This is a genomic window from Pseudenhygromyxa sp. WMMC2535 (assembly GCF_011083025.2).
In genome coordinates this window covers 1,497,137-1,554,327 of the sequence record NZ_JABJWV010000001.1, presented here as the reverse complement: position 1 = coordinate 1,554,327, position 57,191 = coordinate 1,497,137, and the positions used below count along the sequence as shown (strand labels likewise).

General features: G+C 69.1%; 48 protein-coding genes and 1 pseudogene. 35 read left to right on the top strand and 14 right to left on the bottom strand.

Annotation, left to right across the window (positions count from 1 at the left end):
- Nucleotides 1-187: 187 nt before the first annotated feature.
- The gene (locus G6O69_RS05765) at nt 188-859 is read right to left on the bottom strand and encodes a cytochrome c (RefSeq protein ID WP_176396655.1); all 672 of its coding nucleotides are present in this window, start codon (nt 857-859) and stop codon (nt 188-190) included.
- 172 nt (nt 860-1,031) lie between these two features.
- Between G6O69_RS05765 and G6O69_RS05760 the strand changes: the two genes are divergently transcribed.
- Nucleotides 1,032-1,436 (top strand): PaaI family thioesterase, encoded by a 405-nt coding sequence (locus G6O69_RS05760; RefSeq protein WP_217910020.1) that lies wholly within the window; start codon nt 1,032-1,034, stop codon nt 1,434-1,436.
- 473 nt (nt 1,437-1,909) lie between these two features.
- On the opposite strand, the gene G6O69_RS05755 is transcribed toward G6O69_RS05760, so the two are convergent.
- The gene (locus tag G6O69_RS05755; protein ID WP_172302523.1) at nt 1,910-2,368 is read right to left on the bottom strand and encodes a hypothetical protein; all 459 of its coding nucleotides are present in this window, start codon (nt 2,366-2,368) and stop codon (nt 1,910-1,912) included.
- A 338-nt stretch (nt 2,369-2,706) separates the two neighbouring features.
- Here G6O69_RS05755 and G6O69_RS05750 point away from each other — a divergent pair, with 338 nt between their 5' ends.
- The 8 genes from G6O69_RS05750 (at nt 2,707) to G6O69_RS05715 (ending at nt 12,148) form a co-directional block, all read left to right on the top strand.
- Nucleotides 2,707-4,386: a thiamine pyrophosphate-dependent enzyme gene (locus G6O69_RS05750; RefSeq protein ID WP_172302522.1), complete on the top strand. Its 1,680-nt coding sequence runs from the start codon at nt 2,707-2,709 to the stop codon at nt 4,384-4,386.
- 5 nt (nt 4,387-4,391) lie between these two features.
- Nucleotides 4,392-6,020, top strand: a complete 1,629-nt coding sequence (locus tag G6O69_RS05745) for a tryptophan halogenase family protein (protein WP_172302521.1) — start codon at nt 4,392-4,394, stop codon at nt 6,018-6,020.
- Nucleotides 6,001-7,110 (top strand): 3-oxoacyl-ACP synthase III family protein, encoded by a 1,110-nt coding sequence (locus tag G6O69_RS05740; protein ID WP_172302520.1) that lies wholly within the window; start codon nt 6,001-6,003, stop codon nt 7,108-7,110. Before G6O69_RS05745 ends, G6O69_RS05740 begins: the two co-directional genes overlap by 20 nt.
- 76 nt (nt 7,111-7,186) lie before the next feature.
- Nucleotides 7,187-7,765 (top strand): peptide deformylase, encoded by a 579-nt coding sequence (def, locus tag G6O69_RS05735; RefSeq protein WP_172302519.1) that lies wholly within the window; start codon nt 7,187-7,189, stop codon nt 7,763-7,765.
- A 13-nt stretch (nt 7,766-7,778) separates the two neighbouring features.
- Nucleotides 7,779-8,513: a transglutaminase-like domain-containing protein gene (locus G6O69_RS05730; RefSeq protein WP_172302518.1), complete on the top strand. Its 735-nt coding sequence runs from the start codon at nt 7,779-7,781 to the stop codon at nt 8,511-8,513.
- Between the two features lie 107 nt (nt 8,514-8,620).
- Nucleotides 8,621-9,961, top strand: coding sequence for a hypothetical protein (locus G6O69_RS05725; protein WP_172302517.1), 1,341 nt, complete (start codon nt 8,621-8,623; stop codon nt 9,959-9,961).
- 90 nt (nt 9,962-10,051) lie between these two features.
- Nucleotides 10,052-11,041, top strand: a complete 990-nt coding sequence (locus G6O69_RS05720) for a hypothetical protein (RefSeq protein WP_172302516.1) — start codon at nt 10,052-10,054, stop codon at nt 11,039-11,041.
- 21 nt (nt 11,042-11,062) lie between these two features.
- Entirely contained in the window at nt 11,063-12,148 is a 1,086-nt protein-coding gene (locus G6O69_RS05715) for a hypothetical protein (RefSeq protein ID WP_172302515.1), read from the top strand.
- Nucleotides 12,149-12,211: 63 nt separating this feature from the next.
- Here G6O69_RS05715 and G6O69_RS05710 read toward each other — a convergent pair whose 3' ends face one another.
- A complete protein-coding gene (locus G6O69_RS05710) occupies nt 12,212-13,933 on the bottom strand; it encodes a ricin-type beta-trefoil lectin domain protein (protein WP_172302514.1) in 1,722 nt (573 codons plus the stop codon).
- Nucleotides 13,934-14,153: 220 nt separating this feature from the next.
- On the opposite strand from G6O69_RS05710, the gene G6O69_RS05705 reads away from it, so the two are divergent.
- The 5 genes from G6O69_RS05705 to G6O69_RS05685 all read left to right on the top strand — a co-directional run bounded on the left by G6O69_RS05705 (nt 14,154) and on the right by G6O69_RS05685 (nt 19,562).
- Nucleotides 14,154-14,864: a hypothetical protein gene (locus G6O69_RS05705; protein WP_172302513.1), complete on the top strand. Its 711-nt coding sequence runs from the start codon at nt 14,154-14,156 to the stop codon at nt 14,862-14,864.
- Between the two features lie 173 nt (nt 14,865-15,037).
- Nucleotides 15,038-16,642 (top strand): hypothetical protein, encoded by a 1,605-nt coding sequence (locus G6O69_RS05700; RefSeq protein WP_172302512.1) that lies wholly within the window; start codon nt 15,038-15,040, stop codon nt 16,640-16,642.
- 278 nt (nt 16,643-16,920) lie between these two features.
- Nucleotides 16,921-17,670: a hypothetical protein gene (locus G6O69_RS05695; protein ID WP_217909777.1), complete on the top strand. Its 750-nt coding sequence runs from the start codon at nt 16,921-16,923 to the stop codon at nt 17,668-17,670.
- Nucleotides 17,671-17,884: 214 nt separating this feature from the next.
- The gene (locus G6O69_RS05690) at nt 17,885-18,610 is read left to right on the top strand and encodes a hypothetical protein (RefSeq protein ID WP_217909776.1); all 726 of its coding nucleotides are present in this window, start codon (nt 17,885-17,887) and stop codon (nt 18,608-18,610) included.
- 214 nt (nt 18,611-18,824) lie between these two features.
- Nucleotides 18,825-19,562, top strand: a complete 738-nt coding sequence (locus G6O69_RS05685) for a hypothetical protein (protein ID WP_217909775.1) — start codon at nt 18,825-18,827, stop codon at nt 19,560-19,562.
- 17 nt (nt 19,563-19,579) lie between these two features.
- Here G6O69_RS05685 and G6O69_RS05680 read toward each other — a convergent pair whose 3' ends face one another.
- On the bottom strand, nt 19,580-20,374 hold the full coding sequence (locus tag G6O69_RS05680; protein WP_172302508.1) for a BtpA/SgcQ family protein: 795 nt from the start codon (nt 20,372-20,374) through the stop codon (nt 19,580-19,582).
- 93 nt (nt 20,375-20,467) lie between these two features.
- On the opposite strand from G6O69_RS05680, the gene G6O69_RS05675 reads away from it, so the two are divergent.
- The 3 genes and pseudogenes from G6O69_RS05675 (at nt 20,468) to G6O69_RS05660 (ending at nt 23,956) form a co-directional block, all read left to right on the top strand.
- Complete coding sequence (locus tag G6O69_RS05675) at nt 20,468-21,406, top strand: AraC family transcriptional regulator (RefSeq protein ID WP_172302507.1); 939 nt, start codon at nt 20,468-20,470, stop codon at nt 21,404-21,406.
- An 84-nt stretch (nt 21,407-21,490) separates the two neighbouring features.
- Nucleotides 21,491-22,293: pseudogene (locus G6O69_RS05665) on the top strand (SDR family NAD(P)-dependent oxidoreductase).
- A 259-nt stretch (nt 22,294-22,552) separates the two neighbouring features.
- Complete coding sequence (locus G6O69_RS05660) at nt 22,553-23,956, top strand: cytochrome P450 (RefSeq protein WP_172302504.1); 1,404 nt, start codon at nt 22,553-22,555, stop codon at nt 23,954-23,956.
- Between the two features lie 392 nt (nt 23,957-24,348).
- Here G6O69_RS05660 and G6O69_RS05655 read toward each other — a convergent pair whose 3' ends face one another.
- Entirely contained in the window at nt 24,349-24,522 is a 174-nt protein-coding gene (locus G6O69_RS05655; RefSeq protein ID WP_172302503.1) for a hypothetical protein, read from the bottom strand.
- Nucleotides 24,523-24,712: 190 nt separating this feature from the next.
- On the opposite strand from G6O69_RS05655, the gene G6O69_RS41945 reads away from it, so the two are divergent.
- Both G6O69_RS41945 and G6O69_RS05645 read left to right on the top strand, forming a co-directional pair.
- Nucleotides 24,713-26,344 carry a DNRLRE domain-containing protein gene (locus G6O69_RS41945; RefSeq protein WP_172302502.1) on the top strand — a complete coding sequence of 544 codons (1,632 nt, stop codon included), beginning with the start codon at nt 24,713-24,715 and terminating at the stop codon, nt 26,342-26,344.
- Between the two features lie 52 nt (nt 26,345-26,396).
- The gene (locus G6O69_RS05645) at nt 26,397-27,947 is read left to right on the top strand and encodes a M28 family peptidase (protein WP_172302501.1); all 1,551 of its coding nucleotides are present in this window, start codon (nt 26,397-26,399) and stop codon (nt 27,945-27,947) included.
- A 41-nt stretch (nt 27,948-27,988) separates the two neighbouring features.
- On the opposite strand, the gene G6O69_RS05640 is transcribed toward G6O69_RS05645, so the two are convergent.
- The 3 genes from G6O69_RS05640 to G6O69_RS05630 form a co-directional block, all read right to left on the bottom strand.
- A complete protein-coding gene (locus G6O69_RS05640) occupies nt 27,989-30,385 on the bottom strand; it encodes a TIR domain-containing protein (protein WP_172302500.1) in 2,397 nt (798 codons plus the stop codon).
- A 92-nt stretch (nt 30,386-30,477) separates the two neighbouring features.
- Entirely contained in the window at nt 30,478-31,536 is a 1,059-nt protein-coding gene (locus tag G6O69_RS41480; protein ID WP_172302499.1) for an MBL fold metallo-hydrolase, read from the bottom strand.
- On the bottom strand, nt 31,533-32,006 hold the full coding sequence (locus tag G6O69_RS05630; protein ID WP_172302498.1) for an AgmX/PglI C-terminal domain-containing protein: 474 nt from the start codon (nt 32,004-32,006) through the stop codon (nt 31,533-31,535). The genes G6O69_RS41480 and G6O69_RS05630 overlap by 4 nt, the downstream gene beginning before the upstream one ends.
- 123 nt (nt 32,007-32,129) lie before the next feature.
- Between G6O69_RS05630 and G6O69_RS05625 the strand changes: the two genes are divergently transcribed.
- Nucleotides 32,130-32,990, top strand: a complete 861-nt coding sequence (locus tag G6O69_RS05625) for a ribulose phosphate epimerase (protein ID WP_217909774.1) — start codon at nt 32,130-32,132, stop codon at nt 32,988-32,990.
- Nucleotides 32,991-33,248: 258 nt separating this feature from the next.
- Here G6O69_RS05625 and G6O69_RS05620 read toward each other — a convergent pair whose 3' ends face one another.
- Complete coding sequence (locus tag G6O69_RS05620; RefSeq protein WP_172302497.1) at nt 33,249-34,394, bottom strand: VWA domain-containing protein; 1,146 nt, start codon at nt 34,392-34,394, stop codon at nt 33,249-33,251.
- A gap of 112 nt (nt 34,395-34,506) precedes the next feature.
- Between G6O69_RS05620 and G6O69_RS05615 the strand changes: the two genes are divergently transcribed.
- The 3 genes from G6O69_RS05615 to G6O69_RS41935 all read left to right on the top strand — a co-directional run bounded on the left by G6O69_RS05615 (nt 34,507) and on the right by G6O69_RS41935 (nt 36,317).
- Nucleotides 34,507-35,103 carry a hypothetical protein gene (locus G6O69_RS05615; protein ID WP_176396651.1) on the top strand — a complete coding sequence of 199 codons (597 nt, stop codon included), beginning with the start codon at nt 34,507-34,509 and terminating at the stop codon, nt 35,101-35,103.
- Nucleotides 35,096-35,632, top strand: a complete 537-nt coding sequence (locus G6O69_RS41940; protein WP_172302495.1) for an MYXO-CTERM sorting domain-containing protein — start codon at nt 35,096-35,098, stop codon at nt 35,630-35,632. Before G6O69_RS05615 ends, G6O69_RS41940 begins: the two co-directional genes overlap by 8 nt.
- A gap of 148 nt (nt 35,633-35,780) precedes the next feature.
- A complete protein-coding gene (locus G6O69_RS41935) occupies nt 35,781-36,317 on the top strand; it encodes an MYXO-CTERM sorting domain-containing protein (RefSeq protein WP_172302494.1) in 537 nt (178 codons plus the stop codon).
- A gap of 1 nt (nt 36,318) precedes the next feature.
- Here G6O69_RS41935 and G6O69_RS05600 read toward each other — a convergent pair whose 3' ends face one another.
- The 3 genes from G6O69_RS05600 to G6O69_RS05590 all read right to left on the bottom strand — a co-directional run bounded on the left by G6O69_RS05600 (nt 36,319) and on the right by G6O69_RS05590 (nt 42,733).
- Nucleotides 36,319-40,767 (bottom strand): NACHT domain-containing protein, encoded by a 4,449-nt coding sequence (locus G6O69_RS05600; RefSeq protein ID WP_172302493.1) that lies wholly within the window; start codon nt 40,765-40,767, stop codon nt 36,319-36,321.
- Nucleotides 40,768-40,871: 104 nt separating this feature from the next.
- On the bottom strand, nt 40,872-42,089 hold the full coding sequence (locus G6O69_RS05595; RefSeq protein ID WP_172302492.1) for an arginine N-succinyltransferase: 1,218 nt from the start codon (nt 42,087-42,089) through the stop codon (nt 40,872-40,874).
- Nucleotides 42,090-42,115: 26 nt separating this feature from the next.
- Nucleotides 42,116-42,733, bottom strand: a complete 618-nt coding sequence (locus G6O69_RS05590) for a single-stranded DNA-binding protein (RefSeq protein ID WP_172302491.1) — start codon at nt 42,731-42,733, stop codon at nt 42,116-42,118.
- 207 nt (nt 42,734-42,940) lie between these two features.
- Here G6O69_RS05590 and G6O69_RS05585 point away from each other — a divergent pair, with 207 nt between their 5' ends.
- The 9 genes from G6O69_RS05585 to G6O69_RS05545 all read left to right on the top strand — a co-directional run bounded on the left by G6O69_RS05585 (nt 42,941) and on the right by G6O69_RS05545 (nt 52,514).
- Nucleotides 42,941-43,615: a hypothetical protein gene (locus G6O69_RS05585; RefSeq protein WP_172302490.1), complete on the top strand. Its 675-nt coding sequence runs from the start codon at nt 42,941-42,943 to the stop codon at nt 43,613-43,615.
- Nucleotides 43,616-43,673: 58 nt separating this feature from the next.
- Nucleotides 43,674-44,855, top strand: coding sequence for a M50 family metallopeptidase (locus tag G6O69_RS05580; protein WP_172302489.1), 1,182 nt, complete (start codon nt 43,674-43,676; stop codon nt 44,853-44,855).
- 5 nt (nt 44,856-44,860) lie between these two features.
- Entirely contained in the window at nt 44,861-47,044 is a 2,184-nt protein-coding gene (gene uvrC, locus G6O69_RS05575) for an excinuclease ABC subunit UvrC (RefSeq protein WP_172302488.1), read from the top strand.
- Nucleotides 47,045-47,071: 27 nt separating this feature from the next.
- Nucleotides 47,072-48,154 (top strand): hypothetical protein, encoded by a 1,083-nt coding sequence (locus G6O69_RS05570; protein WP_172302487.1) that lies wholly within the window; start codon nt 47,072-47,074, stop codon nt 48,152-48,154.
- A gap of 112 nt (nt 48,155-48,266) precedes the next feature.
- On the top strand, nt 48,267-48,620 hold the full coding sequence (locus G6O69_RS05565; RefSeq protein WP_176396650.1) for a hypothetical protein: 354 nt from the start codon (nt 48,267-48,269) through the stop codon (nt 48,618-48,620).
- Between the two features lie 13 nt (nt 48,621-48,633).
- On the top strand, nt 48,634-49,500 hold the full coding sequence (locus tag G6O69_RS05560) for a DUF692 domain-containing protein (RefSeq protein WP_172302486.1): 867 nt from the start codon (nt 48,634-48,636) through the stop codon (nt 49,498-49,500).
- Nucleotides 49,497-50,258: a putative DNA-binding domain-containing protein gene (locus tag G6O69_RS05555; RefSeq protein WP_172302485.1), complete on the top strand. Its 762-nt coding sequence runs from the start codon at nt 49,497-49,499 to the stop codon at nt 50,256-50,258. The genes G6O69_RS05560 and G6O69_RS05555 overlap by 4 nt, the downstream gene beginning before the upstream one ends.
- Before the next feature lie 103 nt (nt 50,259-50,361).
- Nucleotides 50,362-51,633 carry a hypothetical protein gene (locus G6O69_RS05550; RefSeq protein WP_172302484.1) on the top strand — a complete coding sequence of 424 codons (1,272 nt, stop codon included), beginning with the start codon at nt 50,362-50,364 and terminating at the stop codon, nt 51,631-51,633.
- A 17-nt stretch (nt 51,634-51,650) separates the two neighbouring features.
- Complete coding sequence (locus G6O69_RS05545; RefSeq protein WP_172302483.1) at nt 51,651-52,514, top strand: serine protease; 864 nt, start codon at nt 51,651-51,653, stop codon at nt 52,512-52,514.
- A 34-nt stretch (nt 52,515-52,548) separates the two neighbouring features.
- Here the strand turns inward: G6O69_RS05545 and G6O69_RS05540 are convergent, their stop codons facing one another.
- Nucleotides 52,549-53,583, bottom strand: coding sequence for a hypothetical protein (locus G6O69_RS05540; protein ID WP_172302482.1), 1,035 nt, complete (start codon nt 53,581-53,583; stop codon nt 52,549-52,551).
- A gap of 150 nt (nt 53,584-53,733) precedes the next feature.
- Between G6O69_RS05540 and G6O69_RS05535 the strand changes: the two genes are divergently transcribed.
- Nucleotides 53,734-54,273, top strand: coding sequence for an alpha/beta hydrolase (locus G6O69_RS05535; protein WP_172302481.1), 540 nt, complete (start codon nt 53,734-53,736; stop codon nt 54,271-54,273).
- Between the two features lie 266 nt (nt 54,274-54,539).
- Nucleotides 54,540-55,784, top strand: coding sequence for a hypothetical protein (locus G6O69_RS05530; RefSeq protein WP_176396649.1), 1,245 nt, complete (start codon nt 54,540-54,542; stop codon nt 55,782-55,784).
- Nucleotides 55,785-55,788: 4 nt separating this feature from the next.
- Here G6O69_RS05530 and G6O69_RS05525 read toward each other — a convergent pair whose 3' ends face one another.
- Nucleotides 55,789-56,364: a 3'-5' exonuclease gene (locus G6O69_RS05525; protein WP_255215710.1), complete on the bottom strand. Its 576-nt coding sequence runs from the start codon at nt 56,362-56,364 to the stop codon at nt 55,789-55,791.
- Nucleotides 56,365-56,387: 23 nt separating this feature from the next.
- Between G6O69_RS05525 and G6O69_RS05520 the strand changes: the two genes are divergently transcribed.
- Nucleotides 56,388-57,110: a hypothetical protein gene (locus G6O69_RS05520; protein ID WP_172302479.1), complete on the top strand. Its 723-nt coding sequence runs from the start codon at nt 56,388-56,390 to the stop codon at nt 57,108-57,110.
- Nucleotides 57,111-57,191 lie beyond the last annotated feature (81 nt).

The following is a 57,191-nucleotide window of genomic DNA, read 5'->3' as shown; positions in this document are numbered from 1 at the left end:
GCGTGAATGCGCCGGCCAGGAGCTCCTAGGAGCCCGTGGTGAAACCCAACACGACACCTCGCTTGGTCTTTTCGCCGAGGGCTTTGTCGCCAAAACTGGCAGTACGCCCGGTACAGCGGCGTTTTGGCTTCGCGCCCTCGGCGAAAATCCCGGCGCGAGGAGCCGCGCTGGGTTCCACCACGGGCTCCTAGAGCTTGGTCACGAAGATCGCCACGGCCTCGATCTCGTCGGCGCTGAGCTTGGTCTTGAAGGCCTTCATCTTGGTCCCGTCGACGCCGTCCTCGATGACCTTGATGATCTTGCCCTTGGACATCTTGGAGCCCTGCAGCGAGGGGATGTCGACCTTCTTGCCGATGGTCGTGTCGCCGTTGCCGTTGGCGGCGTGGCAGGACTTGCACTTCTTCATGTAGACCTCCTTGCCGTCGGCCTTGGGTCCGGCGGGAGCCGCCGCCGGCTTGGGCTCGTCCTTCTCGGTGCCCGTCTTGCCCTTGGAGTCCGAGGTCTTTTCGGGGGCAGCGGCCGCGGCCGCGACCTCGGTGTCCTCGCCGTCGGTGGTGTCGCCCTCGGTGGTGTCGCCGCCGGTGGTGTCGCCGGTGGTGTCGCCGCCGGTGGTGTCGCCGGTGGTCTCGGCGGCGGGGGCCTCGGGCGGCGCCTCGGGGGGAGCTTCGACGTCGCCGGCCTTGTCGGCGTCTTCCTTCTTGTCGTCGGCCTTCGTGTCGCCACCCTTGTCGCAGGCGGCGGTGGTCAGGGTCAGGAGCAGGGCCGAAGCCAAGGGCAGGAGCAGGGTGGAGATGCGCTTCATGTCGGTCTCGAGCTTGGTCTGAAGGAGCCACAGCTTAGGCTGCTCGTTCGCGCGCACACAAGCGGTGAGGAAGGAGAAAATGCGCCATGGGCGCTGAGCCCCGCTGGGTTTTGAGGCGCCGGGCGAATTCGCGACTACAGTCTCAGCCATGCCAGCGCCCGAGCGTCCCCCTCTGCCGCCCGACATCACCGCGCGTATCGAGGCCATCCGGGGGGGCTTCGAGCGGGCCATGGGTCTGCGCTTCTCGTCCGTCGACTACGACGAGGTCACCGCGGAGCTCGAGGTCTTCGACGGGCTGCTCCAACCCTACGGCCTGGTCCACGGCGGGGTCTACTGCTCGATCGTCGAGACCCTCGCCTCAGTCGGCGCCGCGGTCAACGTGCTCCCGGAGGGCAAGCACACCGTGGGCCTCGACAACACGACCTCGTTTCTTCGCGCCGTCCGGTCGGGCAAGCTCCACGGTCGCGCGCGGCCCCTGGCTCGCGGCGGGCGGACCCAGGTCTGGGAGGTCGAGATCCGCGACGACGAGGGCCGGCTCGCGGCCTCGGGGCGCGTGCGCATGCTGGTGCTCGCGCAGGGCGCTTCGGTCGCGGGCGAGCGCGTCGAGGTCGAGGCGCTCGACCTCTCGCGCTGAGCCGAGGCGGTCGCCAATCATGGCGCGCTCGGGCGCCTGCGCCGGGGAGGTCTCGACTTCGTCGAGGCCTGGTCGCCGGGCTCGCGGGGGGCGAGGGCTATGGGTGGCAAGTTGGCCGGAGCAAGCGGCCCAAGGACGGGTTTTGCGTGACCCATGAATGGAAGCCGAGGGGCGGTGCAAGGGAGTCGGCTCGCGGATCTCGATCTCGGGGAGCGTCCGCGCCCTGGTCGGCGTTGGCTAGCAGCGACTGTTCTAGGAGCCCGTGGTGGAACCCAGCGCGGCTCCTCGCGCCGGGATTTTCACCACGGGCTCCTAGTGTGCGCGGCAGAGGACTTGAAGGGTCCCAGGCGCCGGACCGCCGGTTGCTGACGAGGCGCGAGGAGGGAGTTTGTCGGGCACAAATGACTGACGAGCAACGAAGTCAGCGGCCGGTGCTCCAAGCCTGGGGCCCTTCAAGTCCTCTGCCGCGCACACTAGCGCTGGTATCGGCCAGACTCGTCGGCGAAGGCGTCGATGGAGATGCCCGCGGCGCGCGCGAGGGTCTTGAGCGCGACCTTCGCGTGCAGGGTCTCTTCATAGTCGAGCCCCAAGCTGGCGACCGCGCCCTGGAAGTCCTTGGTCGAGAAGGCCTTGATATTACCCCCGACCACCCAGCTCAGCGCGGTGACGATCCCCTTGGTCATGCGCGAGCTGGTCATGATGGCGACCTTCATGTCGCCATTGGTCTCGGAGAAGGCCTTGTTGGAGGCCGCGCGCTGTGACGCCGAGGGCCCGGTCCGTTGGGTGTAGACCAAGATGCCTTTGATCTTGGCAGCGTGTTTGGTGACATCCTCGAGGTAAGCCTGCCAATCCTCGTCGGATGGATCCTGGGGGGTATGGACCACCACGTGTACCGCTCCGCGAACAGCCTGCCAGTACATGGTGCTGGGCACGCACGAAGTCTACATGAATCTGTGAGAGGTGCATCGCTGCTCAAAACAGCGTGAAGGCCGTGCGTGGGGCTGCGTGATGCGCGTAAGCGCTCAGGGCGCAGGCTCTCCCCTCACCGAGTGGACAGGTCGCTACACTCCCTCCAGTGGGGTGTCCCTCCGGGGAGCAAACGAGGGGTCTCGCCCGAAATGTGCGAAGGAGCGATCGATTGGGCCAAAAGACCACTCCGACGGTAATTTGATACGGGTAATTTTGAACCACAGAATAGGCGTGATTTATCGGGCTGGGGATGTTGTTGACCCCGCCGTGCTCGGCTTGTCGTGACTGCGCTTCGTAGACCATGAAACCTCTGGAGATCACTCGTCCGCGAGAGACGATCGCCGAGGCCCTCGCGCGCGTGTTGGTCTCGTTTGGCGTCCGGCGGGGCTTTGGGCTGATCGGCGGTGGGATTGCACGTTTTTGCGCAGCGATGCGTGACGCGGGGATCAATCTGATTCACGCGCGTCACGAGACTGGGGCGGCGTTCATGGCCAGCGAGGCGCACTTCGCCTCGGGGGAGCCCGTCGTGGTGTTCACGACGACGGGCCCCGGTGCGAGCAACGCGATCACGGGGCTGATCTCGGCCGCCTGCGACGGCGCGAAGATCATCACCGTCGCGGCGGCGACCAACCACGGCGAGCGCGCGCGTCGAGCCTTTCAGGAGACTGGGCCGGGCGCCATGGACATCTCGGCCTGGGTGGGGAGCCCGCAACATCAGCTGCAATTCGTGCTCGAGAGCCCAAACCAGCTGCCGATGCTGTGCCGTCAGCTCGCCGTGGGCCTCGCTCGCCCGGGCGGTTTTGTGGCCAACTTGATGCTCCCATTGTCGGTTCAGGCCGCGCTCTCGCCGATCTCGATGAAGCCGATGGCGCTGCCGCTCCCGCCCCTGGGCAGCGGGGCGGCGGTCATCCCCGAGGTCTACGAGCGCCTGGCGTCGGGGAAGTTCGTGATCTGGGTTGGCTTTGGCGCGCGAGAACACGCCGCGGAGGTGCTCGCGTTCGCCGAGCGAACCGGCGTCCCGGTCATGGCCTCGCCGCGGGCCAAGGGCATCTTCCCCGAGTCACATCCTCAATACCTCGGGGTCACGGGGATGTTCGGCGGCCACGATCGCGTCCAGCGACATCTCCGCAAGTACCCCGTGGATCACATCTTGGTCCTCGGCAGCCGCCTGGGCGAGGCGACCTCTTGTTACGACCCGGTGCTCGCGCCCCAGGAGAGCCTGATCCACGTCGACGTCGACCCCTCGGTGTTCGGCCTCGGCTACCCGGAGGTCGAGACGGTCGGGGTCGTGGCGGACATCGGCGAGTTCCTCCCGCGGCTGCGCGCGTGCTGGACCTCGCCTTGCGCGCGCCAGCTCAACGAGACCAAGCCGGTGCTCGTGCCGCCGCCGGGGAACCCCGGCCCGATCCACCCCTGCCAGCTGATGGCCGCGATCCAGCGCGTGGTCGTCGAAGGCTCCACGGCCACGGTGCTCGCCGACGTGGGCAACGCCTTCGCCTGGGCCAACCTCGAGCTGCGCTTCGATACCCCGGGGCGCTACCGGATCTCGCCGAGCTTCGCGGCCATGACCCACGCGTCATCGGGCGTGGTCGGGGCCGCCCTGGCCAGCGAGGTCCCGGCGGTGGCGATCGTCGGCGACGGCGCCATGCTCATGGGCAACGAGCTGAGCACGGCGGTCAAGCACGACGCCGAGGCCAAGTGGATCATCCTCAACGACTCCTCCTACGGGATGGTCCGCCACGGCATGAAGGCCGTCGGCCTCGAGCCCTTCGAGACCGACATCCCGCGCACGGACTTCGTCGGCTACGCCCGAGCCCTGGGCGCCGCTGGCCTGCGCGTGCGCGACGTCGACGAGCTCGAACCCGCGCTCGAGGCGATGCTCGCCATGCCCGGCCCCGTCGTCGTCGACGTGACCATCGACCCCGAGCCCGCGCCGCCTTTTGGGCGGCGCAACGCCAGCCTCGAGAAGCTGTGGAGCTGAAGCACATGGACGAAGTGCGCATGAAGAGCATCCTGATCGTCGGCGGAGGGACGGCCGGGTGGATGAGCGCGGCCTACCTCCAGCGCGCGCTGGGCGAGGGTGTACGCATCACCTTGGTCGAGTCCTCGAGCGTCGGCCGCGTCGGCGTCGGCGAGGCCACGGTCCCGACCATGGTCGAGACCCTGCGCTTTTTGGGCATCGACGAGCGCGCGTTCATGCGCCGCTGCAACGCCACCTTCAAGGCCGCGATCAAGTACGTCGGCTGGGCCAGGGGCGGTCAGGGCGATGAGGGCGCCGAGCCCGACGAGTTCTTTCACCCCTTCTTCGACCGCCCCGAGGCGCTCGCGCAGCCCTTTGGCCGCGGCCACTTCCCCTTCATTGGCGAGGGCTTCTCCACGGCCCAGCTGTGGGCGCAGGGGGCTGGCGCTGGACTGGTTGAGGGACTGGGCGAGGGGCTGGGCGAGAGCGCCCGGCGCTTCGACCGGGCCTGCTCGACGATCCCCGCGCTGTGCGACGCCCAGCGCTTTGGCCCGGCGCGGCTGCCGGGCTCGCGGACCTTGCAGTACGCCTATCACCTCGACGCCGGGCTGTTCGCCGAGATGCTGTGCGAGCTCGCCTGCGCGCGCGGGGTCGAGCGCCGCATCGAGCACATCGCCGCCGTCGAGCTCGACGCGCGCGGCTTCATCGACGAGCTGCGGACCGAGTCGGGCGAGCGCCTGCGCGCGGACTTCTACGTCGACTGCTCGGGCTTTCGCGGCCTGCTGATCAACGGCGCCCTCGGCGAGCCCTTCGAGAGCGACGCTCGCTACCTCGCCTGTGATCGCGCCGTGGCCATCCCCGCCAGCTACGATCGCAGCGCCGGCGTCCCGCCCTACACCCAGGCCACGGCGCTGAGCGCCGGGTGGTCGTGGCGCGTGCCCCTCTACCACCGCTACGGCTGCGGCTACGTCTACTCGAGCGAGCACCTCGAGCCCGAGGCCGCCGAGGCCGAGCTGCGCGCGCTGATCGGCCCGGGCGCCGGCGAGCAGGCCAACCACATCCGCATGCGGATCGGTCGCTGCCGCAACGCCTGGGTCCGCAACTGCGTGGCCGTGGGCCTGTCGAGCGCCTTCTTGGAGCCGCTCGAGTCCACGGCGATCTTCTCGGTCGAGTATCAGCTCGCCCACCTCGTCAACCTCTTCCCCTCCAAGCGCTTCGCCCCTGCGCGGCTGCGTCGCTACAACCAGGTGGTCGCCGAGATGTATGACCACCTGCGCGACTTCATCGTGATGCACTACTGCACGACCTCGCGCGGTGACACGCCCTTTTGGCGGCGGGTCCGCGATGAGCTGCCGATCCCCGACTCGCTCGCCGAGACCCTCGAGGCCTACCGCGTGGGCGTGCTGCCCGACGACAACCTGCACTTTCGCCTGTTTCGCGCGCGCAGCTACATGGCGATCCTCGCGGGCATGGGGCGCCTGCCCGAGTACGGCCCGCCGATCCTCGACCACTTCGCCGCGGGCACGGGCGCCGAGATCTTCAGGGAGCTCGCCGAGCGCACCCGGGCCCAGCTGCGCGAGCTCCCGGCCCACGCCGACTACGTCCGCGGCCTGCACGAGGGAGAGGAGGGCGACGATGACCGCCTCACTGCGTGAGGTCGCCCTGCGCAGCCTGGCCGTGGCCGTGCCCGAGCGGGTACGAACCAACGCCGAGCTCGCCGAGCGCCACCCCGAGCTCGTCCGCCGCCCGGAGCGGGGCAGCCTCGACCGGATCATGACCAACGCCGAGAGCCGGCCCGAGATGGCCAAGATCGACGCGTCGATCCTGCCCTACATCGACGACCCCTTCCGCGGCGTCGTCGAGCGCCGGAGCCTGAGCGGGGACGAGACGAGCATCGGCCTCGAGGTCGCCGCCGGGCGCGAGGCCATCGCCCGCGCCGGGCTCGCGCCCGCGGACATCGACCTGCTGATCAGCGTGGGCTTCCTGCCCCACCACGTGGGCATCGGCAACGCCGTCTACGTCGCCCGCGAGCTCGGCCTGCGCGGGGCGGCCTGGAACCTCGAGTCGGCCTGCGCCGGCCCGCTCAACGCGCTGCAAAACGCCTTCGCGCTGGTCCGCGCTGGCGAGTACGCGCGCGTGCTGGTCACCGTGTCTTGCGCCTACACCCGCTTCGCCCGCGAGGACGACACCTTGTCGTGGTTCCTGGGCGACGGCGCCGGGGCCTTCGTGATCGCCAGCGAGGGCCCGGGGGCGGAGCACCTGTCGAGCTACAGCATGCACACCGCCGACACCTGCGGGAGCTGGTACTACCAGCTCGAGCTCGACGACGCCGGCGCGCCGGCCCGGGTCATGCGCGCGCACCCGGACACGGGCAAGCTCATGCGCGGGACCGTGGAGAAGCACCTGCGGCGCTGCTGCGAGGGCGCCCTCGAGCGCGCCGGCCTCGCGCTCGGTGACATCGACTTCTTCGTCTTCCACACCCCGACGGCCTGGTTTCGCGACTTCGCCTGCGCCGCCCTCGGCGTCGACCCGCAGCGGGCCGCGAACTGCTACCAGCACTACGCCAACGTCGGCCCGGCCCTGACGCCGATCAACCTGCACTACGCCGCGGTCACCGAGAAGATCGCTCCGGGGGCGCGGGTGCTGGTCTACGGCCCGGGGAGCGTGTCGTCCGCGGCGGCCATGATCCTGCGCTGGGGCGAGGTCGGTCTGGGACCTGTCCCGGCCAAAGTGAGCTATTCGTAGCCGCGCCTAGCCGCTCGCGCGTTGTCCGCGAGCGGGCCGGATTCGGGGCCCGAGCAGAAGCGCTTTACACTCGGGCATGGCCACCATCCGCGCCATCGCCCAGATCGGTGAGCCGGTCCTCCGTCAGGTCGCCCGCGAGGTCGAGCCCGACGAGCTGAACACCCCGGGGATCCAGGGCTTCATCGACGACCTGATTGCGACCATGCGCCACGCCAACGGGGCCGGCCTGGCCGCCAACCAGGTGTTCGAGCCGCTGCAGATCTGCGCGCTCGAGGTCGATCAAAACCCCCGCTACCCCTACAAGCCCAAGATCCCGCTCACGATCCTGGTCAACCCCAAGCTCGAGGCGATCGGCGACGAGACCTTCGTGAACTACGAGGGCTGCCTGTCCGTGCCCAACTTGCGCGGCGAGGTCCGCCGTCACGCGCGGCTGCGCGTCCGCGCTCTCGACCGCCACGGCCAGCCCCTGGACTTCGAGGCCCAGGGCGTGAGCGCCGGGACCTACCAGCACGAGGTCGACCACCTCTTCGGCAAGCTCTTCGTCGATCGCGTCGAAGAGCCGACCAGCCTGTGCACCTGGGAGAGCTTCCGCCGCCACCGCGAGGCCGAGTTCCGCGCCCGGGTCGAGGCCCTGGTCGCGCGCTTTGGCAGCTGAGCGAGTCGCCGTCATGCGCATCGATCTGCTCGAGCACTTCGCCACCATCGTGGGCCCCGCGGACGCCATCGTCCCGCTCTTCGACGCCGCGATGCTCTACTCGTCCGCGCTCCAAGACGGCGACGTCTGGGCCGAGGTCAAGGCCGCCCGCCACGAACTCGAGGAGGCCGCGCTCGACAACTGCCGCGGCCGCGGCGGGCCGGTGGAGGTCACCGAGTCCGTGCTCGCCTTCATGCATCGCCACCACTTCGTCGGCAACGTCGAGGACTACGAAGATCCGCGCAACAGCCTGATGGATCGGGTGCTCGAGCGTCGCCTCGGCCTGCCGATCAGCCTCTCGGTGCTGGCCATGCACCTGTGCGAGCGCTGCGGGGTCGAGCTCCACGGCGTGTCCTTTCCGGGCCACTTCCTCGTCGGCCTCGAGCTCGAGTCCGACGCGCCCAAGGTATGGGACCCCTTCCGCGGGGGCCGTCGCCTCGACCTCGAGGACCTCGCCGAGCTCTTCTCCAGCGTGGTCGGCCAGACCGTCGAGGCCGAGTCCGCGCGGCTGCGATCGACCCTGGTGCCCTGCCCCTCGCGGATGGTGCTGACCCGCATGCTCGAGAACCTGCGCCGCCACTACGCCCGCGCCGGCGAGCGCGAGCGGGTCGCGGATACTCTCGAGTTGCTCGCCGTACTCCACCCCGACGTGGCGCGGATCCGCGAGCTACTGGCCGAGCAGCCTGGTCGTCGCCACCTGCTGAACTGAGAGTCTGTGAGCGAAAGTTCGATCATTACAGGAGGGGTCGTTCGCGGTGAGTGAAGTGCGCGGCCGTGCTAGCTTGCGCCGCGATGATGATTGCCATGACTGTTGTGATGAACTCGAGGCGAGGCGCCCCCGCGGCGGGCCTGGCCGCGCTCTTGCTCGCGCCGCTTTGTGGGTGCCCGAGCGAGGCGAGCGAAGACGGCGAGGCCGGGGCCGAGACGGGCAGCGAGGAGGAGGGCAGTGGCGACACGGGGGCGGGCACGGGCACGCAGACGGGCGAGGAGGAGGTGGGCACGAGCTCGACGGATACGGGCGGACAAGACGAGACCGAGGACAGCGGCGAGACCGAGGACAGCGCCGAGACCACCGGGGGCGACGGCCTGGTGTCGGTGTTCGTGGCCCAGGGCAAGTTCGGGCGCAGCACGATGTCCTGCGACGACGGGCAGACGTGGATCCACGAGCGTGCCTACGACTCCGAGGGCGCCTCGGAGGCCTGCGACGCCGTCCAGTCGGTGGTCTGCTTCGACGGTCCGTGCAGCTTCTGGGACGTCGATGACGCGGCCTGCGAGATGCAGGACAGCTGCGACTGCGACCACAGCCCGGGGGCGAGCACCGGCCTGGCGGCGGGTCAGGGCGTGTTCGCGGCGGCGTGGGGCTGGGGCCCAAAAGGCGCGCTCAAGTACAGCGCCGACGGGGCGAGCTGGGCGGTCGGCTACCCCGACACCACCCAGGCGGGGATCGCCTTTGGCAACGGGACGTTCATCGCGGGCAGCCGGACGCCCAGGGTCTCGGCCGACGGGATCACCTGGGTCGACGGCGGCGAGGCGGACTTCCGCAACGAGAACGACGAGGTGATCTGGAACGCCAGGACCATGGGCTTCGCCGAGGTCGGCGGCGGCGTGTTCGTGGCCGGGGCGTCCTCGGGCGAGAACACGGACCTGATGATCAGCAGCGACGACGGCCAGAGCTGGACGCGGCCCACGAACAGCTGGGCCTGCGGGGGCAGCTTCGCGGGGGTGGCCGGCGGCAACGGGGCGATCGTCGTGGTCTTCGGCGACAAGGCCTGTCGCAGCGTCGACGAGGGCGCGAGCTTCGAGCTCGTCGACTTCGCCGGTGGGGCGGACGTGGTCTTCGACGGCGAGCAATTCATGAGCTGGGGCGCCGGCCAGCGCTGGATCAGCGTCGACGGGGCGAGCTGGACGGGCACGGCGCTCGAGATCTCCGGCCTGCCCGAAGGCCACAACTTCAGCCTGGGCCCCGTGGCACGCAGCGAGGAGACGGGCACCCATGTGTCCGTGCGCAGCGGCTGGAAGGTCTGGTACGCGGCCCAGGACTTCTATCGCAGCGAAGACGGCCTGAGCTGGGAGGTCCTGCCCAGCGAGAGCTTCGTGGGCAGCCACCCGATCACCCACATCGAGTATGGGCGCCTGGCCCAGGAGGCCTGCGAGTGAGGCGGGTGTTCGAGGTCGGCAAAAAAGTCCGCTGAGCGCGCGACGATTGCTCTATGCTCTGGCTCCGCATCGATAGGAGCCCACGATCGAATGAGCACAGCTGAACTCAAGTCCCGCGAGGAGATCGAGAAATCGTTCACCTCGCTGCTTCGCGCCCATCGCCACCAAGCCAGTCAGATCGAGACCAAGGCCGAGGTGGCCGAGCGCGCCCGCGAGCGCGAAGTGGTCGAGAGCGCCTCGACCTATACCGTCGAGAACATCGTCAAGGGCCTGGCCGAGCTCCAGCTCGAGTTCTCGTCGAGCCTCGAGTCTCTGGCCGAGCGCATGGACGACGAGGCCCGCAAGGTCGTCGAGCTCAAGCGCGCGATCGAGATCGAGAGCCGCCACCTGGTCGAGCTCGAGAACCTCAGCGTCGCGGCCGAGGCCCTGGCCCTGCTCAAGCAAGATCACGCGCGCAAGCTCGCCGAGCTCGAGCGCGGCAGCGCCGACAACCTGGCCGAGCTCGACGAGGAGATCGCCGAGCAGCGCGAGGACTGGGCCCGCGCGGCGAGCGAGCGCGAGGAGGCGGCCAAGGCCTTCGTGGCCGAGCGCGACAAGCAGCGCTCGCAGGCCGCGGAGGAGCACAGCTACGCCCTCGCCCGCGAGGACAAGCTGCGCGCCGACGAGCAGGCCGGGCAAAAGCTCGCCCTCGAGCGCGAGCTGGCCGAGTCCGCGGCCAGCAAGCAAAAGGACTGGAGCGCGCGCGAGGCCGCCCTCGACGCCCGCGCCGAGGACATCACGGCGATGCGCGCCAAGGTCGAGGGGATCGAGACCGCGCTCGAGCAGGCCGAGAGCGAGGCCCGGGCCAAGGCGATCGCCAGCGTCAAGCGCGACGCGGATCACGAGGCCGACCTCCTCGCCCGCGAGACCGCGAGCAACGTCGAGGTCTTCGAGCTCAAGATCGAGACCCTCGAGCAGCGCATCGCCGATCAGGGCGCGGAGATCGAGGGGCTGTCCGGGCGTCTGCGCGACGCCCTCGCCCAGGCGCAGAAGCTGGCGAGTCAGGCCCTCGAGGGTCCGCGCGCCGAGAAGAAGAAGTAGCGAGCGCGGAGGAGCACGACCATGTCCAGCCCCATCAAAGACATCAGCAAGCGCGACACCAAGGCGGTGATCTTCTCGGCCTACGAGGAGCTCTCTTCCGCCTACCGGGCGCTCGAGAAGCAGTACAACGCGGCGCTCAAGGCCAAGCCCAAGGCCCTGCCGGCGGCCCCGGACGCGGGCGCGGGCGAAGGCGCGGCGCCCCAGGCCGCGGCCAGTCCCGCGGGCGCCAGCCTCTCGGCCCAGCTCACGGCCGTCGGCGGCCGCCTGGGTGACTACACCTCCGGCCTCCAGCGCAACCTCAGCGCCGAGGCCGTGACCTTGAGCAGCATCCACGAGCGCGTCGAGACCCTGACCAAGCGGCTGACCGAGCTCTACGCCGTCGAGGTCGGCGAGGGCGCCCTCGCCAAGCTGATCGCCGACTACGAGGCGACGGCGGAGGCCGCCAAGCAGGAGCTGTCGAGCAAGTCCGAGGCCGCCGACAAGGCGCTGGCCGCCAAGCGCGAGGCCTGGGCCAAGGAGAAGGCCGCCCACGAGGCCGAGCTCGCCGGGCAGGCGGCCGAGCTCGACAAGTCGCGGACGCGCGAGGCCGAGACCTACGCCTACGACCTCGACCAGGCCCGCAAGCGCGAGCGAGACGAGCGCGAGCAGGCGGCCAAGGCCTTCGCGGCCGAGCTCGCCGAGCTGCGCGAGACCAAGCAGGCCGAGTGGGACGCCCGCGAGCAGGCGGTGAGCGAGCGCGAGGCCGAGCTCGCCGAGCTCGAGCAGACCTGCGAGGGCCTCGACGAGGCGCTCGCCGAGGCCCGCAAGCGCGGCGAGGGCGAGGGCATGGGCGTCGCCCGGCGCGAGACCAAGGTCGCCGCCGAGCTGGCCAAGAAGGACGCGGCCGGCAAGACCCGGGTCTACGAGCTGCGCATCGCCTCGCTTGAGGAGACCCTGGCCAAGCAGGCCGCGCAGATCGGGGGCCTGAGCCAGCAGCTCGACACGGCGATCAGCCAGGCCCAGGACCTGGCCGTCAAGGCCATCGAGGGCTCGTCGAACTCGACATCCTTCGAGGCGATCCGCGAGATCGCCATGGAGCAGGCCAAGAACTCCGGCAAGGGCAAGTAGCGCAGCCGGCGGCCGGGGGAGGGGGTCCCCGGCCGCCGGCCATCATTCACGAGTCAGGTTCGTTCACAGGTAGAGCAGGGCGAAGTCTTGCCGACCCTCGCTGCTGTCGCAGGTCTCGATGGTGAAGGTCTTGCCTCCGTCGTCGCTCGACGACGCGGTCACGCAGTTGCCACCGCCCCGGTTGCGGATCTGGAAGTCGTTGGAGGCGTCGCTCGAGGTGTTGTCGGCGAAGGTGAAGAGCTGGCGGTTCTTGCTGGTGTCGCAGCTGCGCAGCTGCAAGGTGGTGCTCGAGCGGTGCAGACACATGCCCGAGGCCACGTGCTCGATCATGTGGTAGCTGCCCTCCTCGACGAACTCGAACAGCTGATCGTCGTCGTCCTCGTTGCAGTCGCGCTGCTCGATGTCCGTCTCCTCGGCTGTGCTCCCCCCGGTGTCGAAGCACTTGCCGTGCTCGGCCCCGCGGATGTGCCAGCTCTTGGACAGGCCGGAGCTGGTCGAGTACATGGACATGGACGAGATCTTGTCGTTCATGCCGTAGTCGCCGAAGTAGGACGCGGACGAAGAGGCGCCCCAGGGCATGATGTTGTTGAAGGTGACGGCGTCGTCGGTCCAGTCGCTGTCCTTGTAGAAGGTGATGATCATGTCCGCGTTGGGCATCAGCAGGCTGCTGAGCTCGTTGTTCCACTTGCTGAACTTGTAGTGCGACTCGATCTTGTAGGTGTCGGAGAAGTCGCTGTCGGCGGAGAAGATCGCGTCGATCCTACTGGTGTGGCAAAAGGACATGCCCCAGCCGTCGAAGTCGGCGTGCTGGAAGGTCTCGGCGCAGTAGTCGTCGAGGCCGTCGCCGATCACCGGGCTGACGTGGTCGTTGACGTGGTCGGTGATCACTGCGTGGGAGCTGCTGGTATCGCTGTGCCCGTAGAGCACGCCGACGACCTCGTAGCTGTCGCCCGAGGCGCGGAGCATGGGCCCGCCCGAATCGCCACTTTCGACGTTGGCGATGCTGTTTTTGTTGTCGGTCGTCGCGTACTTGTAGTCTGTGTTGCCGGAGTAGGTGACGACGCTCGTGACCGTCTCGGCGCCGTAGTGCTTGGTGTCGTTGCCGCCGAAGCCGATCAGGATCACATCGTCGCCGTTGAGATCGCTGTTGTTGGCGATCGAGCCGAGCGGGTAGGTCGAGGCGAAGGTGCCCTTGCCAAACTTCACGAACGCGATGTCGCGGGAGTAGTAGTCGGAGTAGGCGCTATCTTCGATCGTGTAGTTGTCGTAGATGTCCTCCGACATGATGAAGTGGCTCGAGTACTTGCCCTCGGCGTCATCGTTGTCGCCGTTGCCTTCGCGGACTTTGATCCAGTCGAAGACGTTGTCGCCCGACTTGAGACAGTGCGCGGCGGTGACCAGCAGATCGTCGGCGATCGCGGTCGCGGTGCAGGTCGTGTTCGCGCTGGATTCGATGCGGACGACGGGGGTGAAGTCTGTGGTCGAAGTGCCGTCGTTGAGGCGCGGCTTGGCGTCGGCGGTCGGGGACTCGATCTCGTCGATACCCTCGGTGAGCGGGGTGAGGTGGATGGGGGCCGCGGGGGCGCGCACGCCCTCGGGGGTCTCCTCGCTGTGTGCCGCCTCCTCGTCGGGGACCCCGGAGATGTACTCGACCTCCTCGATCTGGTCCGCGGGGTCCTGCTCGAGGAGCTCGTCGTCGAGGCTCTCGCCGTCGCAGGCGGGCAAGGCCGCGCCGAGGAGGAGGGTGGAGAGCGTGATGAGGGGCTTGATCTTGTCTTGTCGCATGACCTTGTTCCTGGGGAGCACCGAGCAGTGCCGGGAGCGGCTTGGAGGGATTGCGTGTGCATGAAAAAAAACGAGATGGCCTCGCGGGCCGCACCGAGAGCCACAGAACTGGTAAATTCGACCCGCTGTGCCACGGAAAAGGCGCACCTTGGCTGGGGTCTCCTGAAAGCTCGACGCCGCGTCCGGGTTCTCATCGGTGATGCGAGGATTCACCAACTCATTGGCTGCGGCACTCTCGACGGCGATCGTGATGTTTGCCAGCGGCTGCGTCAGCGTGGCGCCCCCGGTGCGCATGGGTCAGTACGGCGCGCCCGGGCGCATGGACGCGGGTATGGTCGAGGCTGGCGGTGGCGTCGACCTGTATGGGCTCGCGCTCTCCGGCGGTCCGAGCCTGGGCTACGGGATCACGCAGAAGGTCTCGGTCGAGGCGGGGGCCGAGGTCGCCGAGGGCGAGCGTGCGATCGGCTGGGCCGGCGCTCGCTATACGCCGCTCCATCCGGACGGTAGGCGCTTCGCCCTGACCCTCGATCTCGAGGGCGGAGCGGGGGCCGGCGTGGGCGGTCGGCGCTGCGATGACGAGGGCTGCGACGACGACGCGGCCGACTTTCGCCGCCCCGCGGGCGGCGGCTATCTCGGGGTCGGCCTCGGCGGAAAGCTGGCGTGGTTCTCCCCTTGGCTGCGCCTGCGCACCCAAGTCAGCGTGGCCGAGGAGATCCCCGTGACCTCGACGACCACCGCGATGGCGGGGCTGCAATTCTCGATCGCCGAAGTTGCCCACATCTACGTGAGCTCCGGGGGCTACCTGATCGCCAATCGGGAGCTCACGAGGTTGGGATGGTTCGTGGTCGACGGCGGCCTGAGCTTCACGATTGCGACGCCCAGGACTCGGCGCATGCGGGCCGAGCGAGCGCAGCGGGCCGCCCGGGAGTGAGGGCAGACCCGCGGGCCCCGAGCGCGCGAGCGGGGTCTGCGGACAGCCTCGGTGTCGGGCACGTGGGGCGGGCCAAAAGATTCAACCTGGGGCGTTCCTCCGTGACCCCCACCGCGCCCCGCAGGGTCCACAGGGTCCCGGCGCTGGGGTGGTGCTAGACTCGCAGGCGTTCCTTGCGCGAGTCGACCCGATACGGCCTCTCGGGGGCCCTCTCCATCGTCGCCCACGGCCTCTTCGTGGCGGCCTTCGTGTGGGCCGTGGAGGTCCGCGAGACCTTGCCCGAGCTCAGCGAGGTCGACGACGAGCTGCCCACCTACGAGATCGACTTCATCGACTTCGAGGCCAAGGAGATCGAGCCCGACGCGGCCCAGGGCGAGCCGGAGCCCGAGCAGCCCGAGCCCGAGACGCCGGATCCCCCCGCCGAGGAGGAGGCCGCGCCCCCGCCCACGCCGCTGCCCGAGGATCCCCAGGCCGAGGAGGCCGCCCCCGAGCCCGAGCCCGAGCCGGAGCCCGAACCCAAGCCCAAGTTCGGCGAGCGCCGCTCCAAGATCACGGCCATGGTCCCGCCCAACGCGACGTGGACCTTGATGCTGGCCAACAAGCGCGTCAAGAAGCTGCCCTTCCGCGACGCGGCCACCGAGATCATGGCTCCGCTCTCGGACTTCCAACTGCTCGTCGACGAGGCCGGCTTCGACGTGTGGGAGGACTTCGACTTCATCGTCATGGGCAGCCCCGACGCCACGGACCAGACCCAGGCCTTCGTGGCGGTGCAGTACGGCTTTGGCCACGACGAGATGCGCGCGGCCATCGACCGCGCCAGCGCGCGGCGGGGGATGAGCGTCGACTGGCGCAGCCAGGGCGAGGGCAAGCGTCAGGCGTGGATTGGGGACCCGCACTACGAGGATCCCGACCTCGAGGAGCGCAGCCGCGACGATCGCCAGTTCGTGCTCGTCCCCGGGGACGAGGTGGCGATCTATGTGCGCGAGGCCTTCGTCGAGCAGGTCGCCGCCGGCCCCGACGCGAGCAAGGGCAAGACCTCGGCCAACTTCGTGGCCAACATCGGCAAGATGCGCCGCTACACCTACGCCGAGCCCAAGGCGGGGGTGCAGGTGGTGCTCGAGGACATCCGCAGCATGGTCCGGGCGCCGGAGGGCTTCCCGATCGAGATCCCCAGCCGCGCCGAGCTGATGTGGGAGGCCGCCAAGTCCCCGGAGCTGGTCATCAAGCTCGACTTCCTCGAGAGCGCCCACGCCGAGGGGGCGAAGCAGTACTGGGAAGAGAAGCTCGAGGCCGACCTGCGCAAGCTTGGGGCCTGGGACGTGGCCGGGGGGATCATCTCGGACACGAAGGTGGAGGTCGAGGGCGAGACCCTGGTGCTCCGCCACCAGTTCAACGAGGTCGCGGCGAGGATCGTCTTGCAGATGATCGCCAAGGAGTTTGGCAAGGCCATGCGCTACTCCAAGAAGGAGGCGGAGGCGGCCAAGGCCGAGCGCGAGCGGATGTGGGCGCTGCGCGAGGGCGGGAAGCTGACGCCCTCGGAGGCGCTGGCCAAGGCCGAGGCCGAGGCCGGACAGGTGGGGTCGGAGGAGGACGCGAAGGCGCCCGAGCAGGAGCCGAAGACGCCCGAGGACGTCGCAGAAAACGCCGCGGAGGATCCGGCCCATGCGCCGAAGCCCAATCGGGCGAAGCACGGGCAGGGGAGCGCAGCGGGGGACGAGTCGGGGATCGAGGGAGAGTCGGAGAGCGCGAGCGGAGACGAATCGGAGACCGAGGGCTGAGGTCCGGCTGCGTGGGGTAGGCCGGCCGTCGGTGGCCGGCAGCGTGGCCGGCTACTCGGAGGTTGAGAAAAAGTCTGCACGCGAGGGCTGCGGGGGCCGAAGAGATCCTCGCAATGCTCAGTACACTTCACGAAGGGCTGGTCTCACTCTTTCATCAAGACCCCGGGCTGGTCGTGCGACTGGTCCGGGGGATCGACGGTCGGATCTTGACCCGGGAGCCAGGGCGGCTGGTGGACCGTCACGCGGCCTTTCATGCAGACGCGGAGCGGGTCTTGAGGATGCTGCCGCGGAACCTGGATCTGCTGCTGGTGCACGATGACCCGGCGGACAAGGCCAACGGGGCCGCGATCGTCGTCGAGGTTCAGCTCGATCACGACCCCGAGAAGCAGCGACGGATCGCGTCTTACTTGGGGCTGGTCGTGGATCGTCACGATCTCCCCGTGCACCTCGGCGTGGTCAGTCTGGAGGACCGAGTGTCCCGAAAGCTGGCCGGCTGGGCGCTGGGGACGGCGCTGAAGGTTCAGCCCTACGTCTTCGACCGGCGAAGTGTGCCGCGGGTGAAATCGGTCTCAGAGGGGCTGAAACAGCCTGTTGACGCGATCTTGTCGGGCGCAGTGCACGGGCACCATGGGGATCTGGAGGCGGCGATGACGGCCTTGGCGGTCGCGCGGGGGCAGCCGGAGAAATTACGACAGCGCTATACTGCGACGGTGCTGGCGGCGCTCCCGGAGGAGCACCGAAAGATGATCTTGGGCGGGATGCCCGTGGAGGAACAAATGCAAGTGAGTCAATTGGAGCGAAGGTGCGGGACGTTCTTGGCTGGCCGACAGGAAGGCCGACAGGAAGGCCGGCAAGAAGGCCGAAAAGAGGGAATGCTGCGCGTCTTGGGGATGATGCTGTCTCAGCGCGGCCTGGTCCCGGATGCGGGCCAGTGGGCACGGCTGGAGGCGGCGTCGGCGGAAGAGCTGGAGGCGTGGGCCGGGCGGCTGGCCGTGGTCGACAGCGTGGCCGAGCTGCTCGGGGACTGAGAGAAAAAGTCTGCACGCGAGGGCTGCGGGGGCCGAAGAGATCCTCGCAATGCTCAGTACACTTCACGAAGGGCTGGTCTCACTCTTTCATCAAGACCCCGGGCTGGTGGTGCGCTTGGTCCGGGGGATCGACGGTCGGATCTTGACCCGGGAGCCAGGGCGGCTGGTGGACCGCCACGCGGCCTTTCATGCAGACGCGGAGCGGGTCTTGAGGATGCTGCCGCGGAACCTGGATCTGCTGCTGGTGCACGATGACCCGGCGGACAAGGCCAACGGGGCCGCGATCGTCGTCGAGGTTCAGCTCGATCACGACCCCGAGAAGCAGCGACGGATCGCGTCTTACTTGGGGCTGGTCGTGGATCGTCACGATCTCCCCGTGCACCTCGGCGTGGTCAGTCTGGAGGACCGAGTGTCCCGAAAGCTGGCCGGCTGGGCGCTGGGGACGGCGCTGAAGGTTCAGCCCTACGTCTTCGACCGGCGAAGTGTGCCGCGGGTGAAATCGGTCTCAGAGGGGCTGAAACAGCCTGTTGACGCGATCTTGTCGGGCGCAGTGCACGGGCACCATGGGGATCTGGAGGCGGCGGTGACGGCCTTGGCGGTCGCGCGGGGGCAGCCGGAGAAATTACGACAGCGCTATACTGCGACGGTGCTGGCGGCGCTCCCGGAGGAGCACCGAAAGATGATCTTGGGCGGGATGCCCGTGGAGGAACAAATGCAAGTGAGTCAATTGGAGCGAAGGTGCGGGACGTTCTTGGCTGGCCGACAGGAAGGCCGAAAAGAGGGAATGCTGCGTGTCTTGGGGATGATGCTGTCTCAGCGCGGCCTGGTCCCGGATGGGGGCCAGTGGGCACGGCTGGAGGCGGCGTCGGCGGAAGAGCTGGAGGCGTGGGCCGGACGGCTGGCCGTGGTCGACAGCGTGGCCGAGCTGCTCGGAGACTGAGAGAAAAAGTCTGCACGCGAGGGCTGCGGGGGCCGAAGAGATCCTCGCAATGCTCAGTACACTTCACGAAGGGCTGGTCTCACTCTTTCATCAGGACCCCGGGCTGGTGGTGCGCTTGGTCCGGGGGATCGACGGCCGGATCTTGACCCGGGATCCAGGGCGGCTTGTGGACCGTCACGCGGCCTTTCATGCAGACGCGGAGCGGGTCTTGAGGATGCTGCCGCGGAACCTGGATCTGCTGCTGGTGCACGATGACCCGGCGGACAAGGCCAACGGGGCCGCGATCGTCGTCGAGGTTCAGCTCGATCACGACCCCGAGAAGCAGCGACGGATCGCGTCTTACTTGGGGCTGGTCGTGGATCGTCACGATCTCCCCGTGCACCTCGGCGTGGTCAGTCTGGAGGACCGAGTGTCCCGAAAGCTGGCCGGCTGGGCGCTGGGGACGGCGCTGAAGGTTCAGCCCTACGTCTTCGACCGGCGAAGTGTGCCGCGGGTGAAATCGGTCTCAGAGGGGCTGAAACAGCCTGTTGACGCGATCTTGTCGGGCGCAGTGCACGGGCACCATGGGGATCTGGAGGCGGCGGTGACGGCCTTGGCGGTCGCGCGGGGGCAGCCGGAGAAATTACGACAGCGCTATACTGCGACGGTGCTGGCGGCGCTCCCGGAGGAGCACCGAAAGATGATCTTGGGCGGGATGCCCGTGGAGGAACAAATGCAAGTGAGTCAATTGGAGCGAAGGTGCGGGACGTTCTTGGCTGGCCGACAGGAAGGCCGGCAAGAAGGCCGAAAAGAGGGAATGCTGCGTGTCTTGGGGATGATGCTGTCTCAGCGCGGCCTGGTCCCGGATGCGGGCCAGTGGGCACGGCTGGAGGCGGCGTCGGCGGAAGAGCTGGAGGCGTGGGCCGGGCGGCTGGCCGTGGTCGACAGCGTGGCCGAGCTGCTCGGGGACTGAGAGTCTGTGAATCTTTCTCAGTCGCCGGCCCAGGCCGCGACCATCCGCTTCACGCGCTCGGGGTCGACGGGGGCGTGCACGCGCCCACCCACCTTGAGCCAGGTCCCGACGATCGCGGCCTCGGCCAGGGGTCGCAGCCGCGGCGCGTTGCCGGGGGTGAGCCCCGAGCCGATGAGCACGGGGCGACCGCTCGCGGCCTTGCGCACGCGTTCGAGGAGCTCTGCGTCGACGGGCTCGCCGGTGCCGCTGCCGCTGACGATCACGGCGTCGGCGTGGCCACGATCGAGGCAGTCGCGGGTCGCGGCCTCGGGCGTGAGCGGGGCGAGGGGGGCGGCGTGCTTGACGAGGACGTCGGCGAGGATCGCCACGCGCTCGTCCACGCCGAGCAGCCGGCGCAGGCGCAAGGTCGCGGCGGCCTCACCTTCGATCACGCCCTGATCGGTGACGTAGGCCCCGCTGTGCACGTTGACGCGGATGAAATCGAGCTCGCAGGCGGCGGCGATGCCCATGGCCGTGTGGGCGTCGTTGCGCAGGCAGTTGACGCCCACGGGGACACCCAGAGCCCGGCACTCGCGGGTGACCAGGGCCAAGGCTGCCGCCTGCCAGGGAGGCAGGCGATCCCCGGCGCAGCCCTTGACGAAGGGGGCGGAGCCAAAGTTCTCGACGATCAGCCCGGCGACGCCGCCAGCGACGAGAGCCTCGGCGTCGGCGTGGGCGTGGTCGTAGGCGTCGCTGAAGGTGGCCGCGCCCGCGCCGGGGTCACCAGGCAGGCCGGGGAGGTGAACGACGCCGATCAAGCCGCGGGGGATCATGGGTCGAGGCTGCCACACTTGGACAGGGCGTGTGTGTGGGCGACGCCCAAAACTTCAGCGAGGGCGCGCCGCACCTGGCGTAGATTGTTCGACATGGACGATCGCCCTCGACCGGCGCTCGAGCGCGCGCTTCGCTTCGTGGCAGAGCACCTCGACGAGCGGCTGACCGTGGCGCAGATCGCCCGCGTCGCGCACATGAGCGAGTTCCACTTCCATCGGGTGTTTCACGACGTCGTCGGCGAGTCCGTGGCTCGCTACGTCACCCGCCGGCGCCTCGAGATGGCGGCGCTGCGCTTGGCCTACGAGCCCGCGCGCTCGGTGACCGAGGTGGCGCTGAGCTCGGGCTACTCGTCGAGCTCGAATTTCACCAAGGCCTTCACGGGATACTTTGGCTGTAGCCCCACGCACCTGCGCTCGGGCTCGCCGCTGCCCATCGAGGTCGGCCGGCTCACGCAGCGCTTTCACAGGGCCTTCGTGCCCGCCGAGCTGTTCACGCTGCCGCCCGAGCCCTCGGAAGAAGATCTCGAGCGCGAGCTCGCGCGCTGGCGTGAGCGCGTGCGCTTCGAGACGCGAGCCGAGCAGCCCCTGGCCTGCCTCGCCGCGCCCGAGGGCTACGACCTCGGGGCCCTCGAGCGCACCTGGGTCGAGCTCATCGCTCGGGCCACGCAGCTGGGCCTGTGCCACGGCGAGGTCGACGCCTGGGGCATCCCCCACGACAGCCCGCACCTGAGCGGGCTCGATCGTTGCCGCTACCACGCCTGTGTCCCCTGCGAGGCGGGGGCGGCCGTGCCCGAGCCGCTCTTCGCCGGGGCGATGCCGGCGGGGCGCTACGCGGTGTTCTCCTATCAGGGCGCCGTGTCCGAGGTCGCCGACGCCTACCGCAGCATCTACTCGTGCTGGTTTCGCCGCAGCAGCGTCTCGCCCGCCGACTTCACGCCCTACGATCACTACATCGGCGATTTCCCCGAGGGCGGTCAGGTGCGCTTCGAGATCTGGTTTCGCGTGCGCCCGCGTGACGCGGCTTCGGGCTGATCCACGCGGAGCGCAGGATGGGAGAAGCGTCGAGCAGCCGAGGAGAGGCGGACCGGGGCGTCGCTCGGACATGGTGGCGGGGTCATGGGCATCCTGTCGTCACACAAGCGTATTTTGATCACTGGCGGATCCAAGGGCATCGGCCGCGAGGCGGCGCGGCAGCTCGCGGCGGCGGGGCACAGGGTCGTGCTCGCGGCGCGCGGCCGAGACGCGCTCGTCGAGACCCGCGACGCCATCATCGCGGCGGGGGCGAGGCCGAGATCGTGGTGATGGATCTGCGCGATGACGCCAGCGTCGAGCAGGGCGTCGCCCAGGTGCTGGCGAAAGGTCCCGTCGACGTGCTCGTCAACAACGCCGGCTCGGCGGATCAGACCCCCTTCTTGGCTCAGCCCGTCGCAGCCCGACGCAGCGAGCTGGAGCTCAACTACGTGGGGATCCTGCGAGCGACGCGGGCGGTGCTGCCCTCGATGATCGCGCGCGGCTCGGGCTCGATCGTCAACGTCTCATCCTTGCTGGCCGCGGTCGCGACTCCGACCCTGGCCAACTACGCGGCGACCAAGGCCGCAGTCGAGGCCTTCACCCACTCCCTGCGCGGGGAGGTCGGGCCGCTGGGCGTGCGCATGACGGTCTTCGTCGCGCCCCACACCCAGACCGAGCAGGGCGAGCAGACCGAGTTTCGCGGGGTCGTGAGCCTGCCGGTGGACTACGTGGCCGGGCGCCTGGTCCGGGCCATCGATCGCGGGGCCCCGCGCGCTTCGGGGAGCCCCGTCTACGACCTGCTCTTGCGCCTCGCGGCCTGGTCCCCGCGCTTCATGGAGGGCAGGATCCTCGCCGGCGTGAAGCACAAGCTCGCGCTGGAGCTGGCGGCTCCCGAGGTGCCGAGCTGAGGTCGGTCCCAACGCGAGCGCAGCAGACTCTGCGCCCTCGCTTTGCTCACGAGTGTCTTCCCAGGGCTCGGGGCAGCGGGCTCGGGGGGAGCGGCGAGCTGGCCCCAGGGCGAGGAGGGGGGTCGCTGCGCTCAGGCGCCTGGTGCGCGAGACACCAGAGAGCGCCCCGGCGCCCGCGTGAGCCCGACCACGGGTGATCTCGGCCACTTTGGGCCCCCCTGGCTCGCGGGTACGGTCTGCTCCGGAGGCCCTCAGATCCATGTCCCGGACGATTATCCCGAACGATTCCCGCCCTCGCCCCTCCGCGCCCAAGCTGCCCCCGCGCCTCGAGGGTGGCCTGCCGATCGTCGGTCACGGCCTCGAGTTCAACAAGAACCCCGTGCGCCTGCTGAACCGGGCCCGCGAGCTCTACGGTGACCTGTGCACGCTCTCGCTGCCCGGCGCCGACGCGATCTTGATGTCCGGGACCAAGGCCCAGGAGAAGTTCTTCCGGCTCAGCGACGAGGACATCAGCCAGGCCGAGGCCTACCAGATGATGACCCCGATCTTCGGCAAGAAGATCGCCTACGACGCGCCCCAGCCGATCATGAAGGAGCAACTCGGCTTCTTCCACGAGGCCCTGCGCGAGGCTCGGATGCGGACCTACGCCAACGGCTTCATCGAGGAGGCCAACGAGTACTTCGAGGGCTGGGACGACTTCGGCATGGTCGACATGTACGACGTCGGCAACGAGCTGACGATCTACACCTCGAGCCGCTCGCTGCTCGGCAAGCCCTTCCGCGACAAGCTGTCCGGGGAGTTCGCCGAGCTCTATCACGACATGGAGGACGGGCTCTCGGTGCTGGCCTTCTTGGCCCCGAACCTCCCGACCCCGGCCTTCCGCCGCCGCGACCGGGCCCGCGAGCGCATGGTCGAGCTGATCACCAAGATCGTCGATGACCGCAAGTCCAGCGGCTACGTCGGCGACGACATGCTCCAGAGCCTGATGGACGCCAGCTACAAGGACGGCCGCAAGCTCAGCGAGCAGGAGATCACCGGGCTGCTGCTGACGATCATGTTCGCCGGCCACCACACCAGCGGCGTGACCTTCTCGTGGACCGGCGTGCTCCTGGCCCAGCACCCCGAGTGGGTCGCCGAGCTGCGCGCCGAGCAAGAGCACGTGCTCGGCGGGCGCGACGAGCTGACCCTCGAGGACCTGCGCGCGATGCCCAAGCTCGAGGCCACCGTCAAGGAGGTCCTGCGCATGTACCCGCCGATCATCTTGATGATGCGCAAGGTGGTCAACGACTTCGAGTTCGGCGGCTACGACTTCCCGCGTGGCACGATGATCTTCGGCGCCCCGGCGGTCTCGCACTACATCGAGGAGATCTTCCCGAACCCGACCAAGTTCGACCCCACGCGCTTCCTCGACCCGAACAACGTCGACAAGAAGCACCCGATGGGCTGGATCCCCTTCGGCGCCGGCCGTCACCGCTGCATGGGCATCGTGTTCGCCCAGCTCCAGCTGCGCGCGCTGTGGAGCCACCTGCTGCGCAACTTCGACTTCGAGATCGTGCGCGGCGACATCTACGAGCCCGACTACTCGCGGCTGCTCGTCGGCCCGCGTCAGCCCTGCCGGCTGAGCTACCGCCGACGTCGCAAGTCGACGATCGTGGCGGCCTAGGAGCCCGTGGTGAAACCCAACACGACACCTGGCTTGGTCTTTTCGCCGAGGGCTTTGTCGCCAAAACTTGCAGTACGCCCGGTACAGCAGCGTTTTGGCTTCGCGCCCTCGACAAAAATCCCTGCGCCAGGAGCCGCGCTGGGTTCCACCACGGGCTCCTAGCAGTCCGAGTCAGCGGGCAAGAAGCAGGGCAGCGAGGGGAACCTCGCTGCCCATTTTCTTGCTGGCGCACTAGTGTGCGCGGCAGAGGACTTGAAGGGCCCCAGGCTTGGAGCACCGGCCGCTGACTTCGTTGCTCGTCAGTCATTTGTGCCCGACAAACTCCCTCCTCGCGCCTCGTCAGCAACCGGCGGTCCGGCGCCTGGGACCCTTCAAGTCCTCTGCCGCGCACACTAGAGGTTTTGATCGAGCCAGTCGAAGAGGCGGTGGGTGAAGAACGCCGTCGCGCCCGGCTGGACGTGGAACTGCTCGGCCTCGGCGTCGAAGACCAGTGTGCGCGCCTGGATCTGCGCGATCTCCTCGTCGCTCAGCACATAGTCCTGGATCGCGTCGAGGATCGAGGGCATGGCATGCCGCGGTCGAGCGGGATCCGACGCGGACGAAGTAGAGAGAAGTAGAGAAAAGTCCTCGGGCGCAGGGATCGATCGTCGGCCTCCCGAGTCTAGCGATGGTGAAGACGCCAGGCCGATCGCAATGGGCCTCGCGGGGGGAAGTACGACAATGAACACGAAATCAGGACATGGCTATGCAAAGTGGGTGGGCGCGGGCCTCGGGATCGTCTCGCTCGCCTGGGCCGGAGACGCCCACGCGGCGATCGACGTGGTCGACGTCTGCGAGGACGAGGCCTTCAGCCTCGGAGAGCTGGTCGTCTGCATCAGCGATCACATGCCGACCAAGGACTCCGACGGCTACGTGCTGCCGAGCACGATCACCGACGCCGAGACCGACTGGCGCACGCTGGTCAACGATCTCGCGGCGATGGACGAGATCGGCGACTGCGACACGATCACCGTGCCCAGCGCGCTGGTGGGCGTCTACGAGGTGTTCGCGTTTTACGACAATTACACCGGCGAAGAGTACTGCGTGGCCATGGAGGCCCTCGACGGTGACGAGGACGGCGCGGTCGACTACGGGTGGGGCACGCTGATCGTCAACCCCGAGCCGGAGCGCTACTTGAGCGTCGACATCCCGCACCCGCTCGCGGACAACGACACCAACATCGAGGGCGCGGCGATCTTCGCGGGGGTCGGCGCGCACACCTTCTTGATGGCGGGCTCGCACCGCGAGGCCAACGACGAGGACTCCAGCGCGTGCCAGACCGACGAGCACGAGTCGGACGTGGCCCACGCCACCGACACCCTGTTCTTCCCGGCGGTCGTCGAGCTCGACGACTACTTCAGCGCGGCCTCGATCGCGCATACGGCGATCCAGTTCCACGGCATGGACGCAGAGGACAGCAATAGCGGCTGCAACGGAGTCGACGTCTACATCACGCATGGCTCCGGGAGCGCGCCGCAGACCGGCGACTCGATCATCGATCTCAAGTCTTCGCTGCTCTCGGAGCAGCCGAGCTGGACCGTGGTCAACCCCGGAGACACGCCGAGCTGCGGCAAGAACGGGGCCGAGAACGTGGAGGGGCGCTACATCAATTTGGGCGACGAGTCCCTGGTCTGCGGCTCCAACCCGAGCAGCTACACCGGGCGCTTCATCCACATCGAGCAGGACATCGACAACGACCTGACCGGCTTTCGCAACCCCGAGACCTGGATCGCGGCGATCGAGGACGCCTTCGCGCCCTTGAGCACGCCGCCGACCACGAGCACGATCAGCTTTCAAAACGGGGTCGCGCCGAGCGTGGCCTACGCGGGGATGAGCGACACCTTCTTGAAGGCCAACGAGCCCAACACCGCCAAGGGGAGCGTGGTCACCTGTCAGGTCGACGGGGACGCCGGCAGCGAGAAGTGGCAGGCGCTGCGCTGGGACGTGAGCGCGATCCCCTCGGGCAGCGTGATCGACGAGGTCACGGTCACCGTGGAGGTCACCAACAAGACCGGCTCGAGCGGCTACTACGCGTACCCGCTGTCGCGGGCGTGGTCCGAGGCGAACGCGACCTGGAACCACTACGACAGCGCGCTGGCCTGGCAGGTGGCGGGGGCGAGCGGGGCGCTCGATCGCGAGTCGACCCCGGTGGCTCTGTGGGCGCCCGAGGTCACGGGCACGCACACCTTGTCGCTCAACCCCGACCTGGTCCAGACCTGGCTGGACTTCCCCGCGCTCAACTACGGGATCTTGCTGGCCAACGAGGACAACACCAACGGCCTGGACTTCCACAGCGGCGAGGCGACGACGGCGAGCGAGCGACCCAAGCTGACCGTGGTCTACCACTGACAGCGCCGATAGCACCGAGGGCGGCGGGCGCAGCGGGCACTATACTGACCCCGTGCGCCGCTGCCTCGTCCTCGCTCTCTCCTGCCTCGCCGCTTGCGGGTGTTCGCTCCTCGACGAAGACGGCTCGGACGAGAGCGAGGCCGAGCTCGAGCCGATCTGCGCCCAGCCGCTGGCGGCGTCGGTGTCCGTCGAGGCCCTCGCCGCCGACCTCGACGCCCTCGACGCGATCGCGCGGGCCGAGGGTGGCAACCGCTCGGCCGGCAGCTCGGGCTACGCGGCCTCGGCCGACTACGTCCAGGCCGAGCTCGAGGCCGCGGGCTACACGGTCGAGCGCTGGGACTTCGCCTTTGACCGCTTCGTGGAGCTCAGCCCCACGCAGGTCGAGCTCGCCGGCGAGGCGGCGCTCGAGGACGGGGTCGACTTCGCGCTCGCGCGCTGGTCTCCGGGCGGCGAGGTCTCGGCGGTGATCGAGGCCGTGGACCTCAGCTTGGGCCTGGGCAACGAGAGCACGAGCGGCTGCGAGGCCGAGGACTTCGCCGGGTTCACGCCGGGGCGCGTGGCGCTGATCCAGCGCGGCGGGTGCAGCTTCAGGCTCAAGGCCGAGCTCGCCGAGGCGGCCGGGGCCGTGGGCACGCTGATCTTCAACCAAGGTGACGAGCAGGCGCGGACTCAGCTCCATGGCGGGAGCCTGGGGAGCACCAACACCCTCGCCGCGCCGGTGGTCATGCTGCCCTACGCGCGCGGCGAGGCCCTGGCCGAGGCCGCGGCCGTCCAGGACACCCACGCGACGATCATCGCGGACACCGGCGTGCTCGACACGCCCACCTTCAACCTGATCGCCGAGACGCCGGGCGGGGATCCCCAGGCCGAGGTCATGCTCGGCGCCCACCTGGACTCGGTGCCCGCGGGCCCGGGGATCAACGACAACGGCACAGGCACGGCCTTGGTGCTCGAGCTCGCCCGGGGGATGGCCGGCTGTAGCCCGCGACAAAAGGTCCGCTTCGCGTGGTGGGGCGGCGAGGAGTGGGGGCTGAAGGGCTCGCAGGCTTGGGTCGAGGCTCTCGACGAGGACGCGCTCGAGCGGATCGCCCTCTACCTCAACTTCGACATGGTCGCCTCGCCCAACTACGTGCGCTTCGTCCACGACGGGAGCAACGGCCCCGAGGGCTCGGCGCTGATCTACGCGGCCTTCCTCGACTACTTCGCCGCCCAGGGCCTGGCGACGCTGCCCCTGGCCTTCGAGGGGAACTCCGACTTTCAGCCCTTCGTCGACGCGGGCGTGCCCACCGGGGGGCTGTTCACGGGCGCCGGCGGCGACAAGTCGGTGGCGGAGGTCGAGGCCTTCGGGGGCGCGGGAGCGGCCGCCTACGACAGCTGCTATCACCAGGCCTGCGACGACCGTGAGAACGTCGACCTCGAGGTCTTCGCGCAGAACCTCGCGGCCGCGGCGACGGTGCTCGAGGGCTTGGCGGGCGACCTGGGCGAGCTCGCCCGCGATGGTGCGCTCGCGGAGGTAGGCGAGGGCAGTGCGCTGCGCGAGGGGACGGTCGGCGTCGAGGTGGGCGCGCACGAGCACGCCGGCTGCGGACACCCGCTGCGCTGAGCGGGGCCCTGGGCCGAGCAGGCCGCGGTCGTCGGCGCCGCTCAGCTCGTCGGCGCCGCGGGCCCGCGGCGCTTGGCCAGCTTGGCGAGGGCTGCGTGAACGAGGTTGAGGGAGCTCGACGCCCCGCGCGGGGGGAGCAGGGCGAGGAGCAGCTCGCGCTCGAGCTCGAACGGCCAGTCTGCGTCGCCGTGGAGCTGGTCGCGGTAACGCTCGAGCGCGACCTGGAGCCGCGTGAAGTGGGCCCGAGCCTGATCCCGGAAGCCCCCGGGGAAGAGCCGGCGAAGGCGTGGGCTGTGGCTGGCGTGCTCGAAGCTCAGGACCGCGGGCCAGGGCGCCTCGGGGTCCTGGAGGTACTCGGCGAGCACCGTCGCGCAGCCGCCGAAGCCGGCGAGGATGATCGGGGCCTTGCCCGCCTCGAGATCGCAGAGCACCTCCTCGGTGATGCCCGGCAGCCACCCGCTCCAGCCTTCGACCTTCCCGCCGACGACGATCCGCGCGTCGGCGTGCTCGGAGGTCAGCCGCCGCATCTCGCTGATCGCGTCGGCGGCCATGCGCAGGACGTGGGGGCTCTCGGGGTCGGGGTCCCTGGGCAGGGAGAGGGGGTCGACGCCCGGGGGATCGACCTCGAAGAACTCGCACACGCCGGTGAGGTCGGCCTTTTGGGCCAGGCTGATGGCGCGGTAGTGCGGCCAGGTCGAGTAGTTGATGAAGGGCGTGCGGTCGAGGTCCTCGGCCTTGGCCTTGCGCCGGGTCGCGGGCGCGACGGGGGCCCGACTTTGCTGGTTCTTCCAGCCGCGCGCGGTCTCGATCAGCGCCATGGTCAGGTTGCTCCTGGCGATGCCCAGGGTGCCGCCGTAGAGCAGGGTGCAGCCCTGACCGAGCAGCCGCCGGGCCAGGCGGGTGAAGAGATCGTCGACGTGGCGCGGGCCGGTGCCGTAGGGCTCGAGGTCGTCGTCGCCGCCGCCGCCGGACATCGCCACGGTCAGGCCGAAGGGCTCGCCGCGCTCGCGGGCGTCGACGTAGAGCTGCTCTTGGCTGATCAGGTGCACCCGCGTCTCGTCGGTGCCGTCGCGCATGGTCTCGAGCAGCGTGGTCAGCTCGTCGACCTCGGCCGTCCGCAGGCCGTGGCCGGGGTAGGCGATGACCAGCTCCTTGTCGGCGTATTGGCGCAGGTGACCGAGCAGCAAGATCAGCGACCAGGGGTCGGGGATCCAGGTGATCAGCACCAGGTGGCGGTTGTCCGCCTTGCCCTCGAGGAGGGTGGGGCGGGTGGCGTTGAGCTGGGCGAAGCGGCGATAGAAGCTGACCAGCAGGGCCTCGAGGAGCAGGCGGTCGACGACGTCCGCGACGCGGTCGGGGACCCGCTCGGGGTCGTCGGGCCAGCCCACGTGGGGGACCTGGGCGAGCTGGGCCATGGGCCGGCTCCAGCTCCCGCGGGCCTGGTGGACCGCGACCACCGGCTGCACGGTCCAGGCCTCGACGTTGGCGCGGGCGTCGGCGGGGAGCGGCAGGGGGCGGGGCTCCCGGGCCAAGGTGACCTCGCGCCGGCACCAGTGCCGGGTCGGGTAGGCGTCGGAGACCACGCAGAGCAGGACCGCGGAGCCGTGCTTGGCGGCCTCGCTCATCGGTGGATCCCAGTCGTAGCCCGGGGGCAGCTCGTTGGCGTCGTACCAGGGGCGCATCTGGCTGAGGTTGGCCAGGTTGTCGCGGATCGCCTCGGCGATCTGTGTGCCGTCGGCCTTGGCGTGGCTGAGGAAGACCTGCAAGGGCGCCGGGTAGCTCCGCTTGGCTGGGCTGGTGGGCTGGTTGGACTCGGCGGCCTCTCCCTCGATCAGCAGCTGGGTCCGCAGCTCGCGGGTGATGGCCTCGGTCACGGCGCGGCGCAGCAGCCTGGAGCGGCTGTGGATCCGCGCCTCCCGGGCTTTGGCCGCCTCGCTGCCCACAGGGGGATGCTCGGGCTCCTTCGCTGGGCGCGGCTCGCCCACGCGGATCGGGTTGAGGAATTCGTAGAGGAAGTTCAGGCGGTAGAGGCTGTAGTCGACGGCCACGGGGAGCAGCAGGTCCGTCGAGGGCGACTCGGCGGCCTCTTCGCGGAGGCGCTCGAGGGCCAGGCGCCAGCGGCGATCCGCGGCCATGCGGTCGTCGACCAGGAGCACGAGCACGTTGAGCTCGGCGGCGTCCCAGATGATCGGGGGGCTGACCTGGGGCTTGGCCTGGGGTCCCTCGTCGGAGTCGATGACCCGGGCGCGGATCCAGATCGGCAGCCCCGCCTCGCTGCTCCCGCCAGACTGGCCGTGGGGCTGATCGAGGCGAAACCAATCGAAGAGCGCGTTGGCGAGGTCGCGGCTCTCCGGCGTCTGCGGGTGATAGACGACGTAGATCGACAGCGGCGCCTGATAGCGGCGCTCTGGAGAGGTGTCAGCGTCGGGATCGGACATGGCCTACCCCGATGTTCTATCAGCCTACGAGGCGCGAGAGCGCGCGCCTCCCTGCGGCTGGAGAGGCGCGCGTACTCGTTGGCTCGTTGCGCTCAGGTCGTCTTCAGGCCGAGGTCCAGCCAGTGGATCATGCCCCCGGCGAGGTTGGCGACGCGCTCGCGTCCGGCCTTGCGCAGGACCACGGTGGCCTGGGTCGAGCGTCCGCCGGAGCGGCAGACCGCGACCACGGGCTTGTCCGCGGGCAGCTCGTCCACGCGGGCGGCGAGCTCTCCCAGAGGGATCAGCGTGGCCCCGGCGATATGCCCGAGCGGCCCCTCGAATTCCTCGGGCTCGCGCACGTCGACCAGCGTGACCTCGCCGAGGTGCTCCTCGAGCCACAGCGCGTCGAGCTCCCAGATCCCGGCGTAGCTGTAGCGCAGCGGCGCCCAGTCGGGGTCCGCCGGGGGAGCCTCGCCCTCGGCCGGCGCGCCGCAGCGCATGTTGGCCGGGAGCGCGACGTCGATCTGCTTGGGGTGCGGCAGCCCGAGGTTGTGCATGTAGCCGACGAAGTCGGCCTCGCTGCGCTTGCCCCCCAGGCGAGGGTTGAGCGCCCGCTCCTCGGCGACCGTCGACGCCGTGCGCCCGGCGTAGTCGTGGGCCGGGAAGACCAGGCAGTCGTCGGGCAGCGAGAAGATCTGCGTGTGGACGGAGCGGTAGAGCGTGCGCGCGTCGCCTTGCTGGAAGTCCGTGCGCCCGGCTCCGCGGATCAGCAGGGCGTCGCCGGTGAACACCATCGCGCCGCCGTCGAGGACGTAGCTCAGGCAGCCGTCGGTGTGCCCTGGGGTCGCGCGGACCTCGAGCTGGTGGCGGCCGAAGGACACGAGCTCGCCGGCAGACAGGCCGCGGTCGGCCCCCTGCGCGTTGGCGGAGGAGGCGACCGAGATCGCGCTGCCCAGCTCGCGGCGGAGCAGCCAGGCCCCGGTGACGTGGTCGGCGTGGACGTGGGTGTCCAAGGTTGCGAGCAGCTTCAAGTCGAGCTCGCGGACGAGGGCGGCGTCGCGCCTGGCTTGCTCGTAGACTGGGTCGATGATCACCGCCTCGCGGCTGTCGTCATCGGCCAGCAGATAGGTATAAGTCGACGAGCGCGCGTCGAAGAGCTGACGGAAGATCACTCGGCCGGCTCGAGGTTGAAGGGGTATTGAAGGACCATCTCCTCCGTGGGCGTGTCGAAGCCCCAGCTCTGCGCGCGCTCGGTGATGCACGCGATCAGGGCCTCGTCGGTGAGGGTGCTGCCCTCGGCCGCGACCAGCGCGGTGACCTGGCCATCGGCGCCGATGGTGAAGCTGGCGACGAGCTCACCGGCGAGCTCCGGGTTGGCCTCGAGCGCGCTCATGTAGCAGTCCGAGACGTCGTCGAAGTGCTCCGAGACGGTGTTCTCGAAGCTCGTCTTGGTGAGCACCTCGGCCTCGGCCTCGGCCTCCTCGGCGGGATCGCTCTCGGTGTCGAGATCGGCGTCGGCTTGCGCTGGTGGGGCGGCGTCTGCGTCGGGAGAGGTCGTCTCCTGCTTCTTGCAGCCGAGCGTCCCGAACGCGCCGACGAGGGCCAGAGTGAACACGATTTTCGAAGGGCCGAAGCTGGTCATGGTTGAAGAGATTTACCATCGATCGGGCCAGGCTCGGATCGTGGAGCCAGGCGCTGAAAATAAGCTGAGCTAGGGCTGTTCTACCGCCTCTTGGCTGGTGTACTCTCGAAGGACGGTTTCACCATGCTCAAAAAGAACTTACTGACCCTCTTCATTGCCTCGAGCGCGGTCGCGCTTACGGCTTGTCCCAAGGAAGAACAGCCCGCGGACGACGACGCCGAGACCACCACCACGAGCGGTGAGGGTGAGGACGACGTCGACACCTCCACCGAAGAGACCGGCACCGACACCGGCGAGTCGGAGGCCGAGTCGGCCGACACCAGCGGCTTCCTCCCGGACGTGGCAGACGAGGGCAACAGCTGTGACCCGTGGAGCCCCAACGACTGCCCCGACGGTGAAAAGTGCGCGGCCTGGGCCGCGGGGGACACCTGGGACTCCAACAAGTGCGTGCCGATCAACGGCACCGGCGTGACGGGTGACGAGTGCACCTACGACGGCGCCACCTTGGGCACCGACACCTGTGACTCCGGTTACATGTGTTACTACACGACCGACGGCGTCGGCTCGTGCATCCCGCTTTGCACCGGCTCTGCGGAAGATCCGCAGTGCCCCGACAACTTCAACTGCTCGATCTCCAACGACGGCTCGTTGCTGCTGTGCCTGCCCAGCTGCGACCCGCTGCTCCAGGACTGCTCGATCGAAGGCACCGCCTGCTACTTCGACGGCGAGCTGTTCAACTGCGACCCCGCCGGCGAGATCGCCGAGAACTCGGAGTGCGGCTACATCAACGACTGCTTCCCCGGCGGCATCTGCCTCGACGCCTCGGTCTTCCCCGACTGCAGCGGCGCGGCTTGCTGTGGGGCCTACTGTGACCTCGACGATCCCACCTGCTCGCTCGATGGCACGGAGTGTGTGGCCTTCTGGGAAGAGGGCGAGGCCCCTCCCGGACAGGAAAACCTCGGTCTTTGCATCCTCCCCGGCTGAGCCGAGGGTCGCAGAGCCAAAAGGGGCCCCGCTACGGCGGAGGCCCCTTTTTCATATCTAGTGTGCGCGGCAGAGGACTTGAAGGGCCCCAGGCTTGGAGCACCGGCCGCTGACTTCGTTGCTCGTCAGTCATTTGTGCCCGACAAACTCCCTCCTCGCGCCTCGTCAGCAGCCGGCGGTCCGGCGCCTGGGACCCTTCAAGTCCTCTGCCGCGCACACTAGTGTGCGCGAGCCGAGCGCGCGCGCCGGGATCGCGGCTCACTCGGGCAGGATGGTCTCGCAGCCAAAGAGGATCTCGACGCTCGCCTGCTCGAGGCCCTGGAAGGTGGTGCAGGTCTGCTCGCACATGATGATCGTCGTGGGCGCCTCGGGATCGTCGTAGTACCAGCCGGCGTCGACCTGCGCGCACTCTTCGGCGCTCTCCACCCGGGTCAAGGTGACGACGTTGCCCTGGCCGTCGTCGAACTCGACGTTGACCTTGTCGGGGTCGAAGTTCTCGCCCTCCGGGGGCGCGGGGATCTCGAACTCGCAGGGCAGCAGCGAGCCGCCGATGACCTCCTCGGACAGGGCCTGGAAGACCGGGACGAAGTCCTGATCGCAGAGGTCGGCCACGACGCCGCCGGTCATCTCGGCGAGGTCGATATAGGTGTCGCCGATGTCCGCCGCGTCCGCGCAATTCTGCATGGAGACCACGCCGTGGACGCGGACGTCGTCGAGGCCCGGCGCGAGGCTGGTGAAGCTGTTCATGAACGCGCTGGCGCTCATGTTCGACTCGTCGTCGGTGACGATGAGCACGTGGGTGACCGCGTCCTCGCGGATGTAGGGGCCCCACTCGTCGTAGGAGTTGACCAGGCGCTGGAGCGCGTTGGAGCTGCCGATGCTGAGGTCGACGTGGTTGAAGAGCGGGAGGTTGTCGTCGCTGTTGGGGCAGGTGCCGCCGCCCAGGGGCGGGTCCACGCAGATCCCGTAGCCGTTGTCGGGGTAGCTCGACAGCAGGGCCACGTGCACGTCGACGCCGCTGTCGATGATCAGCTGCGAGAAGCTGTTGAGGTTGGCCTGGACCGCGGCGGCCTCGTCCCCCATCGAGCCCGAGTTGTCGACGACGATGATGATGTCGGCGGGCAGCTTCTTGGCCTCGGCTGCCGCGTCGACGCTGGCGCACTCCTCCTCCTCCGTGTCGTCGGGATCCATGTTCCCGAAGTCGAGCAGCGGACCCTCGTCGAGGCCGCCGTCATCGAGGGAGTCTTCCTCGTCGTCGCCGGCCTCGTCGTCGGCCGAGTCCGTCGAGTCCATCAGCCCGATGCCCGAGTTGTCCTCGTCGGCGGGGCGGCCTTCGTCTCCGGTACAGGCGAGGATGAAGACGGGCAACGAGCACAGCGCGGTGTGAATGAGGGTCTTGTTCATCGTGGGTTCCTGCGGGGAGCGAAGGGGTGAGTCGATGTGGACCTGAGTAGCACATGTGGGATAGAGTGAATAACTGGTTTTTGTGTAGTTTGGGTTTCATTTTTTGGCAGGGGTGACTGATGCCGAGTCCTGGTGGATCGTTGGGGGCATGTTCACCGGTCGGAGTCTCTCTGGCGTGCTCGCTGGGTTGTGCTCGGGTCTCGCACTCGCCGCGCTCGTGCCAGGGGGAGGCTGCGTGTTCTTCGACTACTGCATCCGCATCAACTACTCGGGCACCGACTGGTGCACGTATGCCGAAGGCGCGCTGATGTGGCCCGAGGGACAGCCGGATCTCGCCGTGCCGGTCTCGGAGGAGGCGGTCTCCGCCTGCGTATGCTTCAACGACGTGGAGGTCGTGATCCTCGAAGAGAAAGCGCCCGAGGACGACTTCGCCGCGTTGGTCCTGGAGATCGAGCAGAGCGCTCGAGACGCGTGCGCGGACCTCGTGCCGGCGGGCTTTAGCCACAACTGTGACGTGGAAGAGGGACCTGATGCCATGGTCTTTGGTCAGCCCTTCACAGGCCAGCCGACGGACGCGTGCGTGGGGAGCTGCGAGTTCATCAACCCGCCGCCGGGAGGGAGCTGCAGGGAGCTGGATCCCTACGAGTGCAACGACGAAGAAGCGATGGGCGGGAGCGACACCGAGGGAGGAGACGAGGCCGGTGGATAGGGGACGGCGCCGACGCCTGGGTGTGTTGCTCGGGGCGGGTGCGCTGGGTGGGCTGGTCGCCTGCACCGAGCGGCCCCTGGCGCTCGGGGATAGCGTCGCCGATGTCTACCGCGAGCCGGCCTGTGCGCTCTTGGTGGACACCTGGGGGCACTGGGAAGACGGCACGCGCCAGCTGATCATGAACCACGAGGCAGGCTCGAGCATCTCGGTGTGCATGTGCATGAGCGAGGAGGAGTTCGACAGCGGCGTCCGTGATGATGAGCTCGCGGACTTGCTGCTGGATGCCTGCCTGGCTTACAGCGAGCTCTATGGCTACGACTGGGACGAGTGCGAGGAGAAGCGGGCGGAGTCCGAGTGGTGGCTCTGGTACAAGGTCTGGTGGGACCACGAGGTGATCGACTTCGCCTACGATGGCTCGAGCTGTGAGCCCGAGGAGGAGGAGGAAGGCTGCGCGGTCACGAGGGAGAGTGGGCCGGGAGGGGTGCTGGCGCTGGGGTTGTTGCTGCTCGGCCTTCGCCGCCGGGAGTGAGTCAGGGTATATGTAGGATAGAGTGAATGACTGGTTTTTGTGTAGTTTGGGTTTCAGTTTTGGGCAGGGGTGACTGATGCCGAGTCCTGGTGGATCGTTGGGGGCATGTTCACCGGTCGGAGTCTCTCTGGCGTGCTCGCTGGGTTGTGTGGATAGGGGACGGCGCCGACGCCTGGGCGTGCTGCTCGGGGCGGGTGCGCTCGGTGGGCTGGTCGCCTGCACCGAGCGGCCCCTGGCGCTCGGGGATAGCGTCGCCGATGTCTACCGCGAGCCGGCCTGTGCGCTCTTGGTGGACACCTGGGGGCACTGGGAAGACGGCACGCGCCAGCTGATCATGAACCACGAGGCAGGCTCGAGCATCTCGGTGTGCATGTGCATGAGCGAGGAGGAGTTCGACAGCGGCGTCCGTGATGATGAGCTCGCGGACTTGCTGCTGGATGCCTGCCTGGCTTACAGCGAGCTCTATGGCTACGACTGGGACGAGTGCGAGGAGAAGCGGGCGGAGTCCGAGTGGTGGCTCGCGTACAAGGTCTGGTGGGACCTCGAGGTGTTCGACTTCGCCTACGATGGCTCGAGCTGTGAGCCCGAGGAGGAGGAGGAAGGCTGCGCGGTCACGGGGGAGAGTGGGCCGGGAGGGGTGCTGGCGCTGGGGTTGTTGCTGCTCGGCCTTCGCCGCCGGGAGTGAGTCAGGGGCTGGGGAGCTCGCCGAAGATCTCGGCGGGGAGCAGCTCGGTCGTGCCGTCCGGGTGCGTGGCCTTCCAGCGTAGCCATCGCCAGGCGTTCTTCGAGGCCTGGATGATGCGCCCGCCCTGGCTGCGCGGCCCGGGGATGAAGGTGGCGTGCTCGTCGTCGAATGTGGCCATGACGAGCAGGGCGCTGCCGGTGTCGACGTCCCAGAGGCGGAGTGTCCCGTCGTAGCTGGAGGACAGGGCGCGGCGGCCGTCGGGGGACCAGGCGCAGGAGCGGACCGGGCCGAGGTGGCCGTGCCAGGACGCGATCGCAGAGGCGGCGTCGATGTCCCAGAGGCGGATGGTCCCGTCGTAGCCGGAGGACAGGGCGTAGCGACCGTCGGGAGACCAGGCGCAGGACCAGACCGGGCCGCGGTGCGCCTGCCAGGGGGCGAGGGAGATGCCGGCGTCGACATCCCAGAGCTGTATGGAGCCGTCGTAGCCGGATGACAGGGCGCGGCGGTCGTCGGGAGACCACGCGCAGGAGCGGACGATGTGCTGGTGCGCGCTCCAGGATGCGATGGTCGACGCAGCGTCGACGTCCCAGAGGCGGATGGTCTCGTCGTCGCTGGAGAACAGGGCGCGGCGGCCATCGTGCGACCAGGCGCAGGACGAGATGGGGCCCTGGTGCGCTTGCCAGGAGGCGATGGGGCCGGCGGCGTCGATATCCCACACACACGAGGAGCCGTCGTCGCCGACAGAGAAGACGCGGCGACCGTCGGGAGACCAGGCGCAAGACGAGATGCGGCCGCGGTGTGCCTGTTTTGAAGCGATGGGGGAGGCGACGGGAGAGGCGGCGTCGACGTCCCAGAGTTGAATGGTTCCGTCGTCGCCAGCAGACAAGAGGCGGCGGCCGTCGGGGGACCAGACGCAGGAGGAGACGCGGCCGCGGTGGGCCGGCCAGGAGGCGAGGAGGGCGGCGGCGTCGATGTCCCACAGACGGAGGCAGCCATCGTCGCCGGCAGACGCGGCGCGGCGACCGTCGGGAGACAGGGCGCAGGCCCAGACAGGATCCTTGCGGGGCTGCCACAGGGCGATGGTGGACGCGCTGTCGATGTCCCACAGCTGTATGGAGCCGTCGCGGCCGGTAAAGAGGGCGCGGCGGTCATCGGGAGACCAGGCGCAGGACGAGACCGTGCCCTGGTGCGCTCGCCAGGAGCCGAGCAGGGAGGCGGTGTCGACGTCCCACAGCTGTATGGAGCCGCCGTAGCCAGTGGAGAGCGCGCGGCGACCATCGTGAGACCAGGAGCAGGACCAGACGATGCCCTGGCGCGCCTGCCAGGAGGTGATCGCCGTGCCGGCGTCGAGATCCCACAGCCGGATCGTGTCGTCGTAGCCCGAGAACAAGATGCGGCGACCGTCGGGGGACCAGGCACATGACGAGACGGTGCCCTGGTGGGACTGCCATGACGCGACGGCGGAGGCAGACTCGATGTCCCAGATGTGGATGCGGCCGTCGTCGCCGGAGGACAGGACGTGGCGGCCGTCGGGGGACCAGGCGCAGGACGAGACGGTGCCCTGGTGAGCCTGCCACGAGGCGAGAGAGGCGGCAGATTCGATGTCCCAGATGTGGATGCTTCCGTCGCTGCCAGCCGACAAGAGGTGGCGGTCATCGCGAGACCAGGCGCAGGAGGAGGCCTGGCAGCGATGGGCCTGCCAGGATGCGACGCACAGGCCGGTGCCGATCTCCCAGATGTGGATGGTCCCGTCGCTCCCGGAGGTCGAGGCGCGGCGATCATCGTGGGACCAGGCGCAGGACCGGACGCTGCCCTGATGGGTCTGCCACGAGGCGATGGTGTGGCCGGCGTCGATATCCCACAAGAAGATGGAGCCGTCGCTGCCGGAGGACAGGGCGCGGCTGCCGTCGTGAGACCAGACGCAGGCGGTCACGTCGAAGCAGTGGCCATGCTCCACCTGGGACGAGCAGGAGGCGTCTGCACACGGCGAGGGCGCGATCTGTGGACGCTCCAGCCACCCGCTGGGCACCTTCGTGAGCAGCACGCGGGCCCCGAGCCCGCGCCCGCCCGCGGTCTTCGCCCCCTCGAGATCGACGCGATGAAATACGGCCCCGTCGACGCGCGCGCCCTCCAAGTCGACCGCGCGAGCGTTCACCCCATCCCACTCCGAGTAGCGCAGATCTGCCCGCGCAAAGCAGGCCGCTTCGAGCTGCACGTCGATCCATCGAGTCTGGCGCAGGCTCGCGTCCGCCCAGGAGCTGTCGGAGAAGTCCGCGGGGCCGTGGATGGTCTGGCCTTGCAGCGAGACCCCGCTGAGATCGGCGCCGCGCATGCTCGGCGCGTCCCAGCCACGCTCGAGGGCCGAGAGCACATATCGCAGCAGCAACCATCGCGTCGCCTCCGGGCCGCCCCTTGCCCAGGTCTCCAGCGTTGCGAGCCGCCGCGCGATCTCGGGCCCATCGAGGCGCTGGGCAAAGAACTTCCAGGTCTCCACGCTCGCGTCCTCGAGGTCCCAGGCCGCCGGTGCGTCGGACTCGACGGCGTCGAAGAGGTAGCCCGACAAGAAGAACTCCTGCATCGAGCTGTGGGCGAAGCGAAAGCCCGAGCGCAGCTTCCCGTTCACGCTCTCGTCTTCGCGGACCAAGAAGGTCGCGGTGCGCAGGTCCTCCTCGAGCTTGTCGCGGTCGATGCTCGCGTAGCGCCGGCCGAGGGTCTGGTCGCGGGCGAGCCAGTCGGAGAACCAATCTTCGAGCGCCTCGGCCGGCACGAGCCGCGAGCCGCGTCGCCACGTCCAGGCGGCGAGGTGACGCATCAGCCGGCGCTTGTGGGCCGGCTTGATGTGGTGCTTGCCGGCGTCGCGGTTGAGCCACTGCTCGACCATCGAGTCGTAGAGGGTCACGCTGCGCACGACCTCGCCGCGCGCCCGCCGGTGCTCGATGTCGGGGATCAGCTGGCCGATGAGCCGCAGCGTATAAGGGCGAGCCGCGAGCTCCTCGAGGTCGTGCACGCTGCGGACCAGGGTCGTGGCTCGCTCGACGTCGACCTCGGGGAGGGCCTTGGCGAGAAAGTGCTGGATCTGCGCCTCGCTCAGCGGCAGGAGCACCAGCGCCGCGTAGTCTCTGGTCCGGGTGTCGCCGCGGTCCTGGCCCGAGAAGTGGGCGTTTTGCTCGCTGAAGCTGCGAAAGTAGTGGGTTCGGCAAGAGATCAGCACCCGCGTCGGCGAGGCCGTGTCCGTCGAGAGCTCGCGGACGCGCAGGAGCTCGCGGGTGAACTGCTTGCCGTTGGCGTCCGAGAGGTGGACCAGGGCTTCGTCGAGGCCGTCGAAGATGAAGAGCGTGGGCTGCGAGGCTGCTTGGGCGAAGAGCGCGTCGACGCTGGGCTTGTGGGACTGCAGTGGCCAGCCACGGTCGATGCACTCGCGCAAGATGTCCTCGAGCAAGGGGACCTCGTCTCCCCTGCGCAAGCTCGTCAGGCGGCGCAGATCGAAGTAGAGCGGGGTGGGAAGAGCCTCGCCTTCCCCCTCGGCGGTCTCGATGGCCTTGACGACGCGCTGGCAGGTGATCGTCTTGCCCATGCCGTACTCGCCCAGCAGGGCGAAGAGCGCTGGGGCCTCGGGGTCGCGCAGCCAGTCGAGGATATAGTCCAGCGCGGGCACGGAGCCAGGGGTCTGGGCTGTGCGCGCTTGCTGGTCGAGGGTAGAGGCGTCGAGCGAGACGGGGTTCCCGTGGGCGTCCTCGATCAGGCAGCCCGCGGCCTCGACATTCGAGAGGTCGGGGCTCAGCGTCTGTCTCCCCATGGCGGCGGAGCGGACAGGGTGTGGAGGATCGGGGGGCTCTTCGGTTGCGTAGCGATCGAGGACGCGATGGAGCTCCTCGACCAGCGCCTTCATCCACGTGTCCCGCTTCTCGCTCTTGCGGGTGGGAAAGGGGGACCGTGTCCCGCGTGGGCCACGGAAGATCTGGTGCACCTTCAGACCTCGCGTGTCGGTGGTGCAGGGGCTGATCGCCCTGAGCTCGACGGGCAGCAGCCGCTTGCCCTCGACCCCGGGGCCGTGGCCAGACACAAAGGCGGGGAGCTCCACCTCCCCGATGTACTCGCTGGCGAAGAAGGCGGGGCTCAGCAACATCAGCCCCAGGTGGCAAGCGTCGAGGGCCTCGAGCAGCCGCTGCTCCCAGCGCTCTCCTGCGAGGAGCTCGATGTCTCGCCACAGCTCGAAGCTATAGCGGGGCGAGCTCTCGAGCAGGATCCGCAGGCAGTCGATCAGCTTGTGGCTGAGCGCGTCTGTCTGGGCGTAGCTGACGAAGACCCGGACCAGCGCCTTGCCCTTGCTGCGCTCGCGCAGGTAGATCCGCGGCTCGAGCAGGCCCTCTGGGACGCCGCGGACATCGGTGATCAGCGCATCGACCACGTCGAGGTCCGCGGTCTGATTCGAGGGCTCGATCTTCGCCATGTCTCATTAATGTCGTCTCGAGCATGTCCGAGTTCGGCGGGATGTCCGGCGCGCCGCAGGGCGCCCCTCCGAGCTGCGTGGCTCGTGGCGACTCGCGCGGGGGCTCAGCCCGCGACGCGATGTTGTGGCCGCAGGGCGACGAGCACCTTCTCGTCCCCCTCCGGCAGCCGCAGCGCTGCGAGGTCTTCCTCGGCCAAGGTCACCCGCCGCGGCGGTCCATGGCGAGACTCGCGGCTGGTCGCCGGCCCAGGCAGCACCCAGTCGCCGGCGGTGTCCTGCACCCAGTCCACGCCATAGTCGTCGACGCGCACGTCGACCTCGCGCGGGGGCTGGTCGCGGACGTGGGTCCAGACGGCGCGGAAGCGGGGCGCGTCTTCGGGCTCGTGGTCCTGGCGGACGCGGGCGACGATGCCGGGGATCGCGTGTTCGCCGACGTTGCCGGCGGCGGCGCGGCACCACTGGGCGTCGCGCACCAAGGTCAGGTCGTCGGTGTTGGCCTCCCAGTGCGGGCCGCCGTCGAAGGGGTCGACCTTGCCCGAGTCGGCGAAGCCGATGCTCTGGAGCAGGCGCATGGCCCCGAGGGTCTCCGGGCCGACCTGGCCGATGATGTCCTGGACCTCTCGCGGCAGCAGGCTGACGTGGATCGTCGACTGCGGGAAGAGCCGCCAGATGAACTCTTTGTCGTCGCTGCTGAGGCGGTCGGCCTCGGCATAGGTCAAGTTGGTGAAGCGGCTGCCGAGGGCGTCCCACAGCCGCGACTGAGCGCGACCGAGGGGGCCGCGCTCGAGGGGCGGGAGCAGCTCGGCGAGCACGCGGTCGCGGAAGCGCTGGCGGTGGGCCGCGATGTACGAGAAGCGGCCAAAGGAGAGCAGTCGCCCGAGCTTGCGCGGGTGCCTGCGCAGGTCCGGGCGCAGGACCAGGCCGCCGATCTCCGTGGGACCCTGATAGGTCAGGCCCAGCTGGAGCATCTTGTGGATCATGTGCACGTCGCGGTGCTCGTCGCCAACGGTGATCTCCGCGTAGCGCTCCTCGTCGACGACCCGAAAGAACACGTGCGGCTCGCGGCGGGTGCCGTGCTGCGCGTGAATCATCGACGTCCCGACGACCTCCCCGCTCGGGCCCTGGAGCACGAACAAGAAGCGTCGCTCGGGGTCGAAGACCTCGGGGTCCAGGCCGCCGGCGAAGGAGGCCTGGGAGCGCGCGAGGAGATCGCGGATGAAGCCGCGATCCGGGGGCAGGTTGAGGGTGTCGAGGTGACCCGCGAGGGCGAAAATTTCGTCCTCGTCGCTAGCGAGTGCGTCACGAAAGACGAAGGTGCTCAACGCGGGTGCTCGAGGTTGGGGGCGGATCAGAACGGGATGTCGTCGTCTTCGGGGCCGACGGGGGAGTAGTCGCCGGGGTCGTAGGGCTCGGGCCCACCGCCGCCACCACCACCACCACCGTAGCCACCGCCACCGCCGCTGCCGCCACCGTAGTTCCCACCACCACCGCCGCCGCCGTAGCCACCACCGCCGCCGCCGCGGCTCCCACCGCCGCCGCCGCCGTAGTTCCCACCACCGCCGCCGCCGTAGTTCCCACCACCGCCGCCGCCGCCACCGTAGCCGCCGCCACCACCACCACCACCGCCCTCAGCGCGGCCGCCGAGGAACTGCACGACGTCCGCGACGATCTCGGTGGAGTAGCGCTTGACGCCGTCCTTGTCGTCGTAGCTGCGGGTGCGCAGGCGCCCCTCGACGTAGACCTGGCGGCCCTTGGACAGGTAGTTGTTGCAGTGCTCGGCCGTCTGGCCCCACACGGAGACGCGGTGCCACTCGGTCTCCTCGACCATCTCGTTGGTCTGCTTGTTGCGCCAGCGGCGAGTCGTGGCCACCGAGAGGTTGGCGACCGCGGTGCCGCCTTGGGTGTAGCGCAGCTCCGGATCACGGCCGAGGTTGCCGACGAGAATGACTTTGTTGATCCCAGCCATGAGGCTCCTGTTTGCGAATGGTCGGGCTTGGGTTGAAGGATGGCAAGCGTTGCGGCCCGACGTGTCAGCAGCGCGTGCACTTGGTGTGTCGGCCCGCGCGCCCGTCGTGTGCACGGAATTTTGCGTCGTCGGGAGGACGCCTTCGAGCTAGGGTGCGCGGGCGCCTTGACCGGCCGGGTACCGGCGGGTCAACCTCGGTAGCCGCCGATGCCCGATTTGTCCATCGCTCTGTGCCTCCGCGACGACGAGCACGACCTGCCCGAGATGGCGCAGGCCGCCCTCGAGGTCGCGCGGGTGCTCGTCGCGGAGCACGGCGCCGGAGAGTGGCGCGACGCCACGCGGGTGCACAGCGTCGACAATCCACGTGAGAAAGCTTGGGTCAGGGGAGATCTCGAAGCCAGCGAGCGCTTGCGCTTCGAACTCCTCGCCCTCGACGAGCGCTCCCGCGACAACACGCTTAGCGTGCTCAGCATCCTCCACGGCAAGGTCCCTCAGCTGCGCAGCGTCCAGGAGCTCGAGCCGGGCACGGCGGTGCGCGAGGCCGCTCGGCACGCGACGGGCCGGGTGTGGCTGCTCGTCGACGGGCCGTTCGACCCGGAGCACGGCCTGTGGGCGGCGCGTCAGGTGTTCTGTGGGGATCCGGCCGCGCTCATCCCCGGAGAGGTGCTGGCCCTCGGCCGGGGTTTGGGCCAGGCGACGCTGGGGTGGCTGCGCGGTGGGCTCGTGAGCGCGCAATTCGAGGTCGAGCGCATGCTCGCGGCGCAAGGGCGCAAGCCGGCCTGGAGCCCGCCGACGCAGCGCCGTCTGCGAGATCGGGCCCACCTCCAGCTGCGCAGGCGCATGGGGCGGCTGGGCCTGGGCTTGCTCGATCGCCCGCTCTGACACATCTGGGCGGACCCGTGGTCTAGCGATCTCGGCGCACACGACTATAGTCCCCCGGGTGACCTGGGTCCTGGCCATCCTCGCCCTCTCGGTCTTGATCATCATCCACGAGTTCGGGCACTTCGCGTGCGCCAAGCTCGGCGGCATGCATGTCGACCGCTTCAGCGTGATCGGCATCGGTCCGGTGATCCTGCGCCTGTTCACCTGGAAGGGCACCGAGTTCGTGATCAGCGCGATCCCCTTCGGCGCCTACGTGCACATCGTCGGCATGGAGCCCGAGGAGTACGCCTCCGACGAGGAGGGCAACCTCCCGGAGCCGCCGCCGGGCTACCGCAACTTCCGTGACAGCCCGATCTGGGCCCGGCTGCTGGCCATCGCCGGCGGGCCGATCGCCAACTACCTCGCGGCCATGGTCCTGGTCGCGGGCGCCTTCGCCTCCGTGGGCGTCAAGGAGCAGGTCGGCGTCGAGATCGTCGACTTTGGCGTGGGCAGCCCCGCGGCCGCGGCCGGGCTCGAGGCCGGCGACGAGATCCTGTCCATCGACGGGATCCAGGTCCGCGGCCCGGAGGCGCAGCAGACGGCCATCAACCTGGCCAAGGAGCGCATGGGCACCACCGTCGAGGTCACCGTCGAGCGCGAGGGCCTCGACGAGCCGCTGACCGTGCCCGTGGCCCTCAACGCCGAGCCGCCCGCGCTCAACGCCAACTTGGGGGTGATCGGCGAGTACATCCCGATCAGCCCGGGCAAGGCCGTGCTCCTGGGCATCGAGTGGCCCTTCGCCCAGACCAAGCGCCAGCTCGCCGGGCTGTGGATGATGATCACCGGTCAGACCTCGGCGCAGGTCGGCGGCCCCGTGGCCATCGCCAAGGCGATCAAGACCAGCGCCGACCGGGGCTTCGTCGACTTCATCGTGTTCAGCGCGCTGATCTCCACGGTCCTCGGCATGTTCAACCTGCTGCCCCTCCCGGCCCTCGACGGCGGGCGGCTGGTGTTCTTGTTCTACGAGCTCATCGCCCGGCGCCCGCCCAATCGCATGCTCGAGGAGCGCGTGCACATGGTCGGCATGGTGCTGCTGCTGAGCCTGATCGGGTTCACGGTGTTCAACGACCTGCGCGGCAAGCCCACGGGCCCCGTGTGGGAGCGGGTGGCCACGCAGTTCGAGGCCGAGGCGCTGAAGATCGAGCGCGAGGACGAGGCGGCCGAGCCGGGCGAGGCCGACGCGCCGACGCCCAGCGAGTAGCAGCCATGGCCAGCCGCCGCCGTCGCATGGCGCCGGCCGAGGAGGCCGCGGACGTCCCCCCCGACTGGAAGCCGCGGGCGCGCACCCGCGAGCAGCTGGTCGAGATCGTCGAGCGCCTGCCGACCGAGCCCGGCGTCTACGTGATGCGCGACCGCAAGGGCCGCGTGGTCTACGTGGGCAAGGCCAGGCGCCTGCGTCAGCGCGTGCGCCAGTACTTCAACGGCCACGACACCCGGCTGTTCGTGCCGGCCCTGGGCCGGGTGCTCGGCGACATCGAGGCGGTGATCACCTCCAACGACAAGGAGGCGATGCTGCTCGAGAACAACCTGATCAAGCGCTACCACCCGCGCTTCAACGTCAAGCTCCGCGACGACAAGCAGTATCTGGTCCTGCGCCTCGACACGCGCGCGAGCTGGCCGCGGCTGGAGGTCGTGCGCAACATCGGCCAGGACGGGGCGTCCTACTACGGCCCCTACCACTCGGCGACCTCGGCCCGGCACACCCTGCGCGTGGTCAATCGCCACTTTCAGCTGCGGACCTGCACGGACTTCGTGCTCGAGCACCGCAAGCGGCCCTGCCTCCAGTATCAGATCCAGCGCTGCCCGGCGCCCTGCGTCTACGAGGTCGACGAGCGGGCCTACGCGGATCAGGTCCGCGACGTCGGCCTGTTCTTGGCCGGGCGCCACGGCGAGCTGGTCGAGGGTCTGCGCGGGCGCATGGAGACCGCCGCCGAGGCCCTCGAGTTCGAGCGCGCGGCGAGGATCCGCGACCAGCTGCGGGCGATCGAGGTCAGCCTCCAGCGCCAGCAGGTGGTCGGCGTCGAGGAGCTCGACCAGGACGTGATCGGGGTCCACCGCGAGGGCGGGAACGTCGAGTTCGTGGTCATGCACGTGCGCCAGGGCAAGCTGATCGGCAGCCAGCGCTACGCCGAGTCGGGCATGGAGCTGCCCGACGAGGAGGTCCTGGCCAGCTTCCTGGGCGCCTATTACGACGAGAGCCCGCTGATCCCCGACGAGGTCCTGCTGCCCTTCGAATTGGCGGAGGACGACGGCGAGCCGCTCGCGGCCTGGCTCAGCGAGCGCCGGGCCGAGCAGGGCGCCAAGAAGGTCCAGATCAAGGTGCCCAAGCGGGGGTCTCGCAAGACCCTTTGCATGCTCGCCGAGCGCAACGCGGCCAGCAATTTCGCGACCCGCCGGAGCAAGCGCGACGACGCCGAGGCGGCCATGAAGCGGCTCCAGGCCCGGCTCTCGCTCAGCCGCCTGCCTCGGCGCATCGAGTGCTACGACGTCAGCCACATCCAGGGCAGCGACCCCGTGGCCTCGATGGTGGTCTTCGTCGACGGTCAGCCCGACAAAGCCAGCTACCGCCGCTTCAAGATCAAGGGCCTCGACCGCGACGAGGGCCTGAGCCAGGGCGGGCGGCAAAACGACGACTTCCTGTCGATGTACGAGGTCCTCGATCGTCGCCTGCGCCGCGGCCTCGAGGACGAGGACTGGGCGCTGCCGGATCTGCTGGTCATCGACGGCGGCAAGGGTCAGCTCGCCCGGGTCGTCGCGGCCATGCAGGACCTCGGCGTGGGCATCGGCGACGAGGGCGTGGACCTGGTCTCGCTGGCCAAGGAGCGCCGCTTCGCGGTCTCGGCCACGACCCAGGGGCTCGAGGCGCTGCGAGCCGCCAGCGAGGGCGAGGCGAGCTCGGGCGAGCTCGGCGAAGGTGAAGGGGCGGAGGGCGAGACACCGAGCGTCGAGGGAGAGGGAGAGGGAGAGGAAAAGGGAGAGGGAGAGCGGGCCCGGGAGGCCGGGCGGCGCCTCGCAGACCACGTGGTTGCGACGGCCGACCACAGCCAGGACGGGGGCGAGGTCCGCCCCGAGCGGGTGTTCGTGCCCGGCGCCCGCGATCCCATCGTCCTCGCCCGCGGCTCCTCGGAGCTCCACCTGATCACGCGGCTGCGCGACGAGGCCCACCGCTTCGCCATCGAGCACCACCGCAAGCGTCGAGGCAAGCGCTCGCTGGCCTCGGTCCTCGACGGGATCTCGGGCGTGGGCCCGGCGACCAAGCGCGCGCTGATCCAGCACTTTGGCACGATCAAGGCGATCCGGGCGGCCTCCGAAGCGGAGCTGTGCGCGGTCAAGGGCGTGGGGCCCAAGCTCGCGGCGGCGATCCACGAGCAGCTCGCCGCTGGCGGTTAGCAGCGCGCGCAGATAGGCTCGATCCTCGTGGGAGAGGCGCACACGCGAGACGCCGGCCAGGCGCGACCCAAGGCGTGGGTCGTGGTTGGGATCGGCGGGCTGCTCCTGGCCGCCGGCGTGGCCGCGTGGGCGCTGACGCGGGTGCCCGACGACGGCCCGGTGCGCCGGTTGACCATCGCCGAGCCGTGGCGCCACTGGGAGGACGAGGGCTTCGTCGAGATGGTCCCGCCGGTCCGCCTGCCCACGGCCACGCCGGGGGCCGACGACGTGGCGATCTGGCTGCGCATCCCCGAGGGCGGCGTGATCGAGACGCGCCGCCGCGAGGGGGACGCAGCGGGCGGAGCTGCCGGCGAGGCCACGGGTGAAGAGGCGGGCGAAGCCGCGAGCGCCTGGATCTTGGCGTTCCCGCCCGGGACCATCGCGGATCGCGTCGAGTCACGCGGCCGCGGTGGCACGCGCGGGGTCATCGACGTCCGCGGCACGGAGCTGGCCGAAGCGGGCGAGGAGTGGATGCACACCCTGCGCCGCGACGGCGGGGCCAAGGGCGGCCTGTTTGGCTACGAGTGGCCGCGCAGCTCGACGGCGGCCCACGCCGAGGCCACGCGCCTGCTCCTCGCCGAGCTCGCCGAGATCCCCCCGGGCTCGTCGATGAGCGAGGAGGCGCGCGCGGGCTACCTGTCGCGGATCCAGACCAAGAATCAGTGCGTGACCTGCCACGTGCACGGGCGGGCAGACAACCGCCGCGAGGGCGAGCGCGGCGTGGTCAACCGGGGGACCGACGGCAGCGGCTTCTTCACGCCGCAGACCGTGCTCCTCGATGAGATCCCCCTCGAGCGCTACGGCACGATCGACCCCAACCTGCGGGATCCCTGGGTGACGCTGCGCTGCCCCGAGGGCGAGGCGAAGCTCGAGTCCAAGAAGGGGCGGCTGCTCGCAACTTGCCCCGACAACGCAGTACCAGTCGGCCGTTTCGACCTGGACAAGGCCCTGTCGCATGGTGACGAGCGAGCGGAGCGGATCTGTGCCGCGCGCCGCTATCTGTACGCGCACCTCGATGAACGGGGTCGAGAGGTGTTTTCGCCGGCGATCTCGGCCTGTGAAAAAGATTGACGATTTTCTCTGGGGCAAGAGAAACTTTTGCATCACGAGGGGGGTTGTCCCACCCACAACCCCCCAAAACTCGAACTAGCTAGAGAATAGGACCCCCCAGATGAAAAAAGGTTTGACCTCCGTACTCGAGGTAGCAGCCCTCGCAGGCCTCGTTGTTGCACTCCCTGCCTGTCCCAGCGACGACAGCGAGGAAGAGACCGAGACGAGCACCACGGACGGTGGCTGCCCGACGACGACCGATGGTGGCTGCCCGACGACGACCGATGGTGGCTGCCCGACGACCACGGACGGCGGCTGCCCGACGACGACCGATGGCGGCTGCCCGACGACGACCGATGGTGGCTGCCCGACGACGACCGATGGTGGCTGCCCGACGACGACGGACGGTGGCTGCCCGACGACCACCGATGGTGGCTGTCCGACGACCACGGACGGCGGCTGCCCGACGACCACCGAGAGCGGCTAGAGTGGAGCCCGCCATGGCCGGGCGACCACAGGGCGTGGGCATCGGCCTGCGCCGCCGACACTTCGACGAGCTGCCCGCGTGCGCGCGGGCGCTCGATTTTCTCGAGCTGATCCCAGAGAACTTCGTGGGCGCCGGCCACATCCGCGGTGGCGCCGACGGCCGGGTGCTGCGGGCATGCACCGAGCGCTGGCCGATGCTCGCCCACGGCGTGTCGATGTCCCTGGCCGGACCAGACCCGCTGGATCACGGCTACCTGCGCGCCCTCAAGGGCCTGCTGGATCAGATCGGCGCGCCCTTTTATACGGATCACCTGTGCTTCGTGAGCGTCGGCGGGCGCTCGAGCTACGACCTGATCCCCCCGCCTTTTTGCGAGGCCGCCGTCCTCCACACCGCCCGCCGGCTCCGCGAGCTCGCCGACGCCCTCGAGCGCCCGGTGGCCGTGGAGAACATCAGCTACTACGCGCAGATGCCCGGCTCGACCATGGCCCACGGCGAGTTCGTGCGCGCCGTGGTCGAGGAGGCCGACTGCCTGCTGCTCCTCGACGTCAACAACGTGTTCGTCAACGCCCGCAACCACGACCAGGATCCCCGCGAGGTCCTGTGGTCGCTGCCCACCGAGCGCGCCTGCCAGATCCACCTGGCGGGTCACGTGCAGGAGGGCCCGCGGCTCATCGACCACCACGGCGCCGCGGTCTGCGACGAGGTCTGGGCGCTCTACCGCGAGGCCCTGGCCCGGCTCGGGCCGATCCCCACGCTGATCGAGTGGGACACCCACGTACCGGCCCTTGATCGCGTGCTCGACGAGGCCGATCGCGCCCGGGAGATCATGGCCGAGGTCTGCGCCCCGACGGCCCCCAGGGGAGAGGAGCGGGCCTCTTGAGCGCCCCCGAGCTCGAGCGCCTCTACGCCGCGATCGGGCCGTTCTTGTTCGGCGAGCGCAGCGTCGCCGAGCTCGAGGCGTCGATCGGCAGCTCGGCCTCCGGCACGGACGCGCTCGACTTCTATCGGGTGCTGGTCGAGCGCAACACCAAGAAGATCCTCGGCGAGCTCTTCTCCCCGGTGCGCGAGCTGTGCGAGCGCCTGCACCCGGGGCTGTGGCCCGAGCTGGTGGCCGACTACGCCCGCAGCCACCGCGGCGCGGCGCGGGACCCCAACTGGTTTGGCGAGCACTTCAGCGCCTTCTTGGCGGCGCGCCGCGAGCAGCGGCCGGAGCAGTCGCCCCTGCTCGAGGAGCTCGCCGACTACGTGTTTTGTCGCTTCGCCGCCTCGACGGCCCCCGACGCCTTCGGCCCCGACGACCCCGAGGGCTTCGAGCGCCGGCTCTTCGTGCGCCTGTACACCGCGGGGATCCCCGAGCTGCTCGTGGCCCTGCGCAAGCGCCCCGAGGCGCCCACGAGCGCGCTCCCCCTCGCGCCTCGGCCCTCGACCGTGCTGATCTTCCGCGTCCACCGTGTCGACGGCGAGTCTTTCGGCGCGGCCGCGGGCATGCGCTGGCATCGACCCGACCTCGCCCAGCTGGCGGCGCTGGCTCGGCGTCAGGGGCTGGAGCTGCCGCCGCCGATGGCGGCCCTCGACGCGGCCCAGCTCGAGCGCGGGCTGGCGGCGCTGGTGAAGCTCGGGGTGCTGCGCGCCAGCTGACTTGGGCAGATTGTTTGGCGCGCGGGGCAGCGCTCGGGAGACTGGATAATTCTCACTGCCGCCGCAGTGATCACATGCGCAGAAATCCCCACGCACGAGTGGGATGCCCACGCGCAACACCGGAAGCCTTCAACCTTTCCCCAAAGCTCTGGCCGCGCTGGCCTTGGGGACCGCGCTCCTCTTTTTTCCGAACACCGAGGCTCTCGCCGCGCCCGGCCCCGAGGCGAGTGGCCAGGCCGGCTCGGCGGCCCCTGCCCCCGCGCAGACCGACTTCCAGCGCCTGCCCAGCGCCGCGCTCAGCTCCTACTTTCGCGCGGCAGACCGGCGCGTGCTCGTGGTCGAGGCCGGCTATCGCTCCGAGGTCCTCGTCGGCCTGGGCGCCGAGGCCCTCGCCTCGCTGCGAGCCAGCGGGCGCTTCGATCTGATCATGGATCAGTCGGGGATGGGGGACATCTCGAGCGCCGACGATCAGTCGATCATCGGCCGCGCGAGCGGCCAGCCGTTGGACGCGATCTTGATCATGCGGATCTTTGGCGAGGGCGAGCAGCTCGCGCTGGTCGGCACGGTCTACGCCCCGAGCGGCGAGGTCATCTCGGCCTTCACCGTGAACTACGGCGGCTTCTTGCGCCCGAGGGCCGAAGAGGCGAACGCCAGCGGGATCAGTGAGTCGACCATGGGCAGCGTCGCGGACGTGCTGCAAGAAAACGGCGGCGCGAGCTCGGGCGAGCTGACCGCCGCCGAGCGGGAGTACGTCGATCGCCACGTGCACTTTGGCTATGTCTTTTATTACAACACGAGCACGGGGGAGGGGGTCGTGCAAAAGAGCAATGACGTGATCTTCCGGGGAAGAGAGGAGGTCCCGCTCAAGGACGTCGAGTTCCTCGAGTACATCGGCGAGGAGGAGCTCGCGCGCAGGCACAAGAACCGCCAGCGCCTCAAGCTCGGCTTGGGCATCGGCGCTGGCGTATCTGCCCCGTTCTTGTTGGGGGCAGGCGTCATTCTCCTCGGGGACGCCACGGTTTGTGAAGGAGGTGGGCTTGAAGAGCTGACGTGTAGCGAAAATGCTAATTATAAATATGGAGGCATAGCGATGCTCGTGGTAGGAAGCGTGCTGATCCCCGTATCGGTCACGGGCTTCGCCTTGCCCAAGGTCCTCAAGAGCAAAGACCGGGGGCGCTACGTCAGGGATTACAACCGGCGCCTGCGTGAGGAGCTCCAGCTGCCGGAGAACATCGAAGATCAGCTCCGCGGCAAGCTCTCGTACAACCAGCGCTTCGATCGCAGCCAGCAGCGCGCGCGGATCCTGGCCAGCTGGCGGCTGACGCCCAGCGCGACCGGGACTGGCGGCGGGCTCGGCTTCAGCGGCCAATTTTGAGGGCGGGGGAGGTCGACATGACGATGATGATCATCCGCGGGCTCCTCTCGCTCCTGCTCACGGCCTCCTTGCTCGCGCCTGCGTCCGCGCAGACGCCCGTGGAGCGGGGGGCCCAGAGCGTCGCCGACATCGAGCAGTGGCGCACGGCCCTCTACGACTCGCTGGCCGACTCCGTCGTGTTCATCTCGACCAAGCAAGGCCACGGCTCGGGCTTCTTCATCTCCGACGACGGTTGGATCCTGACCGCGGCCCACGTGGTCGGGGACGCCAAGACCGTCAGCGTCGTGCTCCGAGACGGCCGTCGACTCCAGGGAAGCGTCCAGGAGAAGGCCAAGGGCCAGCTCGACTTCGCCCTGCTGTGGGTGGACCTCAAGCAGACCAAGGCGCTGGCGCTGGCCGACGCCGACTCCCTGGCGGTGGGCGCGTGGGTCGGCTCGATCGGTCATGGGACCGGCGGCGTCTGGACCTTCAACATCGGGATGATCAGCAACATCTACCCGGTGGGCGCGCAAAAACCAGTGTTCCAGACCGACATCCCGCTCAACCCGGGCAACTCGGGCGGCCCGATCTTCGATCGCCAGGGCCGCGTGGTCGGGATCGTGACCGCGGGCATCCAGTCGGCGAACAACGTCAACTATGGCATCAAGATCGACGAGGCCCTGGGGAGCCTCGATCAGATCGGCTTTCACTGCCAGTGCTGGCTCTTCGTCGCGCCCAAGAACGTCGCGATATTCCTGGACGGGGAGGCCGTGGGCAGCGGGCCCAAGCTGGTGATCCCCGCGCAGGAAGGGACGCACGAGGTGTTCGCGGTCGTCGATGGCGTGATGAAGAAGTACGCGCTGAGCTGGCCCACGCACCGCGGCGTGGACTTCACGAAGTGAGCGAGCGGCCGGCGGAGCTCCCCGACGAAGCCCGCTATTCGCAGGCCAGGGGGTGGACCTCGAGCACGGTCTCGAGGGTCTCTTCGATCAGCGCGCGGGCGTCGTCGGTCGGCAGGCCGTAGCCCACGTGGATGTGGCCCGCGGCCAGGTTGTGCTCGGCCTCGAGGTTGTAGAGCAGCCCGTGCAGGCCCAGGAAGCCCGAGAGGAAATTGCCGCTGGTCTCGTCGTTGATCTCGACGTTGGTCAGGCCGAGGGCATCGGTCGCCGCGAGGATCTCGTCGATGGGCAGCTGCGAGGGCAGCTGGACGCCCTGGCGGTACATCGAGATCCCCGCCCAGGTGCGCGGCTGGACGCTGTCTTGGGTCGGCAGGACCTCGTCTCCGTAGCCGTCGGGATACCAGTCTTCGGCGGGGCCCAGGCCGCCGTCGTGGCCGCCCTCGATCGCCTCGATCTCCCAGCCGATCTGCCCGCCGCGGCTCGTCGTGATCAGGATGACCGGCTCGTACTCGTCGACGAGCTGCCAAAAATCCAGCGATGTGTCCTGATAGTCGACCTGGAGGTCCGAGTCCTCCGAGCCGACCGCGCCGGGGTCACCGATGTTGTCGTTGGAGGGGTCGCCGTCCGGGGGGAACTCGGGAAAGAACGAATAGACGTCGTAGCCGTGGCCGTGCCAGTCCTCACCCATCCAGCCGTCGGGGTTTTGCTCGGGGTTTTGGCTCCACTGACGCAGCATCTCGTTGGTTGGCGGCCAGTAGCCCATGACCACGACGTTGTGGCGGCAGGGGTCCCCGGCGGTGTCGGACTCGGTCGAGGTGTCGGACTCGGTCGAGGTGTCGGTCTCGGTCGAGCTGCCGGTGTCCGTATCGGTGTCGGTCGAGGTGTCGGTCTCGGTCGAGCTGCCGGTGCCGGTCTCGGTCTCGGTCGATGCGCCGGCGTCGGTCTCGGTCTCGGTCTCGGTCGCTGCCGTCGTCGAGCTCTCCGTGCTGGGATCGTCCGAGCTGGGCTGAGCACACGCGGCCAGGGTCAGCGCTGTGAACGACACGAACGCGAGGCGTGAGGGGCGGTCCATCGCAGGGAGCGTAGCAGCTCGTCCATGGCAGGGTGTGAAGGGGGGGCGGTCGCGGCTGGTTGTGCTGGAGACCTGCCTGGGCGCAATTCCAGCGTCCTTCGCCCTCGCCCGGGAGCTGGATTCTTCGGCGAGGCTCGCTAACAGTCCGCGGTGGAGCCCAGCTGGCCGGAGCCCCGCGACATCCCCCACCTCTCCGCCGATCTCGGGCAGGTGATCGACGCGCTCGGCGAGGGGCGCGAGGTGGTGCTCGTGGCGCACTCGCTCGGCGGGATGATCATTCGAGACTATGCGCTCGAGCACCCCGAGGCGGTCGCGGCGATGGTCTTCGTCGATAGTGCGCACGAAAGCTACAATCAGCCGACGCAGGCCGAGGAGGACATGATCGTCGAGACGTTCTCGGCTGCCTATGGGCCGGACGATGGCGCCACGGCCGAGGCTCGCCAGCTGATCGAGGACTCTGCCCACTTCGAGGGGCTCCCGGGCTTGCCCGATGTCCCCGTGATCGTCTTGACGAGCATGAAGATCGACGCCGACCACGACGCCGAAGATCGCCAGCTGTGGTTCGAGGCGCACGAGCGCCTGGGCGAGGGGATCAGCGACTTCGAGCATGTCGTGACCGAGCAGGCGGGGCACTACATCATGCTCGAAGACCCGCAGCTGGTGCGCGCGCAGCTCTCGTCCGTGCTCTGAGGGGCGAGCAGGCAGGCGTCGGCGCCCGATGTCCGTGAACGCGGCGTCATCCGGGCGCGCGGCCCCAACTGTATCTGGGTGTCGCCATATTCACGGAGATGGCGCTGATGCCCTCATCCGAATCATGCGAGGCAAACTCGTCAATCGATGACATGAGCATATGCCGGAATGCACGCTTGACGGGGGTGGTGAGTGCAGACATACACTAATGAATGACAAGTGACGATCGGGGCGCGAGTTTCTCCCAGCGGAACACCTCATATGTCATGACACTCGCATGCGGTGTCATGGTGTGTCTGGCCGGATGTCCGCAAGAAGATGACGAAGGAGACGCGGGCGCCGATGAGAACGGGGCGACGGAGACGGCCGGTGACATGGGCACGGGCGGCCCGGATACGGACGGCCTCGACAGCGCAGACGACACGACGGCGGGCGAGACGACGGCGGGCGACTCGACGGACTCGACGGACTCCACGGACTCGACCGATGGTGACGCGACGGAGGGCGAGACGACGGCGGGCGACTCGACGGACGGCGACTCGACCGACACGGAGACCGACGCCGCCTCGGAGACTGACACGGAGACCGACACCACGGATGGTGGGCTGGTGCTCGAGCTCCCCGAGCTGTCCTGCGCCGAGGCCGTCCAGATCCCGGCGGGCCTGTCCTTTCACCTCACCCACGCCGAGTGCGCGAACAACAGCTGTGCCTGGAGCTACGATCCCGTGGGCGCCGAGATCACCGGTATCGAGGGCAGCTACGACCTCGAGACCGGCGCCTTCGAGTGGACCGTGAGCTACGACCCGGCGCACTGGCGGGTCTCGACCACCGTGGTCGGTCAGGGCACCATCGACGAGCAGGGGGACGAGAGCTCGAGCTACACGTCCACGACCCTCGACATCCTCGACGCCGAGATCGTCGAGAGCGTGGTGACCACGCGCACCGGATGCAGCCTGACGCGAACGACCACGGACGCGGCCCAATTCGAGTACGTGCTGGCCGGCGAATTCGGCGAGAACTTCGTCTACACCGAGGGCCAGATGCCCGAGCTGTTCACCAACGCGACCTCCCCCGAGAACGCCACCGGCACGCGCACGCCCGAGGGGCTCGTCGCAGAGAACTTCATCTACGACCACCCCGGCGAGGACGAGTTCGACTGGTGGGGCTACGACCAACAGCTCAGCGGCGACGCCGACGGCAACCGCGTGGTCGACTTTCACCAGTTCGAGAGCTTGTACTGGGACCGCGATGGCATCTGCGACTGGGACATCAGCGGGACCCAGAGCTGCACCATGGTCGAAGTCGACAGCGTCGACTGGGGCGGCTTGGCCGAGTGGACCGTGGACTACGCTGGCAACGGCACGGGGGTGTTCTCGGCGTGGTTCTACGATCAGCCGACCATGACCTGGAACCCCAAGGAGTGCCCGATCACCTTCGAGTCGTGGGCCTGTCACTACGACTGCCCCGGCGGGCCGACGAACAACAGCTGTCAGTATTTCCTCGCCAAGTGAGTGCTCAGCCGGGGATCACCTGCGCGCCCACGGCGTAGGGCAAGATCCGCGCGATGTTGCGGGCGTCGTCGATGCCCCGGTGATGCGTCCCCTCGAGCGGCAAGCCCAAGCGGCGCAGGGCCCCGGCCATGCCAAAGCGCTTCGTGGTGCCCACGGCCGCGCTGAAGGCCTCCTTGATGTTGAGGTGCTGACCGCGAAAGGGCAGCTTCACCCCGTGAAAGGCCGCGTCTTGGCGGAACTGCATGTGGTCGTACTTGCCCCACGAGGCAAACACGGCCTCACTTCCGGCCATGAACTCGCGCAGCTCGGTGAGCACCGCCGGAAAGGTCTGCGCCGCGTCGACCTCGGCCTGGGTGATCGAGGTCAGCCGCGTGCAAAAGGGCGTGAGCTTCGGGTGACGCAGCGGCCGAACGAAGCGCTGGAACTCGGCGATCGGCTCGAAGATCTCCCCATCCACGAGCACGGCGCCGATCTCGATGATCTCCATCTCCCGCTTGGGCACGGCCCCCTTGTCGTCACAGGTCGCCTCGAGATCGATCACGAGATAGTCGCGCGCGTGCATGTTGTCTGCTTTTCTCATGCCCTTCAGACTAATGGCGTTCGATGACCACGCCCGGACAAGAAAAAGGACAAACCAGCCCTCGCGCCGGCTTTGACTGGGGGGACTACGTCGACCGCCTCGTCGCCGAGCGGGGCTCGCTGGCGGCGGCGGCTGCCCACCTCGCGCAGCGCCGCGGCTTCAGCGAGGACCTGCCCAGCGTCGAGCGCGGGCTCCGGCGCCTACGCGGGCGTGGCAGCAAGGACGGCGGCGTGTGGGGCCAGCGAGCGCTGCGCTGCTTCGGCCTGCCCGCCGCGGTCGACGACCGCGTGCGCTGGATGGGCCAGTACCACACCCGCTTCAGCGACCTCCCGACATCGCTGGGCCAGGAGCTGCTCGAGCCCTGGGACCGACCGCCCGTGAGCGAGAGCCCCGCGCGGATCTGGCTGCTGCTCGGGCGGGTCAACCTGGCGCTGCGCCGCCGCGCCGATCCCTGCGGCCTGCTCGAGCAAGCCGCCGTGCTCGAAGCCCAGGCCGAGCCGGCTGCGCGCATCGAGCTCGCGCTGGTCCAGGCCTTCGTCTGGTCCAAGCCCGGCGCGGACGAGCGCCTGGCAGAGGCGAGCGCCGCCCTCGCCCGCGCGGGCGCGCTGCTCGAAGAACGCCGCGCCGAGCTCGACGCCGACGACTACGCCTGCCTGTTCGCGCGCTGGATCGACCAGGGGGCCTACCGGCTCAACAAGCCGCGGCAGGGGCTCCCGGATCACCGAGGCGCCGCCGCGCTCTACTAGCCGCCCCCTCGCGCTGAGCGGCGCGGTTCGACAACGTCTGGCGGTCGTGATCCCGTAGGCCTCGCACGAGGCCACGCATGA

Excerpts from the sequence above, each read along its gene's own strand:
- G6O69_RS05730 (WP_172302518.1), top strand. The coding sequence starts at position 7,779 with ATGCGCATCGATCTGCTCGAGCACTTCGCCACCATCGTGGGCCCCGCG.
- G6O69_RS05685 (WP_217909775.1), top strand. The coding sequence starts at position 18,825 with ATGCTGCCGCGGAACCTGGATCTGCTGCTGGTGCACGATGACCCGGCG.
- G6O69_RS05725 (WP_172302517.1), top strand. The coding sequence starts at position 8,621 with ATGAACTCGAGGCGAGGCGCCCCCGCGGCGGGCCTGGCCGCGCTCTTG.
- G6O69_RS05560 (WP_172302486.1), top strand. The coding sequence starts at position 48,634 with ATGGCCGGGCGACCACAGGGCGTGGGCATCGGCCTGCGCCGCCGACAC.
- G6O69_RS05620 (WP_172302497.1), bottom strand. The coding sequence starts at position 34,394 with ATGAACAAGACCCTCATTCACACCGCGCTGTGCTCGTTGCCCGTCTTC.
- uvrC (WP_172302488.1), top strand. The coding sequence starts at position 44,861 with ATGGCCAGCCGCCGCCGTCGCATGGCGCCGGCCGAGGAGGCCGCGGAC.
- G6O69_RS05630 (WP_172302498.1), bottom strand. The coding sequence starts at position 32,006 with ATGACCAGCTTCGGCCCTTCGAAAATCGTGTTCACTCTGGCCCTCGTC.
- def (WP_172302519.1), top strand. The coding sequence starts at position 7,187 with ATGGCCACCATCCGCGCCATCGCCCAGATCGGTGAGCCGGTCCTCCGT.
- G6O69_RS05550 (WP_172302484.1), top strand. The coding sequence starts at position 50,362 with ATGCCCACGCGCAACACCGGAAGCCTTCAACCTTTCCCCAAAGCTCTG.
- G6O69_RS05625 (WP_217909774.1), top strand. The coding sequence starts at position 32,130 with ATGCTCAAAAAGAACTTACTGACCCTCTTCATTGCCTCGAGCGCGGTC.
- G6O69_RS05530 (WP_176396649.1), top strand. The coding sequence starts at position 54,540 with ATGACACTCGCATGCGGTGTCATGGTGTGTCTGGCCGGATGTCCGCAA.
- G6O69_RS05655 (WP_172302503.1), bottom strand. The coding sequence starts at position 24,522 with ATGCCCTCGATCCTCGACGCGATCCAGGACTATGTGCTGAGCGACGAG.
- G6O69_RS05640 (WP_172302500.1), bottom strand. The coding sequence starts at position 30,385 with ATGTCCGATCCCGACGCTGACACCTCTCCAGAGCGCCGCTATCAGGCG.
- G6O69_RS05675 (WP_172302507.1), top strand. The coding sequence starts at position 20,468 with ATGGACGATCGCCCTCGACCGGCGCTCGAGCGCGCGCTTCGCTTCGTG.
- G6O69_RS05680 (WP_172302508.1), bottom strand. The coding sequence starts at position 20,374 with ATGATCCCCCGCGGCTTGATCGGCGTCGTTCACCTCCCCGGCCTGCCT.
- G6O69_RS05545 (WP_172302483.1), top strand. The coding sequence starts at position 51,651 with ATGACGATGATGATCATCCGCGGGCTCCTCTCGCTCCTGCTCACGGCC.
- G6O69_RS05690 (WP_217909776.1), top strand. The coding sequence starts at position 17,885 with ATGCTGCCGCGGAACCTGGATCTGCTGCTGGTGCACGATGACCCGGCG.
- G6O69_RS05750 (WP_172302522.1), top strand. The coding sequence starts at position 2,707 with ATGAAACCTCTGGAGATCACTCGTCCGCGAGAGACGATCGCCGAGGCC.
- G6O69_RS05715 (WP_172302515.1), top strand. The coding sequence starts at position 11,063 with ATGTCCAGCCCCATCAAAGACATCAGCAAGCGCGACACCAAGGCGGTG.
- G6O69_RS05745 (WP_172302521.1), top strand. The coding sequence starts at position 4,392 with ATGGACGAAGTGCGCATGAAGAGCATCCTGATCGTCGGCGGAGGGACG.
- G6O69_RS05585 (WP_172302490.1), top strand. The coding sequence starts at position 42,941 with ATGCCCGATTTGTCCATCGCTCTGTGCCTCCGCGACGACGAGCACGAC.
- G6O69_RS05760 (WP_217910020.1), top strand. The coding sequence starts at position 1,032 with ATGGGTCTGCGCTTCTCGTCCGTCGACTACGACGAGGTCACCGCGGAG.
- G6O69_RS05525 (WP_255215710.1), bottom strand. The coding sequence starts at position 56,364 with ATGAGAAAAGCAGACAACATGCACGCGCGCGACTATCTCGTGATCGAT.
- G6O69_RS05710 (WP_172302514.1), bottom strand. The coding sequence starts at position 13,933 with ATGCGACAAGACAAGATCAAGCCCCTCATCACGCTCTCCACCCTCCTC.
- G6O69_RS05590 (WP_172302491.1), bottom strand. The coding sequence starts at position 42,733 with ATGGCTGGGATCAACAAAGTCATTCTCGTCGGCAACCTCGGCCGTGAT.
- G6O69_RS05660 (WP_172302504.1), top strand. The coding sequence starts at position 22,553 with ATGTCCCGGACGATTATCCCGAACGATTCCCGCCCTCGCCCCTCCGCG.
- G6O69_RS05695 (WP_217909777.1), top strand. The coding sequence starts at position 16,921 with ATGCTGCCGCGGAACCTGGATCTGCTGCTGGTGCACGATGACCCGGCG.
- G6O69_RS05600 (WP_172302493.1), bottom strand. The coding sequence starts at position 40,767 with ATGGCGAAGATCGAGCCCTCGAATCAGACCGCGGACCTCGACGTGGTC.
- G6O69_RS05520 (WP_172302479.1), top strand. The coding sequence starts at position 56,388 with ATGACCACGCCCGGACAAGAAAAAGGACAAACCAGCCCTCGCGCCGGC.
- G6O69_RS05720 (WP_172302516.1), top strand. The coding sequence starts at position 10,052 with ATGAGCACAGCTGAACTCAAGTCCCGCGAGGAGATCGAGAAATCGTTC.
- G6O69_RS05740 (WP_172302520.1), top strand. The coding sequence starts at position 6,001 with ATGACCGCCTCACTGCGTGAGGTCGCCCTGCGCAGCCTGGCCGTGGCC.
- G6O69_RS05540 (WP_172302482.1), bottom strand. The coding sequence starts at position 53,583 with ATGGACCGCCCCTCACGCCTCGCGTTCGTGTCGTTCACAGCGCTGACC.